Source organism: Actinacidiphila sp. bgisy144 (assembly GCF_057708105.1).
Map to the genome: position 1 here is coordinate 1 of NZ_JBYIRM010000006.1, position 55,358 is coordinate 55,358.

The window sequence follows — 55,358 nt, forward strand, 5'->3', positions numbered from 1 at the left end:
CCCCCCCCCCCCCCCCCCCCCCCCCCCCCCCCCCTACCGCTGCGGCTACTCCTCCAGGGTCAGGTAGAGACGGGTGCCCTGCGGGGTGAAGCCGAGGCGTTCGTAGACACGGCGGGAGTCGTCGCCGGAGTACTCCAACCACACCGAGGCGGCGCCCTGTTCGAACATCGCCGCGGCGACGGCGGCGGTGACGGCCGCGCCGACGCCGCGGCGGCGGAAGGCCGGACGGGTGCCGATGCCCGCCACCTCCGCGGTGCCGACCGCGGGCGGGGAGCAGGACGCGGCGCCGGCGCAGCCGCCGTCGGCGGTGCGCGCGTACCGCACCGCTCCCCCGCCGTCCTGGAGGCGCCGCAGCCGCGCGGCGCCCTCCGGCGAGGCGGTGGACTCCCCGGTGAACGCCTCGGCCAGTGCCGCGTCGATCGCCGCGTACTCCGGCTCGGCGGTGGGCACCGCGACGGCGAACCCGGCGTCGGACGGCGGCGGCACGGTCAGCGTGCCCGGCTCGCAGACCAGGTACGTGTGCACCGCCTCGGTGCCGAACCCGGCGGCGCGCAGCGCGGGTTCGACCGCGGGCGCGCTGTCGGGCGCGAACTCCAGCCGCGGGGTGAGCCCGCGGCCGCGGAAGGCGGCGACCAGCGCCGCGACGTCCGCAGCGGTCGGCTCGGCGCCGGGCAGCGGGGTGGCGTAGTTGACGAAGGGGCTGGTGGTGGCGGGGTCGAAGCCCGCGACGAACCCGCCGGTCGCCACGGCCTCGGGGCGGCGGCGGAGGTTGGCGACGGCGAAGCTCTGCACAGGGGTGCGCATGGTGGTGGTGTGGCCTCACGGAACGTGGGTGGTGCGCCGGTCCCGGGCTGCCGTGGGTACGGCGCCGGCGGGAGGCGCGGGGCGGGCCGCCCCCGCGCGAGGGCGACCGGCGGTGCCCGGGGCACCGCGGTGGCAGGCCGCGTACGTCAGAGCGCGCGGCACGAACGGGCGGCGGCGCCGCGGACCGTTGCGTGCGTACGGCGGCCGCTGCGGGACGCCGGAACCATGGACTTCGTTCCCCACCGTGAGAGCGTTGCGTGCGAGCACCGGGCCGTCGCGGCCGCGGGCGGGGCCGACTCTGCCAGGGCGCCCCCGCCGGGCGCAACGGGTTTTCCGCCGGGCCGTGGTGCGGGGCGGGGGCGGGACCTTCGGGGCGCGTCGGTCCCCACGGGACCCCACGGGGACCCTCCGGCGCCCCCGGTGTCAGGAGGAGCCCGGCACGGAGCGGGCGCGCAGGTGGACGCGCTCGCCCTGCGGCCCGAAGAGGGCGAGGAACTCCACCGGCCGGTCACCGGCGTTGGCGAAGCCGTGCGGGGTGCGGGTGTCGAACTCGGCCGCCTCGCCCGCGGTGAGGATCACGTCGCGGTCGCCGAGGGCGAGCCGGAGCCGGCCGGAGAGCACGTAGAGCCACTCGTAGCCCTCGTGGGTGCGCTGCTCCAGCGGGCTGTCCGGGTCGGGGCCGCCCGGCCGGACCGGCATGATCTGCTTGTAGGCGTGCAGCCCGCCGAGGTAGTGGGTCAGCGGCACGTAGGTCTGGCCGTGGCGGGTGAAGGGCCGCGGGTGGATGCGCGGGTCGCCGGTCGCGGGCGCGCCGACCAGTTCGTCGAGGGGCACGCCGTACGCCTTGGCCAGCGGCAGCAGCAGTTCGAGGGTGGGTTTGCGGCGGCCGGATTCCAGCCGGGACAGGGTGCTCAGCGAGATGCCGGTCTCCTCGGCGACCCGGGCGAGGGTGAAGGTGCGGGCGTGGCGCAGGCTGCGCAGCCGGGGGCCCACTTCGGCGAGGACTTCGTGCAGTTCGGCCATATCCGTATGTGCCATCCCGGCAACGCCGTTTGTCAAGTTCCGCCGCGCGGCGCGGTGCCCGGCCGTACGGCGGACAGTCCCGCGCACTATCGTCGGACCGGCCGCGTCCTCGTCCCTGACCTGGTACGCGGCGGCACCGCACCACCGTACGACCGCACCGCCGCACGCCCGCACGCCCGCACCGCCGCACCATCGACCCGGGGAGCCCGCACACCCATGGCACAGCATCCGACCGACCGGCACAGCGCCCTCATCGAGGACCTGCTGGCGCAGATGACCCCGGCGGAGAAGTTCGGCCAGCTCCAGCAGCTCGCGTGGAACGGCGACACCGGTCCGGGCGGCGGCCAGAACCACCTGGCGGAGGCCGCCGCGCGCGAGGGCCGGCTCGGCTCGGTGCTCAACCTGGTGGGCGCCGCGCACACCAACGCGCTCCAGAAGCTGGCCGTGGAGGAGTCCCGGCTCGGTATCCCGCTGCTCTTCGGGTTCGACGTGATCCACGGCTACTGGACGACGTTCCCCGTGCCGCTGGCGCAGGCCGCGAGCTTCGACCCGCAGGTGGCGGTCGCGGACGCGCGGACCTCGGCGCGGGAGGCCCGGTCGAACGGCCTGCACTGGACGTTCGCGCCGATGATGGATGTGACGCGCGAGCCGCGCTGGGGCCGGATCGCGGAGAGCTGCGGCGAGGACACGTATCTGACCGCGCGGTTCGCGGCGGCGAAGACGCACGGCTACCAGGGCACCGCCGCCGAGCAGGGGTACGACGGCGCGAGCGGCGACCTCGGCGACCTCCTGCGCGCCGACGCGGGCGGCGCCCCGGACGCCGCTTTGGGCGCGGACCTGTACGGGGGCGACCGGCTCGCGGCCTGCGCGAAGCACTTCGCCGGGTACGGCGCGGTGGAGGGCGGCCGCGACTACAACACCGTGGACCTGTCCGCGCGCCGGCTGCGCAACGTCTACCTGCCGCCGTTCGCGGCGGCGGTACGGGCCGGGGCGGCCACGGCGATGGCGGCGTTCAACACCGTCAACGGGGTGCCCTCGCACGCCAACCGCCCGCTGCTCCAGGGCGTGTTGAAGGACGAGTGGGGCTTCGACGGGGTCGTGGTGAGCGACTGGGGCGGCGTGGACGAGCTGATCGTGCACGGCTTCGCGGCCGACGGCGCCGACGCGGCCCGCCTGGCGCTGGGCGCGGGCCTGGACATGGAGATGGCCGGCACCCACGTGGGCGACCACGGCCCCGCGCTGCTGGCCGCGGGGCTGGTCGGCCAGGGCCGGCTGGACGACGCGGTCCGCCGGGTGCTGCGTCTGAAGGCCCGGCTCGGCCTCTTCGACGACCCGTACACCGACGAGGCGGCGGAGATCGCCGGGCCGACCGCGGAGAGCCGGGCGGCGGCGCGGCGGGCCGCGGCGCGCTGCGCGGTGCTGCTGAAGAACGACGGCGGGGTGCTGCCGCTGGACCGCAGCGGCGGCGGCTCGCTCGCGGTGGTCGGCCCGTACGCGGACTCCGCCGACCTGCACGGCACCTGGTCCGGTCCCGGCGAGCGGCGCTTCCCCGCGGTGAGCGTGCTCGCGGCGCTGCGGGCGGCGGCGCCGGAGCTGCGGATCGAGCACGCCGCCGGCGGCGCGGCGGCCGTCGAGGCGGTGCGCGCGGCGGACATGGCGCTGGTGGTCGTCGGCGAACAGTCCGCGCTCAGCGGGGAGGCGTCCTCGCGCGCCGACATCACGCTGCCGGGCGGGCAGGAGGAGCTGATCGCGCAGGTCGCGGCCACCGGGCGGCCGTTCGCGGTGGCCGTGGTCGCCGGGCGCCCGCTGGTCACCGAGCGCTGGATCGAGCGGGCCCCCGCGGTGCTGCTCGCCTGGCACGGCGGCCTTGAGGCCGGGCCGGCGCTGGCCGACGTCCTGTTCGGCGACGTCAACCCCGGCGGCAAGCTGCCGGTGACGCTGCCCCGCTCGGTCGGGCAGCTCCCGCTGTACTACAACCACGAGAACACCGGCCGCCCGGCGGACCCCGCCGACCCGGCGAAGCCCTACGTCACCGGATACCTCGACCAGCCGTACGGGCCGCGCTTCCCCTTCGGGCACGGCCTGTCCTACACCTCCTTCGAGGTCAGCGCGCCCCGCACCGCGGCCGGCAGCGTCGCGGTGGCCGACCTGCTGGCCGGGGCGCGGGTCGAGGTCGCCGTGCCGGTCGCCAACACCGGTGCGCGCGACGGTGACGAGGTGGTGCAGCTCTACCTGCACGACCCGGTCGCCTCCGTGGTGCGGCCGGTGCACGAGCTGCGCGGCTTCCGGCGGGTCGCGCTCGGCGCGGGCGAGCGCACCGAGGTGGTCTTCTCGCTGGGCGCGGCCGAGTTCGGCTTCCTCGCCGACGACACCGGCGCGCTGGTCCTGGAGCCCGGCCGGATCGACGTCCACGTGGGCGGCGACTCGCAGCGCACCCGGCACCTCGCCCTGACCCTCGTGTGACCGCTCGCCGGGCGGGCAGTGGGGTCAGGGCGTGACGACGGTGGTGCGGTCGGCGGGGAAGCCCTTGTCCCACCAGTGCCGGTAGCGGCTGTAGACGGCCGGTTCGCGGTCGGCGAGCAGCGCCGACAGCCGCTCGGCCTCCTCGGTCAGCGCGCGCCACCGGGCTGCGCGGAGGGGGCGGAAGGAGGTCAGCTCCACCCCGCCGTCCACGGCCCGCCAGACCCCGGCGACCTGCCCGTCCACCAGCAGGGTCGGCAGGGTGTCGCCGTTGCGGCGGACGATCAGCGGGCGGTACTCCTCGGGGACGATCCGGCCGTGTCCGGCGTAGGCCATCAGCACGCTGTCCCACATCGGCAGCAGCCGCGGCGGGGCGGGCGTGTCCGGCTCGGGCACGGTGGCGTCCGCCAGGTCCAGCAGGGCGCCGGAGTCCGGGCCCGCCACGGGCACCACCCGCTCCCCGAGCCGGTCCAGCGCCCGGCGCACCACGGGGCTGGTCAGCAGCGTGAACCGGGCGAAGTCGCGCGCCGTCGCCGGGCCGAAGGCCCGCAGGTAGGCCAGCAGCAGCCGCTGCACCGCCGCGTCCTCGGCGGTGTCGGCGCCGGCCTCCGGGCCTAGGTCAGGGCCGAGGTCCGCCGAAGGGGCCGCCGGGGCCGCGCGGTAGGTGTTCGGCAGCCGGAACGCCCACGGGCCGCCGGTCGGCACATGGTGCAGCGGCGCGTACGTGCGCAGCGCCCACCACAGGCGCTGCGCGCCCGCCCCGAACCGCCGCCCGAGCTCCTCCTCCATCTGCGCGCCGGTCCGCGGTCCCGCCAGCAGCCCGGGCAGCTCCGCGAGCAGCCCGTCGGCGTCCGCCGCGGTCAGCCCGGCCGAGGTGAAGCGGCGGTCGTACACCCGCGCCCCCCGCAGGCTGGCGCGCATCGCGGCATGGCAGTCCGCGTAGTCCGCGCCGTGCACGGCGTGCAGCGTGATCCGCATCAGGCTCGCCTTGACGACCCGGCCCTGCGCGAACGCCGCGTCGAGGTCGTCCGGCGCGAAGCCGCTCACCCGGTTCCACAGCGCGAGATACGGCGACGCGGCAGCCTGCGCCTGCGCGGCGCATATCCGGCGCACCGCCTCGGCCACGTCCAACGGCTCGCGCCGGAGCAGGAGTTGACGGTCCAGGGTGGCCAGGGTGAGCTGCCGCGCGGTGATGCCCATCCAGGGATTATGCCGCGCCGGCGCGAGGGCGGTACGGCCCGCACCGGGCCGGTGCGGCCGGCCGCGGCACCCGGCCGCCGCGACCTATCGCCGGTCCGCGCCGCCGAGCCGGGCCGCCGGGGCCGTCGTACGCTGCGGGGACCGGCGCGACACGTTGACGCGCGGCGCCTCCCGCGAGGCCGCGCGCGCAGACGAAGGGCGGCTGAGTTCCCTGATGGCATCGACGACGTACACCGTGGCACCGATCAGCACCCGGCGGCATCTGGAGTTCGTGGCGGCGCGGGGCGGCGCCAGCCATACGCAGATGCCGTCGTGGGGCGGGGTGAAACCGGACTGGCGGGCGGAGAGCCTGGGGTGGTCGGACGCCGCGGGGCAGCTGGTCGGGGCGGGTCTGGTGCTGTACCGGCCGCTGCCGGGGGTGCGGCGATCGCTGGCGTACCTGCCCGAGGGCCCGGTGATCGACTGGCACGCAGCCGACCTGGACCGGTGGCTGGCGCCGCTGGTGGCGCACTGCCGGGCGCAGGGCGCCTTCGCGGTGCGCGTCGGGCCGCGGGTGGAGGCGCGCACCTGGGACGCGGCGGCGGTCAAGGCCGCGATCGCCGACCCGGGCATCACCCGGTTGGGCCAGGCGGCGCCGACGTGGCAGGACCCGCGGGCCGGCGAGGTGGCGGCGCGGCTGCGGGCGGCGCGCTGGCGGCCGGCCAGGACCGGCGCGGACGGCTTCGGCGCGGGCCAGCCGCGGTTCGTGTGGCGGCTGCCGGTCGCGGACCGGGCCCCACAGGACCTGCTGCGCGGCTTCAGCCAGCAGTGGCGGCGCAACGTGAGGAAGGCGGAGAACGCCGGGGTGAAAGTGGTCCGCGGAGACGCCGGGGACCTCCCGGAGTTCCACCGGCTGTACGTCGGGACCGCGGCGCGCGACGGCTTCCTGCCGCGCCCACTGCCGTACTTCCGGCGGATGTGGGACGCCCTGACCGCCGAGCACCCGGACCGGATGCGGCTCTACCTCGCCGCGCACGACGGCGACGTGCTGGCGGCGGCGACCATGCTGACGGTCGGCGGGCACGTCTGGTACTCCTACGGCGCCTCCGCGGTGCTGCGGCGCGAGGTGCAGCCGAACAACGCGATCCAGTGGCAGATGATCCGGGACGCCTGCGAACTGGGCGCGTCCGTCTACGACTTCCGCGGCATCACGGACACCGTCGACCCGGACGACCCGCACGTGGGGCTGCTGCGCTTCAAGTCGGGTGCGGGCGGCGAGGCGTGCGAGAACCTCGGCGAGTGGGACTTCCCGGTCAACCGGGTGCTGCACCGCGCCCTGGACGCGTACCTCTCCCGCCGCTGACGGCAAGTCCCCGCGCTACGGCCGCAGTTCGGCCAGGCGCAGCCGGGCGAAGGCGATCCGCTCGTACGCGCTTGCCGCACCGGTCTCGTAGAGCAGGCCGACCTCGCCGGGGCCGGTCTGCACCAGGTCGCTGTAGGCGGCGGGGAGCGGGGACAGGGTCAACACCTCCGTCCAGGTCCGGCCGCCGTCGGTGCTCGTGCGGACCGCCATGGCGGCGCGGGCGTCGGGGTCGGCCGGCCCGGCGAACAGCAGTGGCCCGGCGGCGGGTTGCAGCAGGCTGCCCTGCACCACCGGTCCGGCCAGGCCCGGTTGGGGCGCGTACGGCTGCTCCAGGTGTGTGCCGCCGTCCGCGCTGCGGGCGTCGACCCGGACACCGGGCGCGCTGCCGTTCTGGTTGCGTGCGTTGAAGTAGACGGTGCCGTCGGGCAGTTGGGCGGCGGCGGTCTCGTTGGCGTTGACCACGCCGTCGGGGGTGTCGTCGAGGAACCCGATCCGCCAGGTGGTGCCGCCGTCGTCGCTGAGCAGGCAGTGGCCGCCGTAGTACTTCGCCTCGGTGCCGGTGTCCGCGGAGCCGGCCGGCGGCGGCACCGAGTGGTTCGCGGGGGCCACGAGGCGGCCGCGGTGGCGGCCGGCCGTCAGCGCGATCGCGTGGCCCGGGCCGGTGGCGTACCAGCGCCAGTCCGGGTGCTTGGCGGTGGCGGTGATCTCGCGCGGCGCGGTGAACGTCCGCCCGTCGTCCGTGCTGTGCTGCACCCACACCCTGCGGCCGTCCGCCGCGGACGCCTGGCCGGACATGATCTGCGCCTCGGTCACCCCGGCGCCGTTGGTGCAGGTCAGCAGGGTGATACGGCCGGTGCGCGGGTCCACCACGGGGGCCGGGTTGCCGTGGGTGTCGCTGCCGTCGCCCGCGACCACCGCCTGCGCGGCCCAGGTGCGGCCGCCGTCGGCGGACCGCTTGGCCACGACCACGGTCCGCGCGCTGTCCGCGCTTCCGCTGCGCGCCTCGGCGAACGCCACGAGGGTGCCGCGCACCGTGCGGACCACGGCGGGGATGCGGTAGACGGCGTAGCCGTCCGCGCCGGAGGTGAACACCGTGGTCCCGGGCACCGGAGCGGTCGGGCCGCCCTCCGCGGCGGCGGCCCGCGTCGACAGCCCGGCGAAGCCGAGTGCTCCGGCGGCGAGCGGCAGTACGACGAGCCTGCGGCGGCTGAACGACATGCGCGGTCTCCTCTTCTCCGAACAACGTGTTCTCCGAACAACCTGTGTGAACGGCTGCTCCGAACGGCCGCTCCGAACGGTCCGCCGGTGCTGCTTTCCGTGCCGCTGACCCGTGGGGTGCTCCGGCCGCCGACCGGCTATCCGACCGGGCCCAGTTCCGCGGCGCCGACCCGGGCGGCGACGGCGGCCGCCTCCTCCGGGGTGAGGGGCAGCAGCGGGGGCAGGGTGCGGCCGGAGCGGATGACACGGCGGGCCACGAGCGCCGCCTTGAACGCGCCCAGGGCGGCGGACATCCGCCCGATCCGCCCCCGGTCGGGCACCTCGATGATCCCGAACAGCTCGGTGAGCCGCCGCTGTTCGGCCCGCGCGGCGGCCAGATCCCCGCGCCGCGCGGCCTCGTAGAGCCGTACGTAGCCGTGCGGGTCGACGTTGCCGAGGCCGGGCACGATCCCGTCCGCGCCGCGCTCCATCGCGAGGTCGGCGAGCGTCTCGGAGCCGGTCAGGCACCCGGCACCGCTGCCCGCGGTGCCGTCGAGCACCCGTTGGAAGCCTTCCAGGTCGCCGGAGGAGTCCTTGACCGCGGCGATCACCTTGTCCTGGGCGAGGCCCACCAGCAGGGCGGGCGACAGCTTGACGTGGGTGTTGGCCGGGATGTCGTAGGCGACCAGCGGCACGTCGAGCGCGGCGTGCAGGAGTGCGAAGTGGGCGCGCACCTCCGGCTCGGTGACGCCGACGTAGAAGGGCGCGGTGGCCACGACCGCGTCGGCGCCGATCGCCGCCGCGCGCCGGGCGTGGTCCAGCACGCGCAGCGTCCCGGTGTCGATCACCCCGGCGAGCACCGGGACCTGCCCGGCGGCGGTGCCGACGACCGTGCGCAGCGCGGTGTCCCGTGCGGTGTCGGTCAGTTGGGCGATCTCCCCGGTGGAGCCGCCGACGAACAGGCCGTGCACGCCCGCGTCGAGCTGGAAGGCGGCGAGCCGCTCCAGCGACGCGGTGTCCACGTCCCCGTCGTCGGTCAGCGGGGTGCACAGGGGAGGGACGACTCCGTGGAACATCAGGTCCTCTTCGAGGTGTCGGGGTCGGGGCCGGCGCCGTTGCCGGCGGCGGGTGGTGGTGCGGGCGGTGCGGGAGGTCCTGGCGGTGCGGCGACGGCCGCCGGGCCGGTGTCCGCGGCCGGGCCGTGGCGCGGGGCCGGGCCCTCGCGCGGGGGCAGCCCGGCGCGTTCCGCCCGCCGGTCCGCGGCCGCCTGCACCCGGGCCGGTACGTCGCATCCGACCAGCAGGACGACGAGCGCGGTGAGCGCCACGCCGAGCACGGCGATCGAGGTACCCAGACTGAGGGGCTCGGCGAGCTTCGCGCCGAGGATCGGGGCCGCGGCGCCGCCGAGCGCGCCGACGTTGTAGCTGAAGCCGAGCGCCGCCGCCCGCATCTGAAGCGGGTAGTGGTCGCTGACGTATTTCGGCAGCACCCCGGAGCCGCCCGAGCCGGTGCCGACCAGCAGGAACAGCAGCACCCACATCCACACGGTGTGTCCCGAGCCGAGGGCGAAGACCGGCACCACGAAGGCGAGCGAGGCCGTCAGCATCCCGGTGTACGCGATCCGCGTGCCGAACCGGTCCCCGAGGTAGCCGCTGAGCACGGAGCCGACCGCGTAGCCGCAGCCCGCGTACAGCAGCGCGTCGGAGACCTGGTCCGGGCTGTAGTGCAGCGAGGTCTTCAGGTAGGTCGGCAGCAGCGCCTGGAGCGGCCAGGAGTACAGGAACGCGCAGAACACGGTGACCATCAGCGCCACCACCACCGGCCACAGCCGCCCGGCGAACTGGACGGTCAGCGTGACGAAGCAGGCGGTGACCACGGCGACGAGCCCGAGCGTGACGGCCGTGTCCTGCCCGCGCAGCACCGCGACGAGCGCGACCGCGGCCACCAGGCAGAGCACGATGTTGGCCGCCCGGCGCCGGCCGGCGGCGAAGAGGATCGCGGTGGCGCTGACCGGGCGGCGCCCGGCGTCGGCGGCCTGCTGCCACTCGGCGGCCTCCGGGAGCTTGCGCCGCAGGTAGATCGCCAGGACCACCGGCAGCACCCCGATCCAGAACAGCACCCGCCAGCTGCTGTGCGGCACCACCCACGCGTAGGTCTTCGCGGCGAGCACCCCGCCGAGCGGGTAGCCCGAAAGGATCATGCCGCTGGCGGTGTTGCGGAGTTTCCGCGGCCAGCTCTCGATGAGGTAGGTGACGCTGGTGCCGTACTCGCCGGCCATGCCGAGGCCGACGACCATGCGGAAGGCGAAGAGCGACCAGTAGCCCCAGGAGAAGCCGCACAGCACCGAGCCGGTCGCGTACAGCGCGATGCTCAGCACCATCGCGGGGCGGCGGCCGAAGCGGTCGCCGAGCGCGCCGATGGCCAGGCCGCCGAACCAGCGGGAGACGAAGGCCGCGGAGACCAGGGTCGCGGCGGTGACCGTGGAGAGGTGGAAGTCGTGGGCGATCTCGGTGAGGACCAGCGTGATCAGGACGAAGTCGAAGCCGTCCATCGCGTAGCCCAGCCAGGCCGCGGTGAATGCCTTCCAGTCCTGGCCGGACAGCTCCGCGCGCCAGCGCAGGGGTGGGGCCGTCGAGCGGCTCATGCGGCTCTCCTCCTCGGGAGCGGGCTCGGACGGCGGACTCGGAGCGGGGCCGGGTCCTCCGATGAGGTTGGACGTAGGACGTCCGACGTCCTACCGTCCCGGTAACGTAGGCGCCATGCCCGCTGAGCGCAAGCCCCTCGCACCGAAGGACGCACCGCGCGCCCGCGGCCGGCAGCCTTCGGTCCAGGACCGGATCACCGACCTGATCGTCGAGCTGGACCTCGACCCGGGGGACGCGCTGCCGCCCGAGCCGGAGCTGATGCGGGCCCTGGGGGTCAGCCGGAACTCGGTGCGCGAGGCGCTCAAGGGCCTCCAGGCACTGGGCATCGTGGACGTCCGGCACGGCTACGGCACCTACGTCGGCACCGCGCAGCTGCTGTCCATGGCGCCCGGGCTGCTCTTCCACGCGCGGCTGGCGGTGCGGCGCGAGCACCCCGGCGCGCTGCGCGACATCGTGGAGGTGCGGGCGCTGCTGGAGAGCGGGCTGATCCGGCGTTCGGCCGTCGAGCTGTCCGGCGCCGATCTCGACCGGCTCCAGGCGGAGTTGGACGCGCTGGCCGCCGACGGCGCCGCGGCCCGCGCCGACCACGACCGGCGCTTCCACGAACTGCTCTACGAGCCGCTCGGCAACGCGCTGGCGCTCCAGCTCATCGCGCTGTTCTGGGGGGTGTACCGGCAGCTCGAAGGCGAGGTGGGCAAGGCGCGCACCGACCACGAGCAGGTGGTGCGCCAGCACCGCAAGGTGCTGGCCGCGCTGCGCTCGCGCGACGCGGACGCGGCGGCGGCCGCCATCGCCGAGCACTTCGCGGACGTCATCGCCCGCACCGAGCGGTGGGCGGTGGACCGGGCCCGCCCGGCGTGAGGCCCGGCGCGGTGCGGCCGGGTGCGGGCCGACGCGTGTAACGCGGTGAAACGGCCGGCGCACCCTGGTGGGCTCGTGGACAAGGGGGTTACGCTGCCCGGGCGAAACGGGAGGGTGTAACGCGTGGCGAGCGGGAGCGGTAACGCAGGCGGCGGGGCCGGAGGCGGGGGCACGGGCACCGGCACCGGCACCGGCACCGGCCGGGCGACGGTCCGGGCGATCGCGGCCGAGGCGGGGGTGTCGATCGCGACGGTCTCGCGGGTGATGAACGGGCAGGTGCGGGTCGCGCCCGACACCGAGAGCCGGGTGCGGCGGGCGGTGGCCCGGCTGGGCGCGCAGGCGCCGGCCCGGCGCGGCAGTGCGACCGGGGCGATCTACGTCCGCTGCCCGTACGTGCTCACCGACTACTTCGGGGTGATCGTCTCGTCGGTCGCCGAGGCGGTGGACCTGCACGGGCGGCGGCTGGTGCTCAGCGCGGGCGACGCGGCGCGGGCCACCCAGGTGCTGCCCTCGCTGCCGGACGACCCGGGCATCGCGGGGGCGCTGCTGATCGTCCCGCCGGAGCCGGAGCGGGAGTTGGAGGCGCTGCGGGCGAAGGACTTCCCGTTCGTGGTGATCGATCCGCGCACGCCGCTGCCGCGGGACATCGCGTCGGTGTCGGCGGCGAACCTCACCGCGGCCCGCAGCGTCACCGCGCACCTGGTGGAGCTGGGGCACCGCAGGATCGGGGTGATCGGCGGGCCGAGCGACTGGCTGGTCTCCAAGTCCCGCCTGGCGGGCCACACGTCGGCGCTCGCGGACGCGGGCGTGCTGCCCTCCCCCGAGCTGGTCCGCTCGATCGAGCCCACCGCCGGGTGGGGTTACGCCGCGGCCTGCGAACTCCTCGACCTGCCCGAACGCCCCACCGCGCTGGTCGCGTTCAACGACAAGGCCGCGGTCGGCGCGCTGCGGGCGGCGTACGAACGGGAGTTGGCGGTGCCGGCGGACCTGTCGATCACCGGCTTCGACGACATCGACCTGAGCCGCAGTACGGTGCCGCGGCTGACGACGGTGCGCCAACCCCTGGAGGAGATGGGGCGGATGGCGGTCTCGCTGCTGATGCGGCTGCTGGAGCAGCACACCGTGGAGACCCTGCATGTGGAGCTGGCCACCGAACTGGTGCTGCGCGGCTCCACCGGTCCGGCGCCGGGGGGCGCCGGGTGAGCGAACCGTTCAGCCTCCAGCCGCTGCGGCCCGAACACGCCACCGCCGTGCTCGCCTTCGAGCGCGAGAACCGGGCGTACTTCGCCGCCTGGGTACCCGACCGCGGCGACGCGTTCTTCGCCGACTTCGACGCCCACTTCGCCCAGCTCCTCGCCTTCCAGGCCGCCGGCGAGGATTACCCGCACGTCCTGCTCACCCCGCACGGCGACGTCGCCGGCCGCGTCAACCTCTACCGCGTCACCCCCGAGCGCTCCGCCGAGCTCGGCTACCGCATCGCCCAGCACGCCGCCGGCCGCGGCCTCGCCACCGCCGCCGTCCGCGAGATCTGCCACCTCGCCGCCACCGCCTACGCCCTCAGCGCCCTCACCGCACGCGTCACCGACGACAACCCCGCCTCCCGCGCCGTCCTCGAACGCAACGCCTTCCGCCCCACCACCCCCCTCACCCTCAACCACAAACCCGCCACCGCCTTCCACCGCCCCCTCCCCTGACACCGCCTCAGCCGGGCCAAACAGGCGGTTCCGCGAGGATGCCGTCGTACGGGGCGGGCAGGGGGCGTTCCTGCGGGTCGGTGGAGGTCACGCTTCGGACGGCGGGGGCAGGGGGCGGAGGACGCGGGCCGGGTTGCCCACGGCCAGGACGGACGGCGGGAGGTCCTTGGTGACGACGGAGCCCGCGCCGACCACGGTGTTCGCGCCGATGGTGACGCCGGGGCAGACGATGGCGCCGCCGCCGAGCCAGACGTTGTCGCCGATGGTGATGGGCAGGGCGCGTTCCCAGCCGGCGCGGCGGCGGTCGGGGTCCAGTTCGTGGGTGGGGGTGAGGAGTTGGACGTTGGGGCCGATCTGGACGTCGGCGCCGATGGTGATCGGGGCGGCGTCGAGGAAGACCGCGTTGAAGTTGACGAAGGTGCGCGGGCCGATGGTGATGTAGGTGCCGTAGTCGCACTGGAAGGGCGGGCGGACGCGCACCTGGTCGCCGACCGAGCCGAGCAGGTCGCGCAGCACGATCCCGCGCTGTTCGGGCCCGGTCGCGGAGTTGAACGCGCGGCACAGCTCCTCGCGCCGCCTGGTGTCCGCGCCCAGTTCCTCGTCGTCCGCGATGTACCACTCGCCGGCCAGCATGCGTTCCTTGTTCACACCCATGGCCCCCAGTGTGCCCGGATGGAGCAGGGGGAGCGGGCGGGGGCGGGGAGCCGTGCTTACCGTCGGGACATGACTTCCATCGAATCCGTGGTCCTGGAGGCGGAGGACCCCGCCGCCGCCGAGGAGTTCTACGCCGCCGCCTTCGGCCTGGGCGGGCGGCTGCGGGTGCGGCCGGCCGAGGGGGAGACCAGCGGCTTCCGGGGCTTCACGCTGTCGCTGACGGTGGCGCGGCCGGCCACCGTGGACGGCTTCCTCCAGGCGGCCCTGGACGCGGGCGCCACCGCGGTGAAGCCGGCCGCGAAGTCGTTCTGGGGCTACGGGGGCGTGGTGCGGGCGCCGGACGGGGCGCTGTGGAAGGTGGCGACGTCGGAGAAGAAGGACCAGGGCCCGGCGACGCGGGAGGTGGACCGCTTCGTGCTGCTGCTGGGCGTGGCGGACGTGAAGGCCACCAAGGAGTTCTACGTCGGGCAGGGCCTGACCGTGGGCAAGAGCTTCGGCCGCAAGTACGTGGAGTTCGCCGCGCCCGGCAGCCCGGTGCAGCTGGCGCTGTACGGCCGGGCGGCCCTCGCCAAGGACGCCGGGGTGCCGCCCGACGGCAGCGGCTCGCACCGGATGGCCGTGGTCGGCGGCGACCGGGGGGCCTTCACCGACCCGGACGGCTTCGCCTGGGAGCAGCCCGCCTGAACCGGGCGCCGGGCGCGGCGGCCCGGCGCCCACGGTCAGACGCGAACCCCTGGTCAGGCGCTCTGGAGCTGCTCGACCTCCACGTGCTGCGGGTAGAACGCGACATGCCCGGCGATCGCGCCCACCGCCTCGTACGGCTCGCGGTAGGTCCACACGGCGTCGGTGATGGTGCCGTCGCCGGTGACCAGCGAGTAGTACGAGGCGTCGCCCTTGTACGGGCAGTAGGTGCTGGTATCGGTGGGGGCAAGCGCGTCCGCCGCCACGTCGGCCAGCGGTATGTACTGGACGGCCGGGTAGTCGGCCTCCTGGAGGGTGAGCGCGGCGGTGGTGTCGGCGACGACCTTGCCGCCGGCGCGCACCACGACGCGGGCGGCCGTCGGCTCGACGGTGATGGGGTGGTCGGGGCCGGGCGTCTTGACGGGGCGGGCCATGAGGACTCCAGAACTCCTGCCGGGTCGGCCCGGACGGTCATCCGGGCCTCCCCCACGTCAACCCCGCCGGCCCACCCGCCATTCCCGCCGACCCACCCGCCATTCCCGCCGGCCCATCCGCCATTTGCGCCGGCTCACGCCCGTTGCCGACGGCTCACCCGTCGCCGCCGCCGACCCGCCCTCCGTTCGCGCCGGCTCCCGGCACCCGCCGCAGCACCCGCAGCAGGTACTCCTCCCGGTCCAGCGGGTTGTGGTCGGTGCGCGGCCGCTCCGGCACCTTCCCGGTGACCGGCCGGTAGTGGTGGAAGGCGCTCTCCAGCGCCCCTTCGCCCCGGGTGAGCGTGGGCAGTCGCCGCTCCAGGTCGTGGACGCGGGCGGCGGGGATGTCGCCGGCCAGTTCGTACCCGCCGTCGTGCGCGGCCGGGGTGCGGGGCAGCGCGCCGAGCCGGGCCAGCACGGGCAGCACCGTGCCCAGCGCGTCGGCGGGCAGGTCGAGCCGGAAGCGGTGCATCGGCTCGTGCACGGTGGTGCCCGCCTGCCGCAGCGCCGCCATGAGCACCAGCGGGGTGAGCCCGCGGAAGTCCGCGCCCGTACTGGACATGCTCTTGTCGAAGGTCCCGTGCGCGTGGCTCTGCCGCGGCCAGTACCCGCAGTGCGTCATCGTGACCGCGCAGTCGGTCACCCGCCAGCCGTGCAGCCCCTGCTCCAGCGTGCGGCGCACCGTCTCCTCCACCGCGGCGAAGAACGCGTAGGGCATCGCGCCCAGTTCCACGCCGAGCCCGAATGCGACCCCGCTGCCGGCCGGGCCCGGCGCGACCCGCAGCCCCACCGTGGCCAGGAACGGATTGCCGTCCTTCGCGATGGACTCGACGGCGGCGCCGGTCCCGGCCGGGCGCTCGATGTGCAGGGTGGTGGTGGGCCGGAAGTCGGCGTCGAGTCCGAATTCGCCGGCCAACGTCGCCTGGATGACCTCCTTCTGCACCTCGCCGTAGAGCGACACGGCGATCTCCTGCCGCAGTTCGTCCCGGCGCAGGTCGATCAGCGGGTCCTGCTCGGCGAGTTGGACGAGCGCGGCGTGCAGCGCGCCGCGGTCGGCCGGGCGCCGGGCGGTGACGACCGTCTCCAGGGACGGCGGCGCGAAGTGCCGGTCCTCCCCCGCCGCGGGCGGCGGCGCTCCGACGGTGTCGCCGATCCGCACGTCGCCCAGGCCCCAGACGCGGGCGATCCGCCCGGCCGGGGCGTGGTCGCGCCGGGTGTCGGTGCCGGCCTCGAAGACGCTGAGCGCGGTGACCCGGCCCTCCCCGACCGGGCCGCCGCCGCGGTGCACCGGCAGCCGGTCGCGGGTGCGGACGGTCCCGGCGGCCACCCGCACGTAGGCGATGCGCTCGCCTGCCGGGCCGCGCTCCATCTTGAAGACGGTGCCGCGCACGGGCGCGTCCGGGTCGGGGCGGCGCGCCGGCAGCAGTGCGGCGATGCCCGCGATCAGGGCGCCCGTTCCCGCACCGGTGACGGCGGAGCCCGCGTAGACCGGGTGGACGAGGGCGGCCGCGGTCTGCTCGGCGAGCGCCGCGCGCAGCCGGGCGTGGTCGACGGCGTGCTCGTCGCGGACGTACGCGGCCAGCAGCCGGTCGTCGCGGCGGGCCAGCAGGTCCAGCAGCCGCGCGTCGAAGCCGGGGTCGGCCGCGGTGTACGGCGGGGCGGCCGCCTGCGGGGTGCCCTGGGCGCGGGCGCCGGTCATCGCGACGATGTCGGGGGTCAGCCGGCCGGCGACGGCCCGAAGGGTGCGGTCGAGGTCGGCGCCGCGCCGGTCGAGCTTGTTGACGAAGATCAGCGTGGGGATGCGCAGGCGGCGCAGGGTGCGCATCAGGACGCGGGTCTGCGGCTGGACGCCCTCGACCGCGGAGACGACCAGGACGGCGCCGTCGAGCACGCCGAGCACCCGCTCGACCTCGGCGATGAAGTCGGGGTGGCCGGGGGTGTCGATCAGGTTGACGTCCGGGCCGCCGGGACCTCCGTCGGGGGCGCCGCCCCCGGGCAGTGTGAAGGCCACCACGGCGGACTTGATGGTGATGCCGCGCTGCTTCTCCAGCGCGAGCGTGTCCGTGGTGGTGCTGCCGCGGTCGACGCTGCCGATCTCGTCGATGACACCGGCGGCGTACAGCAGCCGCTCGGTGAGGCTGGTCTTACCGGCGTCGATGTGCGCGAGGATGCCGAGGTTGAGCGAGTGCACAGGCCGTCATGTCCTTGGGGTCGGGGGTGGTGGCTTCCGGGGCGGGCATGACGGAACCGCGCATCTTCACTGCTCCTCGGTCGGTGGCCGGCCCGGGTGGCCGGCGTGCGTGACCGGCCGATCACAGCACGTCCGCATACCGGGGGCAACGTGTTTTCCGGCGGCGGGCGGACAATGGCGGGATGAGCGAGTTGTCCGAGCCGGACGCTGCCGGCACGCTGAGCGGCGCCGCGTTCTTCCGGCCGGTGCGGGCCGGGAACGCCTTCGAGGAGACCGTCGAGCGGCTGCTCCAGGTGATCAAGCTCGGTGTGGTCGCACACGGTGAACGGCTGCCCCCGCAACGGGAGTTGGCGGAGCGGTTCCGGGTCAGCCGGGTGACGCTGCGGGAGGCGCTGGGCTCGCTGGAGCAGGCGGGGTACGTGCAGTCGCGGCGCGGCCGCACCGGCGGGACCTTCGTCACGCACCGGCCCGGGGGCGCGGACGGCGGGCCGCCCGGGCGTTCGGCCGAGCGGGCGCCGGACGAGCTGGAGGACACCCTCGCCTACCGCCGGGCGCTGGAGATCGGCGCCGCCGAACTGGCCGCGGGCCGCGCGCTCGGCCCCCAGGAGCGCCGCCACCTCGCCGACCGGCTGCGGGACACCCAGCAGTGCGACGCGGTGGACTACCGGCGCACCGACTCCCGCTTCCATCTGGCGATAGCCGAGCTGAGCGGGTCCAGGTCGCTGGCGGCGAGCATCGCCGACACCCGGATGCGGCTGAACGACCTGCTCAACGCGATCCCGCTGCTGCCGCGCAACATCGAGCACTCGCAGGCGCAGCACGCCCGGATCGTGGCGGCGATACTCGACGGCGACCCGGCCACCGCCCGCCGGGCGGCCGAGGAGCACCTCGCCGCGACCGCGTCGCTGCTGCGCGGCTTCCTGGGCTGAACTCCGGTCCGCCCGCACCCGGCAGGCCGCAGACCGGACCGACCGCCGCCGCCCACCGCGCTCTTGACGGCGCGTCCGGCGGAGTGAGACGGTCTCCCCGCTAATGGAACAGGTTCATTCCATTAACCAGCCCGGGAGACGCCCATGTCTGCTCCCCGCCCGCCGGACCCGACCGCCAGTCCCCCCACTCCCCCCAAACCCCCCACTCCCGCCTCCCCCTCCGCCGACGAGCAGCGGCTGCGCGAACTCGGCTACGTCCAGGAGCTGGCCCGCTCGATGTCGGGCTTCTCCAACTTCGCCGTCTCCTTCTCCATCGTCTCGATCCTCTCCGGCTGCCTGACCCTGTACGGGTTCGGCATGAACACCGGCGGCCCGGCGCTCATCACCTGGGGCTGGCCGGTCGTCGGGCTGATGACGCTGTGTGTGGGCCTGGCCATGGCCGAGATCTGCTCCAGCTTCCCGACCGCGGGCGGCCTGTACTACTGGGCGGCGAAGCTCGCGCCCTCCCGGGCCCCGGCGTGGAGCTGGTTCACCGGCTGGTTCAACTTCCTCGGGCAGGTCGCGGTCACCGCGGGCATCGACTACGGCGCCGCCACCTTCCTCAACGCCCTGCTGGACCTCCAGTTCGGCCTGTCGGCCACCCCCGGCCACACCGTGGAGCTCTTCGCGGTGATCCTCCTGGCGCACGGCCTGCTCAACACCCTGGGTGTGCGGCTGGTGGCGCTCTTCAACGACGTCAGCGTGTGGTGGCACCTGGTCGGCGTGCTCGTCATCGTCGCGGTGCTGGTGTTCGTGCCCGACCACCACTCCTCCACGTCGTTCGTCTTCAGCAGGTTCGTCGACGACACCGGCTTCCACAGCCCCTTCTACGTCTCGATGCTGGGCCTGCTGCTGGCGCAGTACACCCTCACCGGCTACGACGCGTCCGCGCACATGACCGAGGAGACCCACGACGCGGCCCGCTCCGGCCCGCGCGGCATCGTGAACGCCATCGTGGTGTCGCTGGTCGCCGGGTGGGTGCTGCTGCTCGGCCTGACCTACGCCATCCAGGACTACGACGGCGAGCGGACCACCAGCAGCGGGGTGCCGCCGGCGCAGATCTTCATCGACGCGATCGGCCACACCGGCGCCAAGCTCCTGCTGCTGATCGTGATCGGCGCCCAGTTCTTCTGCGGCATGGCGTCGGTGACCGCCAACTCCCGGATGATCTACGCCTTCTCGCGGGACGGCGCGCTGCCCGCCTCCCGCCTGTGGCACCGGATCAACCCGCGGACGCAGACACCGACCAGCGCCGTGTGGCTGGCCGCGGCCGGCGCCTTCCTGCTCGGCCTGCCCGCGCTGTGGAACTCCACCGCGTACGCGGCCGTCACGTCGGTGTCGGTGATCGGCCTCTACATCGCCTACGTCATCCCGGTCTACCTGCGGCTCCGGCAGGGCGACGCGTTCACGCCCGGGCCCTGGCACCTGGGGCGCTGGAGCCGGCTGGTGGGCAGCGTGGCCGTCGGCTGGACCGGGCTGATCACGATCCTGTTCATGCTCCCGACCGTCAGCCCGATCACGGTGGCGAGCTTCAACTACACGCCGGTCGCGGTCTGCGTCGTGCTGGGCTTCGCCGGGGTGTGGTGGCTGGTCTCGGCCCGGCACTGGTTCACCGGCCCCCGGGTGCAGGACCGCGACTCCTTGTCCGGCGCCGAACCCAGCGACCTGGAGGCGAGTTGAGCAGCGGGACCCGTACGCACAGCACGGACAGCCCGAGCGGCGGGAGCGGCCGTCCCCGGCTGACGCTGGAGGAGTTGCGCTCGCGCGTCGCGGCCGGCGCGGTCGACACCGTCGTGCTGGCCATGACCGACATGCAGGGCCGGCTCCAGGGCAAGCGGGTGGCGGCCGACTTCTTCCTGAGCGACGTGGTGCCCGGCGCGGCCGAGGGCTGCGGCTACCTGCTGGCCGTCGACGTCGACATGAACACCGTGGACGGCTACGAGGTCTCCTCCTGGGACGCCGGCTACGGCGACCTGGTGCTCGCCCCGGACCTCGCGACGCTGCGGATGGTGCCCTGGCACCCGGCGACCGCCATGGTGCAGTGCGACGTCACCCACCACGACGGCACCCCGGTCGGTGTCTCGCCCCGGCAGGTGCTGCGCCGCCAGCTCGACCGGCTCGCCGGGCACGGCTGGCACGCCTACGCGGGCACCGAGTTGGAGTTCATCGCGTTCCGCGACAGCTACGAGCAGGCGTGGGACCGCGCCTACCACGGCCTGACGCCGGTCAACCAGTACAACGTGGACTACTCCATCCTCGGCACCTCCCGGATCGAGCCGCTGCTGCGCCGTATCCGCAACGGGATGGCCGGCGCCGGCCTGACCGTCGAGTCCGCGAAGGGCGAGTGCAACCCCGGGCAGCACGAGATCGCCTTCAAGTACGGGCCGGCGCTGGCCACCTGCGACGACCACGCGGTGTACAAGACCGGCGCGAAGGAGATCGCCGCGCAGGACGGGGTGAGCCTGACTTTCATGGCGAAGTACGACGAGAAGGAGGGCAACTCCTGCCATGTGCACCTGAGTCTGCGCGACGCCGAGGGCCGCCCGGTGCTCGCCGGCGACGGCCCGTACGGCTTCTCGCCGGTGATGGAGCACTTCCTGGCCGGGCAGCTCGCCTGCCTGGCGGACTTCGCGCTGCTGCTCGCGCCGAACGTCAACTCCTACAAGCGGTACGTGGCCGGCAGTTTCGCGCCGACCGCGATCGCCTGGGGCCGGGACAACCGCACCTGCGCGCTGCGCGTGGTCGGGCACGGGCCGTCGCTGCGGTTCGAGAACCGAGTGCCCGGCGGCGACGTCAACCCGTACCTGGCGGTGGCCGCGCTGGTCGCCGCCGGCCTGCACGGGGTGGAGCAACGGCTGCCGCTGGAACCGGAGTTCACCGGCAACGCCTACGCGTCGGCCGCGCCGCGCGTCCCGGCCACGCTGGGGGCGGCGGTGGACGCCTTCGCTCGCAGCGAGGTCGCCGAAGCGGCCTTCGGGGCGGACGTCGTCCGGCACTACGCGCACGCCGGGCGCACCGAACTGGCCGCGTTCGAGGGGGCGGTGACCGACTGGGAGCGGCGCCGCGGATTCGAGCGGCTGTGACGCGCCCGCTGGTCGGCGTCACCGGCTACCTCGACGAGGCGGCGTGGGGCGTGTGGCGGCAGCCCGCCGCGCTGGTGCCGGACACCTATGTCGCGTCCGTCGCCCGGGCCGGGGCCGCCGCGGTGGTGCTGCCGCCGCAGGACGGCGGGGTGGCCGAGGTGCTGGACCGCCTCGACGGCCTGGTGCTCGCCGGCGGCCCCGACGTGGACCCGGCCCGGTACGGCGCCGCACCGCACCCGCGCACCGGCGTGCCCCAACCGGTGCGCGACTCCTGGGAGTTCGCACTGCTCGCCGGTGCGCTGGCCCGGGAGCTGCCGGTGCTCGCGGTGTGCCGCGGCATGCAGCTGCTGAACGTGGCGCTGGGCGGCACCCTGGTCCAGCACCTGCCGGAGCGGGTCGGCGGCAGCGCCCACCAGCCGGCCCCGGCGGTCTTCGGGCGCCGCAGCGTACGCACCCGGCCGGGCAGCGTCCTGCACGGCATCCTGGGCGCGAGCGCCGAGGTGTCCTGCTACCACCACCAGGCCGTGGACACCCTGGGCCGGGGGCTGACCCCCACCGCGTGGAGCAGCGACGACACCGTGGAGGCGCTCGAACTCGCCTCACACGAGGGCGTGTTCACCGTCGGTGTGCAGTGGCACCCGGAGACCGACCCGTCCGACCCCCGGCTGTTCGCCGCGTTCGCCGCGGCGGCCGCGTCCCGGCCCGGTGCACGATGACGCCGGCGCGCGGTCCGTGCCGCACCGGCCCCTGCACCGGCCGCCCGCCCCATCGCGCGACCGGCCCCTGCACCGACCGATCGACCGACCGCTTCGAGAACAGGGTGGACAGCTGATGGCCCCAGGACAGGGCCCCGCGACGGACGTCGGGGGCGGGGTGTGGCCGGTGGTGAACCCGGCCACGGAGGAGATCATCGACCGGGTGCCGATGGCGGACCTGGCCGCGGCGGACGCGGCGATCGCGCGCAGCCGGGCGGCGTTCGGGCCGTGGCGGCGGGTCGCCCCGGCCGACCGGGCCCGGCTGCTGCGGGCGTTCGCCGCCGCGGTGGACGCCGACCGCGAGCACCTGGCGCGGCTGGAGGTCGCCAACTCCGGCCACACGCTGGGCAACGCCCGGTGGGAGGCGGCCAACGTCCGCGACGTGCTGGAGTACTACGCCGCCGCGCCGGAGCGGCAGTCCGGCCGGCAGATCCCGGTCGCCGGCGGCCTGGACGTCACCTTCCACGAGCCGCTCGGCGTGGTGGGGGTGATCGTGCCGTGGAACTTCCCGCTGCCGATCGCCGGTTGGGCGCTGGCCCCGGCGCTGGCGGCGGGCAACACGGTGGTGCTCAAACCCGCGGAGCTGACCCCGCTGACCGCGCTGCGGCTGGGCGAACTCGCCTTGGCGGCGGGCCTGCCCGCGGGCGTGCTGGAAGTGGTGCCCGGCCGCGGCGACGTGGTCGGGCGGCGCTTCGTGACGCACCCGGACGTCGCGAAGGTCGTCTTCACCGGCTCCACCCGGGTCGGCAAGGAGATCATGGCCGGGTGCGCGGCCCAGGTGAAGCCGGTGACACTGGAGTTGGGCGGCAAGAGCGCCAACGTGGTGTTCGCCGACGCCGACCTGGCGAAGGCCGCCGCCACCGCGCCGTCGGCGGTCTTCGACAACGCCGGGCAGGACTGCTGCGCGCGCTCCCGCATCCTGGTGCAGCGCGAGGTGTTCGACGACTTCATGGCGCTGCTGGAGCCGGCGGTCAAGGCGGTGCGGGTCGGCGATCCGGCCGACCCGGCCACCGAGATGGGCCCGCTGATCTCCGCGCGGCGGCGCGCTGCGGTGGCCGCCTACGTGCCCGAGGGCGCGCCGGTCGCCTTCCGCGGCAGCGCCCCGGACGGGCCGGGCTTCTGGTTCCCGCCGACCGTGCTGTCGCCGGTGCGGCCGGACGACCCGGCGTTCACCGAGGAGATCTTCGGGCCGGTGGTGGCCGTGGTGCCGTTCACCGACGAGGAGGACGCCGTACGGATCGCCAACGACACCGCCTACGGCCTGTCCGGCTCGATCTGGACCCGGGACGTGGGTCGGGCGATCCGGGTGGCGCGGGCGGTGGAGGCGGGCAACCTGTCGGTCAACTCGCACGCGTCGGTGCGGTACGCGACACCGTTCGGCGGGTTCAAGCAGTCCGGGCTGGGCCGCGAGCTGGGCCCGGACGCGCTGCACGCCTTCACCGAGACCAAGAACGTCTTCATCGCCACGGAGGATTGAGCAATGACGCTCGCAGCACGCCTGGACGGCCGCGTCGCGGTGATCACCGGTGCCGGCAGCGGCATCGGGCTGGCCAGTGCCCGCCGGCTGGCCGCCGAGGGGGCGTCGGTGGTCTGTGTGGACATCGACGAGGACAGCGGCGCCGCGGCCGCGGCGGAGGTCGGCGGCCTGTTCGTGCGGGCCGACGTCACCGACGAGGACGCGGTGCGCGGCATGTACGAGACGGCCGTCGCCACGTACGGGCGGCTGGACGTCGCCTTCAACAACGCGGGCATCTCCCCGCCGGAGGACGACTCGATCCTCACCACCGGACCGGACGCCTGGCGCCGGGTGCAGGAGGTCAACCTGACCAGCGTCTACCTGTGCTGCAAGTACGCCATCCCGCACATGCGGCGGCAGGGCAAGGGCTCGATCATCAACACGGCGTCGTTCGTGGCGGTGATGGGCGCGGCGACCTCGCAGATCTCCTACTCGGCGTCCAAGGGCGCGGTGCTGTCGATGAGCCGGGAGCTGGGCGTGCAGTTCGCGCGCGAGGGCATCCGGGTCAACGCGCTGTGCCCGGGGCCGGTCAACACCCCGCTTCTTCAGGAACTGTTCGCCAAGGACCCCGAGCGCGCCGCCCGCCGTCTGGTGCACATTCCTCTCGGCCGGTTCGCCGAACCGGAGGAACTGGCCGCCTCGGTCGCGTTCCTGGCGAGCGACGACTCGTCGTTCATCACGGCGTCCACCTTCCTCGTCGACGGCGGGATCTCGGGCGCCTACGTGACCCCGCTGTAGCGGGCCCGGCCCCGGCCGGTCCTGCCCTCCCCAACCCCCACGGAAAGGTCCACCACATGAGCGACGTCAGCCGCAGGACGTTCATGGCGATCTCGGCCGGGGCGGCCGCCGCGGCGACCGTCGGCGGTGCGGCGGAGGCGACCGCCGCCGCGCCGGGCCAGGCGCCGGCCGCCGCGCCGAAGGCCACCGGGACGCTCACCGACGCCAAGCACGTCGTCGTCCTCATGCAGGAGAACCGCTCCTTCGACCACTACTTCGGCACGCTGAAGGGCGTCCGCGGCTTCGCCGACCGCAGCGCGATCCAGGTCGCGGGCGGCTACAGCGTCTTCAACCAGCCGAACGGCAGCGGCCGGCAGTACCCGTGGCAGTTCAGCGCCACCGCGCCGGCCGGCGGCGCCGACCCCGAGCGGCTCGCGCAGTGCAACGGCGACCTCGCGCACGGCTGGGCCGACCAGCACGCGGCGTGGAACGGCGGCAAGATGGACGGCTGGGTCGCCGCCAAGGGCAACGTCCGCACCCTCGGCCACCTCACCCGCGCCGACATCCCCTTCCACTACGCGCTCGCCGACTACTACACCGTGTGCGACGCCTACTTCAGCTCCACGCTCAGCGCCACCGGCCCCAACCGCACCTTCCACTGGAGCGGCCAGATCGACCCGGACGGCCGCAGCGGCGGTCCGGCCTACGACGGCGGCTCGGAGTCCGGGCTGCGGTGGCAGACCTACGCCGAGGCGCTCCAGAACGCGGGCGTGAGCTGGAAGGTGTACCAGAACGCGGCGGACAACTTCACCGACAACGCGCTGGCGTACTTCACCCAGTTCACCTCCGCGGCCGCCGGCACCCCGCTGCACGACCGCGGCATGGGCTCGGTGCCGAAGGCCACCGGGCGGACCCCGGACGACATCGCGGCCGCCATCAGGGCCGACGTGCTCGCCGGCACGCTCCCCCAGGTGTCCTGGGTGGTCGCCGACGAGGGCTCCTCGGAGCACCCGTACGCCACGCCCGCCGACGGGGCGCACTTCGTGCACATGGTGATCGACGCCCTCAACGCCGATCCGGCGGTCTACAACTCCACGATCCTGTTCCTCAACTACGACGAGAACGACGGCTTCTTCGACCACGTGCCGCCGCCGGTCCCGGTGTCCGGGACCGCGGGCGAGTTCTACACCGGCACCCCGATCGGGCTGGGCGTGCGGGTGCCGATGATCGCCATATCCCCCTGGAGCCGCGGCGGTTGGGTCGACTCCGAGGTCTTCGACCACACGTCGGTGCTGCGCTTCCTGGAGACCTGGACCGCGGCGCTGGGCACCCCCGCGACCTGCCCGAACATCAGCGCCTGGCGCCGCGCCGTCTGCGGCGACCTGACGTCCGCGTTCGACTTCGCCAACCCGGTGACCGGGCTGCCGTCGCTGCCCGACACCTCCGCGGTGATCGGCGAGTCGACCTGCGCGCCGCTGCCCAACCCGGCGCCGGTGACCAACGCGCTGCCCGCGCAGGAGTCCGGCACCCGCCCGGCGCGCGCCCTGCCGTACCAGCCGGACGCCTTCCTCGACCACATCGAGTTCGGCACCGGCGGGGTGACCAAGGTGTGGCTGGCGATGGACAACACCGACGCCCGCTCCACCCGCGCGGTGCACTTCGCCGCCTACGCCAACGCCCACCGCGGCGGCGGGCCCTGGCAGTACACGGTGGCCGCGGGCGGCACCACCAGCGACTTCTTCAACTGCGGCAGCGGCTACGGCGACGGCAAGTACGACCTGAGCGTGGTGGGCCCCAACCGCTTCCTGCGCCGCTTCCAGGGCGACACCACCGCACCCGGCAAGGACGTCGCCGTCACCCCCTCGTACGCCGTGACCAGCAGCACCGGCAAGCTCGCGCTGTGGTTCACGATGGCCAACCACGGCGCCGCGGCGGTCACGTTCACCATCACCGCGAACGCCTACCGCACCGACGGCCCGTGGACGTACCAGGTGCCGGCCGGCGGGCAGGTCGCCGACTACTTCAACGCGGTGGCGTACAACGGCGGCTGGTACGACTTCACGGTGACGGTCAGCGGTGACGCGAGCTGGTCGCAGCGCTTCACCGGGCACCTGGAGACCGGCGCGCCGAGCGTCAGCGGCTGACCGGTCAGCGCGCCGGCGGCCTCAACGGCTGCGCGCGGCCTTGCGGTTGGCGCGCAGCCACTCCTTGTTCATCGAGGTGATCGACATCAGCGGGATGCCCTTGGGGCAAGCGGTCGCGCATTCGCCGGTCAGGGTGCAGCCGCCGAAGCCCTCGGCGTCCATCTGCCCGACCATGTCCAGCACCCGGCTCTCGCGCTCCGGGCCGCCCTGCGGGAGCGCGGCGAGGTGGTTGATCTTCGCGGAGGTGAAGAGCATCGCGGAGCCGTTGGGGCAGGCGGCGACGCAGGCGCCGCAGCCGATGCACTCGGCGTGCTCGAAGGCGCGGTCGGCGTCGGGCTTGGGCACGGGCGTGGCGTGTGCCTCGGGCGCGGCGCCGGTGGGCACCGAGACGTAGCCGCCGGCGCCGATGATCCGGTCGAAGGCGGAGCGGTCCACCACCAGGTCGCGGACGACCGGGAAGGCGGCCGCGCGCCAGGGTTCGACGTCGATGGTGTCGCCGTCGCGGAAGGAGCGCATGTGCAGCTGGCAGCTGGTGGTGCGCTCCGGGCCGTGCGCGTCGCCGTTGATGACCACGCCGCACGCGCCGCAGATGCCCTCGCGGCAGTCGTGGTCGAAGGCGACCGGGTCGGCGCCTTCGAGGGTGAGGCGTTCGTTGAGGGTGTCGAGGACCTCCAGGAACGACATGTCCGGCGAGATGCCGTCGACGTCGTAGGCGGTCATGGCACCGGGGGCGTCGGCGTTCTTCTGCCGCCAGATGCGCAGGGTGAGCCTCATGCGTAGCTCCGCTGGGTGGGGTGGACTTCGGTGAAGACGAGTTCTTCGCGGTGCAGCACGGGCGGCTCGCCGGTGCCGGTGAACTCCCAGCCGGCGGCGTACCCGAACTCCTCGTCGCGGCGGGCCGCCTCACCGTCGGGGGTCTGGGACTCCTCACGGAAGTGGCCGCCGCAGGACTCGGCGCGGTGCAGGGCGTCCAGGCACATCAGCTCGGCGAGTTCGAGGTAGTCCACGACGCGGTTGGCGCGCTCCAGGGACTGGTTGAACTCGGCCTCGGTGCCGGGGACCTTGATCCGCTGCCAGAACTCCGCGCGGATCTGCGGGATGCGGTCCAGCGCCTTGCGCAGGCCCTGCTCGTTGCGCGCCATGCCGCAGAACTCCCACATCAGCTCGCCCAGTTCGCGGTGGAAGGAGTCGGCGGTGCGGTCGCCGTCGACGCTCACCAGCCGGTGCAGCCGCTCCTTGGTGGCGGCCAGCGCCTCGGTGACGGCGGGGTGCTCCGGGTCGACGGGGGCGGCGGCCGGGTGCCGGGCGAGGTAGTCGTTGAGGGTGGCGGGCAGCACGAAGTAGCCGTCGGCCAGGCCCTGCATGAGCGCGGACGCGCCGAGCCGGTTCGCGCCGTGGTCGGAGAAGTTGGCCTCGCCGATCGCGAACAGCCCCGGCACGGTGGTCTGGAGGTCGTAGTCCACCCACAGCCCGCCCATGGTGTAGTGCACGGCCGGGTAGATCCGCATCGGCACCTCGTACGGGTTCTCCGCGGTGATCCGCTCGTACATCTCGAAGAGGTTGCCGTACTTCTCCGCGACCGCGCGCCGGCCCAGCCGGGCGATGGCGTCGGCGAAGTCGAGGTAGACGCCCTGGCCGCCGGGGCCGACGCCGCGGCCCTCGTCGCAGACGTTCTTCGCGGCGCGGGAGGCGATGTCGCGCGGCACCAGGTTGCCGAAGGAGGGGTAGATCCGCTCCAGGTAGTAGTCGCGCTCGGCCTCGGGGATGTCGGCCGGCGGGCGGGCGTCGCCCTTGGCCTTGGGCACCCAGATCCGGCCGTCGTTGCGCAGCGACTCGCTCATCAGGGTCAGCTTCGACTGGTGGTCGCCGGTGCGCGGGATGCAGGTGGGGTGGATCTGGGTGAAGCAGGGGTTGGCGAAGTACGCGCCGCGGCGGTGCGCCCGCCAGATCGCGGTGGCGTTGGAGTTCATCGCGTTGGTGGACAGGTAGAAGACGTTGCCGTAGCCGCCGGTGGCGAGCACCACCGCGTCGGCGAGGTGGGTGCTGACCTCGCCGGTGACCAGGTCGCGGGCGACGATGCCGCGGGCCCGCCCGTCGACCACCAGCAGGTCGAGCATCTCGGTGCGCGGGTGGATCTCCACGTTGCCGGCCGCGATCTGCCGCGACAGCGCCTGGTAGGCGCCGAGCAGCAGTTGCTGGCCGGTCTGGCCGCGGGCGTAGAAGGTGCGGGAGACCTGGACGCCGCCGAAGGAGCGGGTGTCGAGCAGGCCGCCGTACTCGCGGGCGAAGGGCACGCCCTGCGCCACGCACTGGTCGATGATCTCCACCGAGATCTGCGCCAGGCGGCGCACGTTGGACTCCCGGGCGCGGAAGTCGCCGCCCTTGACGGTGTCGTAGAAGAGCCGGTGGATGGAGTCGCCGTCGTTGCGGTAGTTCTTCGCGGCGTTGATGCCGCCCTGCGCGGCGATGGAGTGGGCCCGGCGCGGGGAGTCCTGATAGCAGAACTGCACGACGTGGTAGCCCTGTTCGGCGAGGGTCGCGCCCGCGGAGCCGCCGGCCAGGCCGGTGCCGACCACGATCACGCGGTGCTTGCGGCGGTTGGCGGGGTTGACGAGCTTGGCGGTGAAGCGGCGGGTGTCCCAGCGGTCGGCCATCGGGCCGTCGGGGGCCTTGGTGTCGGCGATGGGCGCGCCGGTGCCGTAGCGGGTGTAGTCGGTCAACTCGGCTCCCTCAGTGGACGGTTCCGGTCATGACGCCGACCGGTACGGCGATGAAGCCGGCGGTCAGCAGCACGGCCAGGCCGGTGGCGGTGGCCTTCAGCGCGCGGTCGCGGCGGCGGCTGCCCGCGCCGAGGGTCTGCGCGGCGCTCCAGAAGCCGTGCTGGATGTGCAGGCCGAGCGCGAGCATCGCCACGATGTAGATGACGTCGCCGTACCAGGTGTGGAAGGTCGCCTCCACGTTCTGGTACGGGTGGCCGGGCTGGGCGTTGCGGTTGACGGTGAGCGTGGTCAGGTCCAGCAGGTGCCAGACGATGAACAGCGCGAGGATCACCCCGCCCCAGCGCATGGTGCGCGTCGCGTAGCTCGCGCGGGCCTTTCGGTGGACGTAGCCGACCGGGCGGGCCCGCAGGTCGCGGCGGCTGAGCTGGTAGGCGCTCACGCCGTGCGCGAGGAACGCCGCGACGAGGACGACCCGGATGATCCACAGCGCCCATTCGTAGTGCAGCGCGGGCTCGCCGAGGGTGCGCAGCCAGTGCGCGTAGCCGTTGTAGTCGTCGGCGCCGAAGAAGATCTTGAGGTTGCCGAGCATGTGGGCGACCAGGTAGAGCAGCATGATCAGGCCGCTCACCGCCATGACCGCCTTCTTGCCGACGGTGGAGTCCCATGCGGTGCGCAGCGTGGGCGGCCGCCGGTCGGTCCGCGTTGCCAGTGCCATGTCCACGACGGTAGGACGCGGAGTGACGAGTGGTCCAAGACATGATTCGGCTTGTTTCCATAGCTGCTGCCTATCGACAGTTATCGTGGGGGGATGCAGTTCCAGCAGCTCGCGTACTTCGCGGCGGTCGCGCAGGCCCGGCACTTCACCCGCGCCGCGCAGTCCCTGCACGTCTCGCAGCCGTCGCTGTCGCAGCAGATCCGGGCGCTGGAGAAGGAGTTGGGGGCGCCGCTGTTCAGCCGGGCGCGCGGCAACATCACGCTCACCGACGCCGGGGAGGCGCTGCTGCCGCTGGCGCTGCGCATCCTGGCCGACGCCGACACCGCGCGGCACGAGGTGCTGGAGCTGGCGCAGCTGCGCAGCGGGCGGGTCCGGCTCGGCGCCACGCCGAGCCTGTGCACGGGCATGCTCCCCGACGTGCTGCGCGCCTTCCACGACCGGCACCCCGGTATCCGGCTGCTCCTGGAGGAGGGCGGCTCCCACGACCTCGTGCGCGAGCTCGCCCGCGGCGCCCTCGACCTGGCGCTCGTGGTCCTGCCCCTGCCCAGCCCCTCCCCCGCGCTCACCACGGTCGAGCTCTTCCAGGAGGACCTGGTGGCCGTCTCCGCGCTGGACGCCGCCGCGCCGCCGTCACCGCTGCGGGTCGCCGACCTGCGCGGGCAGCCCATGGTGATGTTCCGGCACGGCTACGACCTGCGCGACCTCACCGTCTCGGCGTGCCGCTCCGCGGGGTTCGAGCCGACCTTCACCATCGAGGGCGGCGAGATGGACGCGGTCCTGGGGTTCGTACGGGCCGGGCTCGGGATCGGTGTCGTGCCCTCCACGGTGGCGGCTCGCGCCGGCGAGGGCCTTCGGGTCACCCCGCTCGCGGCCCCGGGGCTGCGGCGCACCGTGGCGCTCGCCCACCGCAGCGATGTGGCCCCGCCGCGCGCGGCGAGGGTCCTCCAGCAGGTCATCCTCACCGAAGCGGTCCCCTCGCGCCCCTGACCCCCCGGCTTCCTCCGCCCCGTCCGCGGAGGGACCACCTGCCGGCTGCGGACGAAGCCTCGGCCTCTTACGACGGAGCGCCCGTCTGCCGACGCGCCGGGGTCGAGAAGGAGGCGAACGCGGCGTCCAGCAGGTCGCCGAGGCCCTCCTGGCCGTCGCTCGCACTCCATCGCCCGAGAACGATCCACAGGATCTCGAGCGCCGCCGCCACGCGTACGTCGGCGACGACCGACGCCCCGTCGGCGTCGGCGTCGGCCGAGGAGTCCGTCCGCCGCAGGCGGGCGACGATCTCCGGCCGCCATTCGGCCTGCTTCTCGCGGAGGCGTGCGCACAGGGCCGGGGTCTGGTCGACCAGGCCCAGGATCGTCACGAGTTCCGGCACGTCGCGCACGAGGAACCTGGTGGCCGCCTCCACCGCGTGGCGCAGCCTGCCCCAGTCGTCCGGTCCGGCCCGCTCGGCCTCGAGCGCGTCGGCGATGACGTCACCGACCGGGTCGAAGACGAACAGGACCACGTCTTCCTTGGTGCCGAAGTACCGCAGGAAGGTGCTTCGCGACACCCCGGCGGCTTCGGCGAGGTCGGCGAACGTGACCTGGTTGAAGCCGGTGAGGCAGAAGCGGTTGAACGCGACGCGGGCCAGCTCTGCCTGCACCGCGTGGCGGCTGATCTCACGGGTACCGACCGGCGCTGCACTCATGAGGACAAGTGTACTCCGCCACACTCGTTTGCTTCTTCGCATACGAGTTCCTAACCTGATACTCAGTGTCAGCCGCGAACCTGAGATTCGCGTTGCTGTCCCCAGCCGACGGCCCGGTCACGGGCCGTCCCCTACCGCGGTACGGAGCCACCTCATGACCTACGAAGACCTTCCCGCCCTGGCGATCACCGTCTCGGACGGGGTCGCGACGGTGACGATCGACCACCCGCCGCTCAATCTGATGGACGCGGTGCTCCTGCCGTCACTGCGGGCATTCGTCGCGCGGGTGCGGAACGACGCCGACGTCCGCGTCATCGTCTTCGAGAGCGCCGACCCGGAGTTCTTCGTCGCCCACGGCGACATGGCCTACCTCACCGACCCCGACGCGCTGCCCGCGGCCACTCGCGCGGCGATCGCGGCCGCGCCGGGCGCGACCGTCCCGGACGGCATGAACATCCTCCAGGCGATGAGCGAGGAGGTCCGCTCGCTGCCGCAGGTCACCATCGGCAAGCTGGCGGGCTTCGCGCGCGGCGCGGGCAACGAGTTCTTCATGTACCTGGACATGCGGTTCGCGGCGATCGGCAAGTCGGGGCAGGGGCAGCCGGAGTCCCTGCTGGGCATCCTCCCCGGAGGCGGCGGCACGGTGAACATGACGCGCCTGGCCGGAAGGGCCCGCGCGCTGGAGCTCATCCTCGGCGCCGAACTCGTGGGCGCGGAGCTCGCGGAACGCTACGGCCTGATCAACCGCGCCCTGCCCGCCGCAGAACTCGACGCGTTCGTCGACACCCTCGCCCGGCGGATCGCCGGCCTGCGACCGGAGGTGATCACCCTCACCAAGGCCGCGGTCGACGCGGTCGCGCCTCCGATCCCTCATGCGGCGTACGCGGTGGAGAACGAGGGCCTGTTCGCGGCGTTCGGCGACGAGGTCACCGAACTCGCCCACAAGCTGCTGGCCGCCGGCATCCAGACCCGCGAGGGCGAACGGGACCACGAGCGCATCGCCAACAGCATCTGAGTCCGCCGCACAACCGCAGCTGGGACGTTCGGGGTTTGCCGGTCCGTTTATTAGACTGTACTGTCAAGTCTAATAAACGGCGGAGGGGAGACCGGCATGACCGAACAGCTGAGCGCGGACCGACCGGGGGCGCGGCGGAAGGAGCCCGGACGCCGCAGGTCGGGCTCGGACGAGAAGATCCTCGCGGCGGCGAAGAACCTCTTCCTGGCCGACCGCTACGACGGTGTCACCCTGGAGCGGATCGCCGAGCGCGCGGGAGTCTCACGGCAGACCGTCTACAACCGCTTCGGGTCGAAGGACGCCGTCTTCCGGGAGATGGTCCGCTACCACTGGTCGGCGTTCGCCGGCCCGGACCGACGGGGCGTCGAGTGCGACGCCGGCGCGAGCGCGGAGGAGGTTCTGCAGGGGTTCGCCGAGTCGCTCCAACGCTTCGCCGCCGAGACGGACCAGATCCGCTTCGCCCGGCTCGTGGTGGCCGAGTCCGTGCGTCGGCCGTGGATCGCGGACGAGTTCTACCGGGTGGGCAAGGGCCCTGTCGTGGAAGCGTTCGTCGGCTGCCTCGACGACCTGGTCCGCAGCGGGCGCCTGCGATGCCCGGACACCTACCTCGCGGCGCGCCAGTTCATGGGCCTCGTCCAGGAGTTCCTCGTCTGGCCGAGGGTCATGGCCTTCGAGGAGGAGACCACCGCCCAGCCGGCCGCGGAAGTGGTGATCGAGGAGGCCGTACGCGTCTTCCTGGCCCGCTACGCACCCGGGCCGAACGCCCCGGGCCGGCCTGCCTGATCCGCCCGCCGCCTGACCACCGCACCTCTTCCCGACCTGTTCCGACCTGTTCCGACCTGTTCCGCGCTCTCCGAAGGACCCGTCGTGCCCGCACCCACCATTTCACTCGGCGATGTCGAGATCACGCGCGTCGTCGAGTGGTCCGGCCCCATCCGTACCGCCCGCTTCGTCATCCCGGACAGCGACGGGGAGACCTGGCGGCGCCATCAGGACTGGCTGGCGCCCGACTTCTGGACCCCGGCCGACGACGCCTACCGCTGCCACATCCAGACCTGGGTCCTCCGCAGCGAGGGCAGGACCATCCTGGTGGACACCGGGGTCGGCAACGACCGGGAACGCCCGCAGATTCCGCAGTTCACCGGGCTGCGCACCGACTACCTCGCCCGCCTGCGCGAGGCCGGCGTCGCACCCGAGGACGTCGACATCGTCGTCAACACCCACATCCACTACGACCACGTCGGCTGGAACACCGAGTCGCGTGACGGGCAGTGGGTGCCCACCTTCCCCAACGCCACCTACCTGATCCCCCGCGCCGACAACCTGTACTTCGACCCGGAAAGCGCCGTCCGCAGCCGGGCCCCGCGGGACGAGCACGAGCGCCTGCGCTGGGAGGGCAGCAGACTCGTGTTCAACGACAGCATCGCCCCCATCCACCGAGCGGGACAGGCAGTGCTGTGGGAGGACACCCACCGCATCGACGGCAACCTGCGGCTGGAGGCAGCGCCGGGCCACACCCCCGGCTCGTCCGTCCTCACCCTGCGCTCGGGCACCGACCGCGCCGTCTTCGTCGGGGACATGCTGCACAGCCCCGTCCAGGTCCTCGAACCCGGCTGGAACAGCTGCTTCTGCGACGACCTCCCCCTCGCGGCCAGGACCCGCCGCGCCTATCTCGCCCGCGCCGCCGAGCTGCGCGAGCTCGTCATCCCGGCCCACTGGCCGGGGCACGGAGCCGCCGAGGTCCGGCAGGACAGGGACGGCTTCGCCCTCACCGCATGGGCCGCCTTTCCACGCGGCTAACGGCCGGTGCGGTGCTGCTGCCGGTAGCGGCCGGCCGAGATCCCGTACTCGCGTTTGAACGCGTTGGCGAAGGCGTAGGGGGAGCCGTAGCCGGTGCGCTGCGCGACGGTGGACAGCGGGGCGTCGGTCGTCTGGAGCAGGCGTGCCGCCACGGTGAGCCGCCACCACGTCAGATAGGTGAGCGGTGGCTGCCCCACCATGGCGGTGAACCTGCGGGCGAAGGCGGCACGGGACAGGCCCGCGTGCGCGCCCAGCGACTCCACGGTCCAGGGGTCGGCGGGGCGTTCGTGCAGGGCCCGGAGCGAGCGCGCGACCACCTCGTCGTCGAGGGCGACGCACCAGCCGGTGGCCCGCAGTCCCGCACGTTCGATCAGGCAGGCCCGGATCAGGTGCACCAGGAGCACTTCGAGCAGCGCCGGCAGCACCAGGTCCCTGCCGTGCATCGGTTCGCCCAGTTCGCCGAGCAGCAGGTCGATCGACGCCTGGAGACCCTGGTAGCGGTCCGGCCGCGCCGGAAGGCTCACCAGGTCGGGGAGGTCCTGGAACAGCGGATGCGGGCGGGCCCGCTCCAGCCGGTAGGCGCCGGACAGGAAGCGGGCCGTGCGGTCGGTGGCGTTCGCGAGCGTGTGCGCGGTCCCGTGCGGGAGCAGAACGGCGTCGCCCGGTCGCAAGGTGACGACCGCTTCGTCCGGTGCCGTCACCTCGATGCGTCCCGTGGTGCCCACGTAGAAACGGGCACCGTCGAAGATCCCGGCGTCCTTCTCCCACCACGGGTCCGCGTCCTCCAGCGTCAGGGAGGGGCGTCCCACGCGCATGGTGCCGATCGCGTCGCTGAGCACGTCCATCGCCGTATCCTCCCGCACCGCGTCAGGTGTCCGAGAACGGCGCCCACCGCTTGATCGAGACGGCCCCGTTCGACCGCGCGACTTCGGCGGCACCCGCGCCGCCCAGGTGCGCCGGCACGACCAGGCTGTTCGTCGCGGCGGCCCGCTCCAGGACGCGGCGCCGGGACCGGGTGGCCTCAGCCTGGTCCTCGCTCAGGCAGGTGTCGTGGTCGGGTTCGATCATCTGCAGCGGAGTGTGGACCAGGTCGCCGACGAACACCGCCCGGTCGGCGCCGGACTCCAGCCACAGCACCGCCGAGCCGGGTGTGTGACCGGGGGCCGGTTCCAGGACCAGGTTCTCGTCGATGCGGTGGCTGTCGCCCTCCCACAGCACCGTCCGGCCGGCCCGGTGGACGGGCAGGACGCTGTCGTTGAACGTCACCCCGGTGTCGGCGGCGGACTGGAACGGGGACTTCGGGACATGGCCGCTTGCGGGGTTCCAGAAGTCGAAGTCGGCCCGGCTGATCAGATACCGCGCGTTCGGGAACGTCGGTACCCACTCGCCGTCGACCAGCCGGGTGTTCCACCCCACGTGGTCGTTGTGCAGGTGGGTGTTGACGACGAGATCCACGTCCTGCGGCCGCACCCCGGCCGCCGCCAGCCGGTCGAGGAAGTCGCCGTCGCGCTGGTGGAACACCTCGACCTCGCGCTGCTTGTCGTTGCCGAGGCCGGTATCGACCAGAATGGTGCGGCCCGCGCTGCGCAGCACCCAGGTCTGCACGTGTGCCTGCCACGCACCCGTCTCGGCGTTCAGGAAGTCGGGCGCCAGCCAGGATTCGTGCCGGCGCCACAGTTCGCCGGGAACGGACGGGAACAGGACATCGGTGGTGGCGAAGGCACCCTGCCACTCGACCACCCGCGAGACCTCGACATCACCCAGAATGATTTTCTTCACCCCCTCACCGTAGGAAGGGACGGTGAGACGCTAAATGCTCCGCTGTCTCGCTTTCTTAAGACAGCGTCTCGCCGCGGTCCCGTCCGCCACCGGAGCCGACCGGCCAGGACGGACCGCGACACCAGGCGACTGCGGGGACGGGGCAGACTGGGGGCTATGGCCGGCGGCGAAATCCACCAGGTGGACGCGTGGCGCCCGAAGGTCCCGGGCATCACCGAAGTGCTGCACGCCCACTTCACGCACCACGCGTACCCCGTGCACACCCACACCACGTGGGACCTGATGCTGCTGGACGACGGTGTCGTGGACTTCGCCCTGGACCGCAGGCGGCACGGCGCGACGGACGCCAGCCGCGTGGTGCTGCTGCCCCCGGGGGTCCCGCACGACGGCCGCACCGTCAACCCGGCCGGGTTCCGCAAGCGCGTGCTGTACCTGAGCACGGACGTGCTGCCCGCCCGCCTGGCGGGGAAGGCGGTGGCCGGCCCGATCCTGGGCGACGCTGCCCTGCGCGCGAGGGTGCACCGCCTGCACGCGGCCCTGCGCGACCGCGACGACGCGCTGGAGGCGCAGTCCCGCCTCGCCTTCGTACGCGAACGCCTGCTGGTGCACCTCGACGCGCACCGGGTCCGGCCACCGGGCCGGGAGGGCGACCGGCTCGCGGCCCGGCTGCGCGAACTGCTGGACGCCCGCGTCGCCGACGGCCTGACCCTCGACGAGGCCACCGCGCTGCTGCACGCCCACCCCACCCACCTCATCCGCAGCTTCTCCCGCGCCTACGGACTGCCCCCGCACACCTACCTCACGGGGCTGCGGATCGACCGGGCCCGGCGCCTGCTCCTCACCGGCGAGCGGCCCGCCTCGGTCGCGGCGGCCGTCGGCTTCTACGACCAGGCGCACCTGAACCGCCACTTCAAGCGCCACCTCGGCGTCACCCCGGGCGCCTACGCCCGCCGCCGCCGGGCCCGGTAGCACGCCGGAGCGGCCGTCCGACGTCAGGACGCCCCCTTCGGCGTCTTGTCCGCCTTCTCGACCTTGTCGATCAGCCGCTGCTCCTCCGCCGGGAACTGGTCGAACAGCTTGCTCAGCGTGCCCATCCGGCCGTGGAAGTCGGTGCCCCACCGGTCGGCGGCGGTCCCGACCCACGTCCCGGTCATCATCTGGTTGACCTTCTCGATGGCCGCCCGGATGTTCCCCTCGGCGGTCTTCACCGCGGCCATGTCCTTCTTGCAGTCGTCCACGTCACTCATCTGTCCTCCTCGGAGAAGTCGTCCGCCGCCCTGCCCCTCGCCGCGACGCTCACGAGCCGGCCGCGGCGAGGGCGAGGGCGGGGTCTGCGGAGCTGCGGTGCACCAGGTTCCCGAGGAGCAGGACGCGCTTGCCGCTCTGGGCGATGTACGCCTGGGTTCCGCAGGTGCTGGTCAGGGCGGGGTACTGGTGGCCGGGCGTGCAGGCGTGGCCGTCGTTCGGGGTCTTCGCCAGCACGGTCGCGCGGCCGTTGTGGACATACACGACGGCTGCCGACGAGTGGGCGGTGTCCTGGGCCAGGGCGTAGAAGCCGCCGCCGGTCGCGGGTGCCAGGTGCGACAGGCGCAGCGACGCGATCGCCGTGTGGGTGCCGGGGAGCGTGCCGGACAGGTGCAGGTGCTCGGGCGCCTTGCCGACGGGGATGGCCACGATGTCGGAGAGGTCGCCGGTGGCGGAGTAGACCGTTCCCGCCGGGTCCACCACGGCGCCGGTGAAGATCGGTGCCGACTGGTGGTAGAGGCGGGTGGAGGTGCCCTTCCCGAGCGCCCAGAGGTCGCCGCCCTCGCTGATGACGAGCGACCCGTCCGGGCGTTCGCCGACCGGCAGCGCGTTGTCGGAGGTCGGCGGGATCGCGAGGGCGGTGGTGCGGCCGTCCTTGTCCGTCACGGGCAGCTTCGCGACCCGCGTGGGCGGGCTCTGCTTGAGGACGCCGAAGACGACGGAGCCGTCCGAGCGGACCACCAGGGAGGCGTTGTCCACCCGGTGGTCGACCCGCACGTATCTCGCGACGACGCCCTGCGGGGTCATCCGCAGCACGTCGGGATGGTCGGCGCCGTCCCACTCCACCATGTACACGTCGCCCGACCGGCTGGTGGTCACCAGGGTGTCGCCGGACATCACGTCCTCGTTGAGGTCGTAGGTGTCGCTGAGCGCGCCGAGGTCGAAAGCGGCGATCTTCCCGGCGGCCGGGGTCGGCAGGCCGGCCCGGGCGCTCTTGTGGCCGCCGCCGCCCGAGCACCCGGCCAGCAGCCCCGCCACCGCCACCGCCGCCGCCAGGTACCGCTTGGTCCGGGTGCGCTTGGTCCGGGTGCCGGACCCCGGGCGACAGGCCCTAGTTGCCATCGAGTGATCCTTCGTACGTCCTGAAGCCGCTGTCGAGGTCGCCCATGACGCCGTTGGTCGTGGAGGCGACGCTCGTGCCGGTGAACCAGCTGGTGAAATCCGTGTTCTGCCACGCGTCCGGGGACACGGTCTGGGTCTTGGGGTCGTACCACGTCTGGCCGGCGGGCGCGGGGATCTTCCCCGACCGGATGAGTCCCTGGGCCAGCGCCGGCGCGTACGCCTTCTCGACGTCCTTGGCGTCCTTGGAGTTCACGGCCTGCTGCGCGGCGGCGTTGTCGGTGGAGAACGGGTCGGTGGTCGGCGCCTTGACCGACCGGCCCCAGGTGGCGAGGGTCTGCGAGTACTTGAAGCCCTTGGTGACCACCTTGTCGGTGACGCCCTTGGGGAGTGAGGTACCGCTGAACAGGACGCCCGCGGTGTTCAGGACCGCCAGGTTGGCCTTGTGCTGCTCGTCCAGCTGCTGGGCCGCGCTGTAGCTGATGTTGTTCTTGGCCTTGGTGAACAGGCCGATCATGTTGCCCAGGTTGGTGATGTCGTCGCTGGAGCCGGCGGCGTCGCTGAGCTGGGCGTGCATCGCGGTGTCGAACATCGCGGCGGCGCTGGGGTCGTCACGGGTGAACAGCTCCATCGCCGCTTGCAGGTCGTCGTGCGGGAGGACCAGGCCGTGTTCCGTGGTCGAGTACCCGCCCGCCTGCGAACCGGCGATCTTGGACGAGGCGCCGAGCTGGTCGGCCCAGGTGGCGGTGATGCCGGCCAGGGCGACGGCGGTGCTCTGCGGATAGGTGAAATAGGCGAGCTGCTCCTTCTGGGAGCGGCCGGCGAAGGTGCTGTTCTCCTTCGCCGCGGCGGCCAGGATGTTGTACGCGGCCTGGCCGGACTGGTCGGCGAAGTCGGGACTGCGGTCGCTGGCGGCCAGCGTGAGCACCCGGCCGATGGGTTCGGAGTCGTCCACGGTGCCGGTCCTGCTGGTGGTCTGCCAGTTGTACTCCAGCAGGTCGGCCGCGTACCCCTTGCTGGCGGCGGTGTTCTGGCCGAGCAGGTCGCGGGAGCCCTGCGCGTTGTCGCCGAGCCGGTCCAGGACGGCGAGCACCGGGTCGTTGGCCCGGATGGCCGCGACGGTCTGGTCCGCACCGGGCTTGGAGCCGACCGCGCCGGTGAGGCCCAGGTCGTCGAACCACGCCTTGCCGTCGCCGTAGTACCCGGGGTAGGCGCCGCCGCCGGGGAACATCTCGTAGTCCGGCCGCATCGCGCCCTGCTTCTCGCGCCAGTCCAGCATGCCGCCGCTGATGTCGGAGAGGACCTGCGCGTTCCACTTGTCACCGGAGGGGCCGTACTTCAGCAGCATGCCGATCGACCAGGCGTCGTCGTCGGTGGGGTGGGTGAGCGGCGCCAGGTAGTCGGGGGCGGGATGGGGGTAGTCGCCCTTGACCGCGAGGTCGGCCAGCGTCTGGGTGGCCTGGCCGAACTGGGCCATCGCGGCGACGGACTCCTTGCTGAGCAGGGTGTTGTCGTGCGTGCCGTCCTCGGCGTGCAGGGCGTTGGCGGCTCCGGTCATGTCCTTGATGCCGCCGTTGATCATGAACGCCGTCATGTAGGCGGAGTCCTTGCCGTGGTCGGACAGCGACTGGGCCACGTTGAGGATGATCTGCCGGGAGTTCGGGTCCTTGGGGTTGGCGAGCGCCTTGCTCAGCTCGCTCGCCTCCTGCTGGGCCTCCTTGGCCGGGTCGATGTCCTTGGTGTCCCAGGGAATCTGGTACATGTCGCCGTTGATGCCGCACAGGTACGGCTGGCCCGCGCCGTCCAGCAGGTTCAGCGCCTCGTCGGCCCGCAGCGCCATGGCGTGCGCGTCGTCGCCGACCTGCTGGGCCTGCTGTCCGATCGCGCTCAGGTTCAGGGAGCCGCCCCACCGGTCGAAGTCCGTCCGGATCGTGCCGCCGTCCGAGGCCAGTGCCGCGGCCAGATCCGCCAGGCGGTTGGCCAGTTGCCGTAAGCGCTGCGGGTTCACACCCGCGAAGTCCGTCATCGGTCCCCCGTACACGTCGTGGGCGCGCGCACAACCCGTCACGTCCGTGCGCGCGCGTCCGGTCCGTTCCACGGTAGCGGCGCAGGGCTCCGGAATCCGTACCCGCACGGCGGCTGTGACCGAGCCGGGACGAAACGTCGGGCGGGGGAGCCTCGGCGGCCTGGCCGCCAGGGCTCCCCCGCCCACCAGGGTGTGTCCTAGGCCGTCGCGATCGCCGGGTCGCTGACGCCGGGGCGGCCGGTCTCGACGTGCCCGGCGAAGCGCCGCGTGAAGGCCGCGTCGTGGTCGGACTGCACGGTCACGTCGTACCAGCGGTCGGCGAGGGCGGGCCGGTAGGTCTCGCGGCGCCCGGCGCGTACGACGAGCATCCGCTGCCTGCCGTCGTAGGCGTTGCGGACGGTGAAGCGGATGTCGCTGCCGCCGGAGTTGGCGAGGGTCAGCTCGACCTGCCCGGTGCGGGCGTCGTGCCGGGCGGTGACCTCGGCGCCGGCGCGGTGCGCGGTGCCGCCGAAGGCCCGCAGGAAGCCGGCCGGGCCGTGCACGGTCAGGTCGTACGTGCCGGAGGTGCCGTCGGTGTCCCACTGCCCGGTGAGGGTGTGCCCGGCGCCGGTGGTGTACGTCCACGGGCCGTCGGTGCGGTTGCCGGAGGTGACGTGGAAGCACGCGCCCGCCCCGGCGCCGCCACCGAACGTCAGGGTGACCTGGCCGGCGGCGGTGACGGCCGCGTCCGTGTGCGGCGCGTACGGCAGCGGCCGGGTGGGCCGGGAGCCCTTCTCCTGGCGCGGCACCGCCTGCTCGGCGGGCGGCACCGGCACGTAGGAGTCGTGCCGGTCGGAGTCCGTCGGCTGGTAGCCGTCGGTGCCGGGCAGGCGCGCGGGCCGGTCGTGCTGGAGCGAGAAGTCGAACGCGGAGGTCAGGTCGCCGCACACCGCGCGCCGCCACGGCGAGATCTGCGGCTCGTGCACGCCGAACCGCTGCTCGATGAACCGCAGGATCGAGGTGTGGTCGAACGTCTCGGAGCAGACGTAGCCGCCGGTGCTCCAGGGCGAGACCACGAGCATCGGCACGCGCTGGCCGAGGCCGTACGGGCCGGGGGCGTAGGTGGAGTTGCCGGGGAAGAGCTCGAGGGAGGTGTCGACGGTCGAGCCGCCCTGGCCCGCCGCGGCGGCGTACGGCGGCACGACGTGGTCGAAGTAGCCGTCGTTCTCGTCGTAGGTGATCAGCAGCGCGGTCCTGCTCCACACCTCGGGGTCGGCGGTCAGCGCGTCCAGGACCTGCGAGATGTACCAGGCACCGTAGTTCGCCGGCCAGTTGGGGTGCTCGGAGAACGCCTCGGGAGCGGCGATCCAGGAGACCTGGGGCAGCCGCCCGGCCTTGACGTCGGCGCGCAGCACGTCGAAGAAGCCGTCGCCGGCCTTGGCGTCGGTACCGGTGCGGGCCTTGTCGTAGAGCGGGTCGCCGGGGGCGGCGTTGCGGTACTGGTCGAAGTAGAGCAGCGAGTTGTCGCCGTAGTTGCCGCGGTAGGGGTCCTCGATCCAGCCCCAACCGCCGGCCGCGTCGAGGCCGTCGCCGATGTCCTGGTAGATCTTCCAGGAGATGCCGGCCTTCTCCAGCCGCTCCGGGTAGGTGGTCCAGCTGTAGCCGGCCTCGGAGTTGTCGACGACGGGGCCGCCGCCCTTGCCGTCGTTCCCGGTCCAACCCGACCACATGTAGTAGCGGTTGGGGTCGGTGCCGCCGATCAGCGAGCAGTGGTAGGCGTCGCAGATGGTGAACGCGTCGGCGAGCGCGTAGTGGAACGGGATGTCGTCGCGGGTCAGATGGGCCATCGTGGCCGCGGACTTGGCCGGAATCCACTGGTCGTACCGGCCGCCGTTGACCGCCTTGTGGCTGCCGGTCCACTCGTGGTTGAGGCCCTCGATGAACTTCATGCCGAGGTCCTGCGTGTCCGGGTGGTAGGGCAGCACCTCGCCGGTGCCGTTCGGCTGGTGCCACACGGACTTGCCGCTGGGCAGGGTGACCGGCCGGGGGTCACCGAAGCCGCGCACCCCGCGCAGCGAGCCGAAGTAGTGGTCGAAGGAGCGGTTCTCCTGCATCAGGACGACGATGTGCTCGATGTCCTTGATGGTGCCGGTGCGGCGGCCGGCCGGGATGGCGGCGGCCCGGGTGATGCTGCCGGACAGCGCGGAGAAGCCGGCGGTGGCGCCCGCGATCTGAAGGAAGCGGCGCCGGTTGAGTTCGGTCATGCTCGCGGGACCTCTTGGGCTCGGGGCGGATGCTGGGCCGGGCGGCGCGGACAAGTTGGCGTGCGCGGGCCGGCGTACCGCTGACGTCGGGTGGTGCGGGGCCCGGCGGTGGCGGCCCGGGCCGGGCGGTCCCAGATCACCGAGCGCCGGCGACGTGCGGGTGTCGTACGGGTGGCGCGGCGCCGTACGGACCGCGAACAGCCCGCCGGCGGGGGGAGGTTGCGGCCGCGCCCGCGACGGCCTTTGGCACCGTCCCATCACGGTGGGTTCCGTCGCCGGCGCGCAAGGCGCCGTTCAACTGGCCGTCGCCGCCGGGCGGGATTCTGCACGACGTCACCGCGCCGCCCTGGCGCGGGCCCGTACGTTTGCGCACCGCTCGGCACGGCACCGCACCGCCCCGCACCGCCCCGCACCGCCCGGCACGACACCGCGCCGCCCCGCACCACCTGGCACGACACCGCACTGCCCCGCACTGCCCCGCACCGCACCCGCGTCAAGGAGTCTTGATGGCCGCACAGTTGGACCCGTCGCACCCTTCCGAGCCGTCGTCGCAGCAGCCCGGGGAGCAGGCGGCGGCGCAGGCACCGACCGGTCCGCGGATCGGCCGCCGGGCCGCGGTGGGCCTGCTCGGCACCGCCGGCGCCGCCGCCGTGGCCGCGCCGCTGCTGACCGCGGCGCCGGCCGCCGCCACGCCGGCGAGCAGCGCCACCGCGGGCGCCCCGGCGTTCCTGCCGTCGCCGGACGCGGGCGGCGCCCCGCCGGTTCAGGGCCTGCACCTGACGTTCGGCAAGGACCCGGCCACCCAGATGGTCGTCTCCTGGCTCACCGACGCCCCGGTGAAGCGGCCGCGGGTGATGTACGGCACCCTCGAACACGGCCTGGGCTCGGGCGTGGACGCGGTCACCCGCAGCTACGCCGACGGCAAGTCCGGCCGCAGGGTCTACGTCCACCACGCGGCGCTGAACCGGCTCTCCCCCGGCAAGCAGTACTTCTACGTCGTCTCGCACGACGGCGCCACTCCCGACAGCGGGACCTTCGCCACCGCGCCGCGCGGCCGCCGCCCGCTGACCTTCACCAGCTTCGGCGACCAGTCCGCGCCGCAGGTCACCTGGGCGTCGGACGGCAGCGTGGCGCTGGACGCCAACTCCACGCCCGCCACCAAGGACATCGTCACCGGCATCGAGCAGGTCGCGCCGCTGTTCCACCTGCTCAACGGCGACCTGTGCTACGCCAACCTGGACGTCGACCGGGTACGGACCTGGAACAACTTCTTCACCAACAACACCCGTTCGGCCCGCTTCCGGCCCTGGATGCCCGCCGCGGGCAACCACGAGATCGAGTCGGGCAACGGCGAGATCGGCCTGGGCGCCTACCAGACGTACTTCGCGCTGCCGTCGACCGAGACCGACGCCGAACTCGCGGGCCTGTGGTACGCGTTCACTGCCGGCTCGGTGCGGGTCATCGTGCTCCAGAACGACGACAACTGCCTCCAGGACGGCGGCGACCTCTACATCAGCGGCTACTCCGGTGGCCGCCAGCTCGCCTTCCTGGAGCGGGAGTTGAAGGCGGCGCGGGCGGACCGCGACATCGACTGGGTGGTCGTGGCCATGCACCAGGTGATGATCTCCTCCTCCGACGCCAACGGCGCCGACCTGGGCCTGCGCGCCAAGTACGGCCCGCTCTTCGACCGCTACCAGGTCGACCTCGTGGTCTGCGGGCACGAACACAACTATGAGCGGTCGCTCGCGGTGCGCGGGGTGGTCAGCGGCAGCGAGACCCTCACCCCGAACCCCGCCTCCACCCGCACCGACGACATCGACACGAGCCTGGGCACCGTGCACATGGTGCTCGGCGGCGGCGGGGTCTCCGGGACCACCAACCAGTCGTTCTTCAAGGACGGCACCGCGAAGGTGATCACCGCCGTGGCCGACAGCCGCCCCGAGGGCGGCAAGCGCGCGGCCACGTACGTCAAGGAGGAGGCGGTCTGGACGGGCGTGCGCGACATCGAGCACCCCTACGGCTTCGCGTCCTTCACCGTGGACCCGGGCCGCTTCGCGGGCGACACCACCCGGCTGCACGTCACGTACTACAACGTGGACAAGCCCGCCGGCGAGCTGTCGGTCTTCGAGCAGTTCACGCTGCACCGGCGCCGCTCGGACGGCTAGCCGCGGCCGGGCGGGCAGCCGCCCCGCCGTGCGCCGAACGGGGCGTGCCGCGCCCCGCCAGGCGGGTGGGGCGCGGGCGGCCGCACCCGGTGGGCTACGATCCGCCGAGTCCCCCCAAACCACGCAGGAGGCGCGACATGGCCGACAGCGAATACCGGGTCGAGATCGACGGTGCCCGGGTGCTCACCCCCCGGCTGCTGCTGCGGCCGTGGGAGGACGCCGACGCGGCGGGTGCCCTGGCGGTCTACGGCGCCGACGAGGTGACCCGCTGGCTCGCCCCGGCCATGCACCGCACCCCCGACGCCGAGGCGATGCGCGAACTGCTGGCCTGCTGGCGGGCGAACTGCGAGGAGCTGGACCCGCCGGCCGGCCGCTGGGCGGTCACCCGGCGCGACACCGGCGAACTGGTCGGCGGCGCGGCGCTGCTGCCGCTGCCCCCGTACGGCGTGGACCTGGAGGTCGGCTGGCAGCTCGCCCCGACCGCGTGGGGCGCGGGGTACGCCTCGGAGGCCGGGCACGCCGTCGCGCACTACGCCTTCGAGGCGGGCGTCGACGAGATCTTCGCGGTGGTGCGCCCGCGCAACGAGCGCGGCGCCGCGACCGCGCGGCGGGTGGGCATGGAGTGGGTCGGGGAGACCGAGAAGTACTACGACCTGCGGCTCCAGGTCTACCGGCTGCGCAAGGCCGAGTTCCCCCCGTCCCCGGCGCCGCACCCGGCCGACTAGCCGCGACCGCACGGCCGTACGGCCGGCCCGACCGCCTCAGGACCTTCCGCCTCACCGAGGCCCGCGTGCGCCTGCTGTCCCGACTCGCCGACCACGACCGGCACTTGGCCGGCCCTGCCGCCGAACTCGGTCTCACCCGGCCGGAGTCGGCCCAGCGCCTGCGGGGCGGCCGCGCCTCACCCGATCCGGCGGGCCAGTACCAGGCGGCAGCGCGGGCTGCCGTCGGGGCGCCGGCCGAACTCCTCCAGCGCCAGGGTGTTCACCTCGAAGCCCGCGGCCGCGAGGTCCGCCCGCACCGGCTCCAGCGGGAAGGTGCGGTAGTACATCACGAACGGCGGGCGCCACAGCGCGTTGCGCACCCGCATCGCGGCGTCGAAGCCGGCCAGCGCCCAGTACCAGGGTGAGCCGACCGGGGGCGGCGCGGCGACGGGGAAGGCGAACAGCGCGCCGGGGCGCAGCGCGCGGTGCACCCCGGCGAACAGCGCGGGCCGCTCGGCGGGCAGGAAGTGCCCGAACGCGCCGAAGCTGACGGCGAGGTCGAACTCCGTGTCGAACGGCAGCGCCCGCGCGTCGGCCCTGACCCAGCCGTGCTCGGGGTGGGCGGCGCGGGCGCGCTCCAGCATGCCGCGGCTGATGTCCGCGCCGGTGACGCCGTTGGGGCACAGCCCGGCCAGCACCCTGACGCCGGCGCCGGTGCCGCAGCACACGTCGAGCCCGGTGCGGAAGGGCCCGTACGGCCGCAGCGCCGCCGCGGTGGCGTCGAGGAAGCGGTCCGGGGTGCGGAAGGGCGTGTGGTCGAAGGCCGGTGCCAGCAGGTCGTACCCGTGCTCGACGGAGGACAGCGCCTGGACGGCCAGCTCGCGTACGGAGGGGCCTTGGGAGGAGAACACCCGGCCCACCCTAGAACCGGGTGCGGCGCGATGTGCGCGAGATCTCACCCGAACGAAACGGAACCGCCATTCCCGTTGACGTATGCTGGCTTTAGCGGAATCACAGTTCCGGATCTCCGCGCACACCTCCGAGCGCTGTCGCTCGTCCCGTTCTCCGTACGGCCCGGACCACCGCGTCCGCGCCGCCCCTTTTGCGTCCGTTAAGGAGTTCCATGGCGTCCGAAACCCGGCGCACCCCTCACCAGGTGACGTTCGCGGTGCTGGCGGCGAGCGTCAGCGCGTACGCACTGCTCCAGTCGCTGGTGACCCCGGTCCTGCCGACGATCCAGGAGTCGCTGCACACCTCGCAGAACACGGTCACCTGGGTCCTGACCGCGTATCTGCTCTCCGCGTCCATATTCACCCCGATCATGGGCCGGGTCGGGGACATCGTCGGCAAGAAGCCGGTCTTCGTGGCCACCCTGGTCGCGCTGGCCGCGGGCTCGCTGCTGGCCGCGCTGGCCACCAACGTCGGGGTGATGATCGTCGCCCGGGTGATCCAGGGCGTCGGCGGCGGCGTGCTGCCGCTGGCGTTCAGCATCGTCCGCGAGGAGTTCCCGCGCGAGAAGATGAGCGGCGCGGTCGGCGCGATCGCCTCGCTCGTCGCGGTCGGCGGCGGCCTGGGCATCGTGCTGGCCGGCCCGATCGTCAACGCGCTGGACTACCACTGGCTGTTCTGGCTGCCGATGATCCTCACCATCCTCACGGCGGTCGCCACGGTGCTGTTCGTACCGGCCAGCCGCACCCGTACCGAGGGCCGGATCAGCTGGGCGCCCGCGCTGCTGCTGTCGGCATGGCTGGTGGCGCTGCTGGTCGCGCTGAGCCAGGCGTCGGTGTGGGGCTGGGGCTCGGGCAAGGTGATCGGCCTGATCGTCGCCGCCGTGGTGCTGGCGGTCGCCTGGGTCGAGACCGAGCGCCGGTCGGCGACGCCGCTGATCGACATGAAGATGATGAGCCGTCCCGCGGTGTGGACCAACAACACCGTGGCCCTGCTCTTCGGCGTCGGCATGTACTCCGTCTTCGCCTTCCTCCCGGAGTTCGTGCAGACCCCCAAGTCCACCGGCTACGGCTTCGGTTCGACCATCACCCAGTCCGGGCTGATCCTGCTGCCGATGTCGGTGGCGATGTTCCTGGTGGGCCTGGGCGCCAACTCGCTGGCCGCCCGGATCGGCGGCAAGACCGTGGTGCTGCTCGGCTCGCTGATCAGCGCGGTGTCGATGGCGCTGCTCGCCTTCGCGCACGGCGCCACCTGGGAGCTGTACATCGCGACCGCGGTGATGGGCGTCGGCTTCGGCCTCGCCTTCGCGGCGATGTCCAGCCTGATCGTGAGCGCGGTCCCGGCCGAGCAGACCGGCGTGGCCAGCGGCATGAACGCCAACATCCGCACCATCGGCGGCTCGATCGGCGCCGCGCTGATGGCCAGCGTCGTGACCTCCAGCCCGGCGGCCGACGGCCTGCCCCGCGAGGCCGGCTACACCCACGGCTTCGCGATGCTCGGCGTCGCGCTGCTGGTCGGCGCGCTGGCCGCGCTGCTGATCCCGGTCTCCCGGCGCGGCACTCTGGTGGCCAGCTCCACCGAGGACAACGAGCCGGCGGGCACCGCGCTCACGGCCGTACCCGGCGGTACGGTCATGAGCGACACGTCGGAGTGAGGTCCGGCACCGGACACTCCGGTGCCGACCGCACCACAGGGGGGCCGGCACCGGGCAGGGCCGCACCGATCGGAAGTGGACGATGGCAGCGCACAAGGCGGGGCACGGCCCCGTAGCCGACAGCACCGGGCACGGCACGGGGCACGGTGCCGTGTGCGGTGAGCACCCGGCGCCGAAGGGCGCTGCCGACCCGACACCCGCCGGCGGCGCCGCCCCGCACCGCCCGATGCGGCGCGACGCCGCGCGCAACCACCAACTGGTGATCGCCGCGGCCCGCGAGGTGCTCACCGAGTACGGCACCGACGCCAGCATGGAGCTGATCGCCTCCCGCGCGGGCGTCGGCGTCGGCACCCTCTACCGGCGGTTCCCGAACAAGGAGGCGCTGGTCGACGAGATCGCCGGGCAGATGCTCGGCGAGCTGGTCGCCGAGGCGCGCAGCGCCCTGGCCCTGCCGGACGGCACCGGACTCGACGTGTTCATCGGGGTGTTCGGCCACTGGCTGAGCCTGCACCGCGGCTACGCCGACAAGCTGGTGGGCCGCACCGAGGCCGCCTGCGTGGAGCAGCTGCGCGACCTGATCGACCTGCTGCTCGACCAGGCCAAGGCGGCCGGGCGGGTCGCCGCGCACATCGAACTCGGCGACGTGATGGCCCTGGTGTGGGGGCTGCGCGGCGTGGTGGAGACCAGCGGCGCGGTCACCCCGGACGCCTGGCGGCGCTACGCCGACATCCACCTGGCGGGCCTGCGCGCCCACTCCCCCGCATCGGCCCGCCCCGCGGTGACCCGCGAGCAGCTCACCCGGATCAACGCCCAGGGCTGAACTCCCCCGCACCGCCCGCCCTGCCGGCTCCGCCCGACACCGCGGCGGCCCGGGCCCGTTCAGACCGGGCGGGCCAGGTGGAGCAGGCGGGGACGGTCGTCCCGGGCGGGTACGGGGGCGAAGCCCAGCCGCTCGTAGAGGGCGATCGCGCCCGTGCGCCAGTCCCACACCGACAGCCGCAGGGTGTGCACCCCGCGCGCGGCCGCCTCGGTGAGCGCGGCGCGCACCAAGGCCGCGGCGATCCCGCGGCCGCGGTACTCCGGGGCGGTCCACAGCCGCTTGATCTCGGCCGCACCGCCCACCGCGCCGGTCAGCACCAGGCAGCCGGGCACCGCGTCCCCGGCGACGGCCAGCAGCACCGTGTCGGCCGCGAACGCGGTCCACGGGTCGAGGACCTCCGCGCGGTAGCGCTCCGGCAGGTCGGCCACGTCGGTGACGGCCTCGCCCTTCTCCGCCTGCGTCTGGAGGTGGTAGGCGGCGAGCAGCCCGGCCGGGCCCTGGCCGTCGGCGAGGCCCGGGCCGGGCCAGCGCACGACGGTGGTGGCCGGCACGGCGGCCGAGGCCGGGGTGGCGGCGGTCGCTTCGGCCGGGGCCTGTTCGGCGGGGGTCTGTTCGGCGGCGGGCCGGGGGCGGTCGTTCATGCCCCCAGCCTCACACATCCGCAGGTCAGCGCGGCGCGGGGGTCAGCGGCGGGTGCCGCAGTCCGGGCAGAAGGCGGCGCCCGCCGGGAGCTGCGCGCTGCACGAGCCGCAGGTGTCCGGCTGGGCGAGCCGGTTGCCGCAGCCGGGGCAGAAGGCCGAGCCGTGGGTCTCGGCGCGGCACTGCGGGCAGACCAGCTGGCGCGGGGTGTTCACGTCGAACGACTGCCCGGCGGTCTGCCCGACGGCGTAGGCGCGCTCGGTCACCATGTCGTTGAGGCCGCGCTGCTGGGCGGCGAGCGCCTCGGCGGCGGTGTCGGGGGCGCAGGTCAGGCAGATGCCCTGCCCGGCGTTCCAGCAGCGGTTGCAGACGTAGCCGGTGCAGCGCGGACAGCGGTTGAAGTGCCCTTCCGCGGTGGATATCGCGCGCTGGAAGGCCGCGTCGCGGGCGGTGCCGTAGCCGGCGCCGGCCAGCCCGTCGGCCGCGGTGGACACGCCGCTGCCGGCCCGGCCGAGCATCCCCCAGGCCGCGTTGACCCCCTTGCCGACCCAACTGGCCATCCGGCCACCGGTGTACGGCACGAACGGCGAGCGCCACGTGTCGTAGCAGCGGTGGCAGGAGAACTCGAACTGGAACCCCGCACCCGTGCCCTGTTGCTCGCACAGATCACGGTAGTTGTTGCTGAAGTAGATCTCCGCGGTCACCGGTCGCCCTCCCCGAGCAGCCTCCGGCCGGGCCCCTGCCCGCCGGTCCTCCCCTACCGGCAACGGACGCCCCGTCCGCCGCTGCCGGTTCTGCGGGCCGGGTACGGCGCCGCAAGCACCCTGTATTTTCCCACATCCGGGCGCCCCCTTGGCGCTGCTGGGCACACCGCTGCGCCCCCGCGCTCCCCACGGTCACCACCCGGCACGCCCGCCCCGTTCCGCATCGCGGTCCGAACCGGCCGCGGCCGCCGTACGCCCGTGTCCCGGGTGTACGGCGGCCGCGTGCGGGGGCTGGCCGGGGCCGGCCCGTGGCGGGGTCAGCCCTGGCGGGCCTTGCTCCGCGGGTCCTTGCGGTTGATCACGTAGACCTTGCCGCGGCGGCGCACGACCTGGGCGCCCGGGCGGCCCTTCAGGGAGCGAAGCGAGTTGCGTACCTTCATGGTGGCGCCCTTCTGCTCGTAGTCTCTACGGTTGCAGGTGCGACAACCGCGGTGCCCGCGCGTTCATTCCGCGCGGGCGGGCGGTCCTCCAGGAGGGGACGGGCAGACATGACCGAAACACCGCAGGACCGCGACCGGCCGGGCGCCGACGAGGGCCCGGACTTCGACCGGCCGGGGTTCTCCAGCCCCGACTTCTCCAGTCCGGACTTCACCGGCCCCGGCGGCGACCGGATCGGCGACTTCACCCCGCCCGACTTCGAGGTGCCGCCCTTCGAGGGCCCCGACTACGAGGCCGAGGACGCCGACGAGCTGGTGCCCGAGGAGGCCGGGTTCTCCAGCCCCGGCTTCACCAGCCCCGACTTCACCAGCCCCGGCCCGATCGACGACCCCGACGACACCCACGGCACCCCCACCTCGCACTGACGCCCGGCCGCGCCCGGCCTCAACCGCCGGGCCGCACCGTCAGATCGGCGATCCGCGCGAGCATCGCGTCGAGTGCCGCCTCCAGCGGAGCCGTCTCGCGCCGGACCTGGGTGAGCAGCAGGCCGCCCTGGAGGGCGGCGAGGAGGGCGAGGGCGAGCCGGTCCGGGTCGGCGTCGCCGCGCAGCTCGCCGCGGTCGCGCATCGCGTGCAGGCCGGAGCGGATCGCCGCCTCCCACCGGGCGAAGCCGCCGACGAGGTCGGCGCGCGCCACCTCGTCGGTCTCGGCGAGCTCGCTGGCCAGCGACCCGATCGGGCAGCCGCCCTGGCAGTGCGCCTCGCGCTGGATGCCCACGACGAGGTCGCGCCAGGCGCGCAGCGCCTCCAGCGAGTCCAGGCTGCCCAGCAGCGGCTGCTGCGCGTCCAGCACGGCCTGGGTCTGGTGCGCGATCACCGCGCGGACCAGGGCGCTCTTGTCCGCGAAGTAGTGGTAGATCTGCGAGGTGCTGACCCCGGCGGCGGCCCGTACGTCGTCGGTGCTGGTGCCCGCCACGCCGTGCTCCAGCATCAGTCCGGCCGCGGCCGCCACGATCCGCCCGCGGGTGGCGGCGCCCTTGCGGGTCAGCTTCTGCGGCGCCGTCGGGTCGGACACGGGGGGCGAGTCGATGCTCATGCGTTCAGCGTAGGCCCTGCCCAGCGCTTCCTCCCGGCCCGCGGGGCGCCCGCCACGGAAAAACTGGAGTTGACACTCCAATCTTTGGGTGACAAGAATGGAGCCATCGCTCCAATATTCAGCGGCGGGCGATCACCCCCGGCGGCGCACCCGTGCCGCGCGGGCACACACACCCGCACCACGCACACCCCCACCACCGAAAAGGGCGGATCACCATGGAGTTCGAAGGCCGCAAGGCACTGGTCACCGGCGGCACCTCCGGCATCGGCCGGGAGATCGCCCGACAGCTCGCCGCGGGGGGCACCGAGGTCCTCGTCAGCGGCCGCGACGCGCAGCGCGGCGCGGCCACCGTCGCCGCGATCGAGGCCGCGGGCGGCAAGGCGCGCTTCTTCGCCGCCGACATGGCCGACCTCGACTCGGTCGGCCGGCTCGCCGAGCAGGCCGCCGACGTCGACATCCTGGTCAACAACGCGGGCGTCTTCGACTTCGCGCCGACCGGCGAGCAGTCCGTGGCGTCCTACGACGCGATGTTCCAGGTCAACGTGCGGGCGCTGTACTTCCTGACCGCCGCGATCGCGCCGCGGATGGCCGAGCGCGGCGACGGCAGCGTGGTCAACATCAGCACGATGGCCGCGACCGTGGCGCTGCCCGGCGGGTCCGTCTACAGCGCGACCAAGGCCGCCGTGAACTCGCTGACCCGCACCTGGGCGGCGGAGTTCGGCACCTCCGGGGTCCGCGTGAACAGCGTCTCCCCCGGCCCGACCCTCACCGAGAGCGCCCCGCTGGAGATGGTCGACACGCTCGGCGCCACCACGCTCCTCAAGCGCCACGCGAGCACCGCGGAGATCGCCGCCGCGGTGGTCTTCCTCGCCTCGCCCCGGGCCGCGTACGTCACCGGCGCGACGGTGCCGGTCGACGGCGGGCGCGCCGTCGCGTGACGCCCCGCGCGCCCGCGGCCCGGCGCGGCCCGGCGGCCGGTCAGCCCGGCGCGGGGGCGGGCGGGGAGAGGGTGCGGGCCGCGGTGCGGTGGACGGCGTCGGCGACGGCCGCCAGGTCGGGCGAGTCGAGCTTCCACTGCTGCCAGTACAGCGGGACGTCCACCGGGCGGCGGGCGGCCAGCTCCACGAGGGTGCCCGCCGCGAGGTGCGGGCCGGCCTGCGCCTCGGGGATCATGCCCCAGCCGAGCCCGGCGGCGACCGCGGCGAGGAACGCCTCGGACGAGGGCATGCAGTGCCGGGCGCGCGTCGCGGCGGTCAGGCGCGCGGAGCCGGCCGCCCGCCGCGGGGCGAGCAGGTCCAGGAACCGGTCCTGCAACTCGTCCTTGCGGTCGAAGACGATCGCGGGCGCGGCCGGCAGCGCCTCGCGCAGCGGGCGGCCGGCCAGCCGGCGGGCGACGAACCGCGGCGCGGCCATCGCCCGGTAGCGCATCCGGCCCAGCGCCCGCACCGAGCAGCCCTGCACCGCCAGCGGGGAGGAGGTCACCGCGGCCATCACCCGGCCCTGGCGCAGCAGTGCCGCGGTGTGGTCCTCGTCGTCGCGGTGCAGGTCGAACAGGATGCCGCGGTCGGCGGCGGCGTCCACGAGCGCGGGCAGGAACCACGTCGCGAGCGAGTCCGCGTTGACCGCGATCGGCAGGGTGGCCGGACCGAGCGCGTCGTCGAGGCCGAGTTCGGCGCCCGCGTCCTGCTCCAGCCGCGCGAGCTGCCGCCCGTAGCGGATGAGCACCTCGCCGGACGCGGTGGGCCGCACCGGCTTCGTCCGCAGCAGCAGCACCCGCCCGGTGCGCTGCTCCAGTGCCTTGACCCGCTGGCTCACCGCCGACGGCGTGACGTGCAGGGCCTCGGCGGCCGCCTCGAAGGTGCCCTCGTCCACGGCGGCGAGCAGCGTGCGCACCTGGTCCAGCGGCAGCCCGTCCACCGTCGCCGCGCCCCTTTCCCGCACCGCCCGCCGGGTCCTTCCGAGCACAGGCGGCACACCTTAAGTGTTGCTCATGCTACCTAAGAATCATTAGCTGGCCTGAAAGATCACCCCGCTCCTAGCCTCGGGGCATGCACGCAGCTCTCCTCGCCGTCCTGGCGGGCCTCGGCACCGGTCTGTCCCTGCTGGTGGTCATCGGCGCCCAGAACGCGTTCGTGCTGCGCCAGGGCATCCTGCGGCAGCACGTGCCCGCGGTGGTCGTGATCTGCGCCGTCTCCGACCTGCTGCTGATCTCGGCGGGCGTCGGCGGCATCGGCACGGTCGTACGGCGCTGGCCGACCGCCCTGACGGTCACCGCGTGGGCCGGCGCGGCGTTCCTGGTGGCGTACGGGGTGCTGGCCGCCCGCCGGGCCCTGCGCCCGCAGCAGCTGACCGCGGCCGAGGGCGCCGGCGCCTCCGCCCGCACCGCCGTCCTGACCTGCCTGGCGATGACCTGGCTCAACCCGCACGTCTACCTGGACACGGTGCTGCTGGTCGGCTCGGTCGCCAACAGCTACGGCCACGCGCGGTGGCTGTTCGGGGCGGGCGCGGCGGCGGCGAGCACGCTGTGGTTCACCGGGCTCGGCTTCGGCGCGCGGCTGCTGCGCCGCCCCTTCGCCCGGCCCGGGTCGTGGCAGGTGCTGGACGCGGTGATCGCGGTGACGATGGTGTGCATGGGCGTGCTGATGGCGACCCGGGCCTGACCGCGCGGCGGCTGTGCCGTACGCGGCGGGCCCGTGCCGTACGCGGAGGCCCATACCGTACGCGGCGGGCTTCCGCACCGTACGCGGGCCCGCTCAGTGCAGCAGCCGGCCGCGCGGCAGGGCGCCGCGGCTGGGGCCCTGCCGGATCGGGCGGAAGCCGATCACGGCGGCGTCGTCGCGGCGGCTGCCGGCGCCCGACAGCATCTGGGCGCAGATCTGCGCGAGCGTCAGCCCGTCCGCGCGGGCGGCCTGCGCGGTCGCGGCGAGCGCGGCCATGCCCTGGCCGAGGTCGGTGCCGGGCACCTCGATCAGGCCGTCGGTGTACAGCAGCAGGGTGTCGCCGCTGTCGAGTTCGTGGTGCCAGGTGGCGCGGGGCGCGTCGGGCGCCACGCACAGCGGCAGGTCGGGGCCGTCGCCCAGCAGGTAGCGCGGCTCGCCGGCCGCGGGCAGCAGCAGGGGCGGCGGGTGCCCGGCGTTGGACCACGCGAGGTGCCAGCGGCCGTCGGACCGCGGCGCCAGGTTGGCGTGCACCACCGTGACCAGCGGCGCGATCCGCAGCCCGTCCACCACCCGGTCGAGCTGGGCGAGGCTCTCGGCCGGGCCGCCCGGGTGCTCCTGGTCGTAGGCGATCACCCGCAGCATGCTGCGCAGCTGGCTCATCGAGGTGGCGGCGTCCAGGTCGTGCCCGGCGATGTCGCCGATGGTCAGGGCCACGGTGCCGTCGGGCAACAGCAGCGCGTCGTACCAGTCGCCGCCGACCTCGGCGGTCTTGCTCGC

General features: G+C 73.9%; 51 protein-coding genes (1 of these 51 running past the window's edge). 25 read left to right on the forward strand and 26 right to left on the reverse strand.

The window, feature by feature from the left end; translation table 11 throughout:
• Positions 1 to 45 precede the first annotated feature (45 nt).
• Positions 46 to 804 (reverse strand): GNAT family N-acetyltransferase, encoded by a 759-nt coding sequence (locus AC3EVP_RS08800; RefSeq protein WP_435127859.1) that lies wholly within the window; start codon positions 802 to 804, stop codon positions 46 to 48.
• 423 nt (positions 805 to 1,227) lie between these two features.
• Positions 1,228 to 1,842, reverse strand: a complete 615-nt coding sequence (locus AC3EVP_RS08805) for a helix-turn-helix domain-containing protein (protein WP_335980829.1) — start codon at positions 1,840 to 1,842, stop codon at positions 1,228 to 1,230.
• A gap of 201 nt (positions 1,843 to 2,043) precedes the next feature.
• On the opposite strand from AC3EVP_RS08805, the gene AC3EVP_RS08810 reads away from it, so the two are divergent.
• Entirely contained in the window at positions 2,044 to 4,290 is a 2,247-nt protein-coding gene (locus AC3EVP_RS08810) for a glycoside hydrolase family 3 N-terminal domain-containing protein (protein ID WP_435127862.1), read from the forward strand.
• A 24-nt stretch (positions 4,291 to 4,314) separates the two neighbouring features.
• Here AC3EVP_RS08810 and AC3EVP_RS08815 read toward each other — a convergent pair whose 3' ends face one another.
• Positions 4,315 to 5,487, reverse strand: coding sequence for a winged helix DNA-binding domain-containing protein (locus tag AC3EVP_RS08815; protein WP_435127864.1), 1,173 nt, complete (start codon positions 5,485 to 5,487; stop codon positions 4,315 to 4,317).
• A 214-nt stretch (positions 5,488 to 5,701) separates the two neighbouring features.
• Between AC3EVP_RS08815 and AC3EVP_RS08820 the strand changes: the two genes are divergently transcribed.
• A complete protein-coding gene (locus AC3EVP_RS08820; protein WP_435127866.1) occupies positions 5,702 to 6,829 on the forward strand; it encodes a lipid II:glycine glycyltransferase FemX in 1,128 nt (375 codons plus the stop codon).
• 15 nt (positions 6,830 to 6,844) lie between these two features.
• Here AC3EVP_RS08820 and AC3EVP_RS08825 read toward each other — a convergent pair whose 3' ends face one another.
• From AC3EVP_RS08825 to AC3EVP_RS08835, 3 genes are all read right to left on the reverse strand, one after another.
• Complete coding sequence (locus tag AC3EVP_RS08825; protein ID WP_435127868.1) at positions 6,845 to 8,047, reverse strand: sialidase family protein; 1,203 nt, start codon at positions 8,045 to 8,047, stop codon at positions 6,845 to 6,847.
• Between the two features lie 137 nt (positions 8,048 to 8,184).
• A complete protein-coding gene (locus tag AC3EVP_RS08830) occupies positions 8,185 to 9,102 on the reverse strand; it encodes a dihydrodipicolinate synthase family protein (protein ID WP_335980835.1) in 918 nt (305 codons plus the stop codon).
• A complete protein-coding gene (locus AC3EVP_RS08835) occupies positions 9,102 to 10,670 on the reverse strand; it encodes a sialate:H+ symport family MFS transporter (RefSeq protein ID WP_435127870.1) in 1,569 nt (522 codons plus the stop codon). The genes AC3EVP_RS08830 and AC3EVP_RS08835 overlap by 1 nt, the downstream gene beginning before the upstream one ends.
• A gap of 115 nt (positions 10,671 to 10,785) precedes the next feature.
• Between AC3EVP_RS08835 and AC3EVP_RS08840 the strand changes: the two genes are divergently transcribed.
• From AC3EVP_RS08840 to AC3EVP_RS08850, 3 genes are all read left to right on the forward strand, one after another.
• Positions 10,786 to 11,532, forward strand: a complete 747-nt coding sequence (locus AC3EVP_RS08840) for a FadR/GntR family transcriptional regulator (protein ID WP_435127872.1) — start codon at positions 10,786 to 10,788, stop codon at positions 11,530 to 11,532.
• A 123-nt stretch (positions 11,533 to 11,655) separates the two neighbouring features.
• Positions 11,656 to 12,735, forward strand: a complete 1,080-nt coding sequence (locus tag AC3EVP_RS08845) for a LacI family DNA-binding transcriptional regulator (protein ID WP_435127874.1) — start codon at positions 11,656 to 11,658, stop codon at positions 12,733 to 12,735.
• Positions 12,732 to 13,226, forward strand: coding sequence for a GNAT family N-acetyltransferase (locus AC3EVP_RS08850; protein ID WP_435127876.1), 495 nt, complete (start codon positions 12,732 to 12,734; stop codon positions 13,224 to 13,226). Before AC3EVP_RS08845 ends, AC3EVP_RS08850 begins: the two co-directional genes overlap by 4 nt.
• 87 nt (positions 13,227 to 13,313) lie before the next feature.
• On the opposite strand, the gene AC3EVP_RS08855 is transcribed toward AC3EVP_RS08850, so the two are convergent.
• Positions 13,314 to 13,880, reverse strand: coding sequence for a sugar O-acetyltransferase (locus AC3EVP_RS08855; RefSeq protein WP_435127878.1), 567 nt, complete (start codon positions 13,878 to 13,880; stop codon positions 13,314 to 13,316).
• Between the two features lie 69 nt (positions 13,881 to 13,949).
• On the opposite strand from AC3EVP_RS08855, the gene AC3EVP_RS08860 reads away from it, so the two are divergent.
• Complete coding sequence (locus AC3EVP_RS08860) at positions 13,950 to 14,564, forward strand: glyoxalase (RefSeq protein WP_435127880.1); 615 nt, start codon at positions 13,950 to 13,952, stop codon at positions 14,562 to 14,564.
• 53 nt (positions 14,565 to 14,617) lie between these two features.
• On the opposite strand, the gene AC3EVP_RS08865 is transcribed toward AC3EVP_RS08860, so the two are convergent.
• The gene (locus AC3EVP_RS08865) at positions 14,618 to 14,995 is read right to left on the reverse strand and encodes a DUF427 domain-containing protein (RefSeq protein WP_435127882.1); all 378 of its coding nucleotides are present in this window, start codon (positions 14,993 to 14,995) and stop codon (positions 14,618 to 14,620) included.
• A 154-nt stretch (positions 14,996 to 15,149) separates the two neighbouring features.
• Positions 15,150 to 17,225, reverse strand: coding sequence for a GTP-binding protein (locus AC3EVP_RS08870; RefSeq protein WP_435127884.1), 2,076 nt, complete (start codon positions 17,223 to 17,225; stop codon positions 15,150 to 15,152).
• Positions 17,226 to 17,407: 182 nt separating this feature from the next.
• Between AC3EVP_RS08870 and AC3EVP_RS08875 the strand changes: the two genes are divergently transcribed.
• The 7 genes from AC3EVP_RS08875 (at position 17,408) to AC3EVP_RS08905 (ending at position 26,408) form a co-directional block, all read left to right on the forward strand.
• A complete protein-coding gene (locus tag AC3EVP_RS08875; RefSeq protein ID WP_335980847.1) occupies positions 17,408 to 18,154 on the forward strand; it encodes a FadR/GntR family transcriptional regulator in 747 nt (248 codons plus the stop codon).
• 276 nt (positions 18,155 to 18,430) lie between these two features.
• Positions 18,431 to 19,873, forward strand: a complete 1,443-nt coding sequence (locus AC3EVP_RS08880; RefSeq protein ID WP_435128248.1) for an amino acid permease — start codon at positions 18,431 to 18,433, stop codon at positions 19,871 to 19,873.
• A complete protein-coding gene (locus tag AC3EVP_RS08885; RefSeq protein ID WP_435127886.1) occupies positions 19,870 to 21,276 on the forward strand; it encodes a glutamine synthetase family protein in 1,407 nt (468 codons plus the stop codon). The genes AC3EVP_RS08880 and AC3EVP_RS08885 overlap by 4 nt, the downstream gene beginning before the upstream one ends.
• Positions 21,273 to 21,992 carry a gamma-glutamyl-gamma-aminobutyrate hydrolase family protein gene (locus AC3EVP_RS08890; RefSeq protein WP_435127888.1) on the forward strand — a complete coding sequence of 240 codons (720 nt, stop codon included), beginning with the start codon at positions 21,273 to 21,275 and terminating at the stop codon, positions 21,990 to 21,992. Before AC3EVP_RS08885 ends, AC3EVP_RS08890 begins: the two co-directional genes overlap by 4 nt.
• Positions 21,993 to 22,107: 115 nt before the next feature.
• Positions 22,108 to 23,508 (forward strand): aldehyde dehydrogenase family protein, encoded by a 1,401-nt coding sequence (locus tag AC3EVP_RS08895; protein WP_435127890.1) that lies wholly within the window; start codon positions 22,108 to 22,110, stop codon positions 23,506 to 23,508.
• Between the two features lie 3 nt (positions 23,509 to 23,511).
• Positions 23,512 to 24,285 (forward strand): 3-oxoacyl-ACP reductase, encoded by a 774-nt coding sequence (locus tag AC3EVP_RS08900; protein WP_435127892.1) that lies wholly within the window; start codon positions 23,512 to 23,514, stop codon positions 24,283 to 24,285.
• Between the two features lie 56 nt (positions 24,286 to 24,341).
• Positions 24,342 to 26,408 (forward strand): phosphocholine-specific phospholipase C, encoded by a 2,067-nt coding sequence (locus AC3EVP_RS08905; protein WP_435127894.1) that lies wholly within the window; start codon positions 24,342 to 24,344, stop codon positions 26,406 to 26,408.
• A 21-nt stretch (positions 26,409 to 26,429) separates the two neighbouring features.
• On the opposite strand, the gene AC3EVP_RS08910 is transcribed toward AC3EVP_RS08905, so the two are convergent.
• From AC3EVP_RS08910 to AC3EVP_RS08920, 3 genes are read right to left on the reverse strand one after another with little or no spacing between them, the layout of a single operon-like run.
• Positions 26,430 to 27,182, reverse strand: a complete 753-nt coding sequence (locus AC3EVP_RS08910) for a succinate dehydrogenase/fumarate reductase iron-sulfur subunit (protein ID WP_335980853.1) — start codon at positions 27,180 to 27,182, stop codon at positions 26,430 to 26,432.
• The gene (locus tag AC3EVP_RS08915; protein ID WP_435127896.1) at positions 27,179 to 29,128 is read right to left on the reverse strand and encodes a fumarate reductase/succinate dehydrogenase flavoprotein subunit; all 1,950 of its coding nucleotides are present in this window, start codon (positions 29,126 to 29,128) and stop codon (positions 27,179 to 27,181) included. Before AC3EVP_RS08915 ends, AC3EVP_RS08910 begins: the two co-directional genes overlap by 4 nt.
• 10 nt (positions 29,129 to 29,138) lie before the next feature.
• Positions 29,139 to 29,843, reverse strand: a complete 705-nt coding sequence (locus AC3EVP_RS08920) for a succinate dehydrogenase (protein WP_435127898.1) — start codon at positions 29,841 to 29,843, stop codon at positions 29,139 to 29,141.
• Between the two features lie 93 nt (positions 29,844 to 29,936).
• On the opposite strand from AC3EVP_RS08920, the gene AC3EVP_RS08925 reads away from it, so the two are divergent.
• Complete coding sequence (locus AC3EVP_RS08925; protein ID WP_335980856.1) at positions 29,937 to 30,830, forward strand: LysR family transcriptional regulator; 894 nt, start codon at positions 29,937 to 29,939, stop codon at positions 30,828 to 30,830.
• Positions 30,831 to 30,897: 67 nt separating this feature from the next.
• Here the strand turns inward: AC3EVP_RS08925 and AC3EVP_RS08930 are convergent, their stop codons facing one another.
• Entirely contained in the window at positions 30,898 to 31,527 is a 630-nt protein-coding gene (locus tag AC3EVP_RS08930; protein ID WP_435127900.1) for a TetR/AcrR family transcriptional regulator, read from the reverse strand.
• 154 nt (positions 31,528 to 31,681) lie between these two features.
• On the opposite strand from AC3EVP_RS08930, the gene AC3EVP_RS08935 reads away from it, so the two are divergent.
• From AC3EVP_RS08935 to AC3EVP_RS08945, 3 genes are all read left to right on the forward strand, one after another.
• A complete protein-coding gene (locus tag AC3EVP_RS08935; RefSeq protein ID WP_435127902.1) occupies positions 31,682 to 32,542 on the forward strand; it encodes an enoyl-CoA hydratase/isomerase family protein in 861 nt (286 codons plus the stop codon).
• A gap of 96 nt (positions 32,543 to 32,638) precedes the next feature.
• Positions 32,639 to 33,325, forward strand: coding sequence for a TetR/AcrR family transcriptional regulator (locus tag AC3EVP_RS08940; RefSeq protein WP_435127904.1), 687 nt, complete (start codon positions 32,639 to 32,641; stop codon positions 33,323 to 33,325).
• 84 nt (positions 33,326 to 33,409) lie between these two features.
• Entirely contained in the window at positions 33,410 to 34,342 is a 933-nt protein-coding gene (locus AC3EVP_RS08945) for an MBL fold metallo-hydrolase (RefSeq protein ID WP_435127906.1), read from the forward strand.
• Here the strand turns inward: AC3EVP_RS08945 and AC3EVP_RS08950 are convergent.
• The gene (locus AC3EVP_RS08950; protein ID WP_435127908.1) at positions 34,339 to 35,187 is read right to left on the reverse strand and encodes an AraC family transcriptional regulator; all 849 of its coding nucleotides are present in this window, start codon (positions 35,185 to 35,187) and stop codon (positions 34,339 to 34,341) included. The two genes, AC3EVP_RS08945 and AC3EVP_RS08950, sit on opposite strands and share 4 nt — an antisense overlap.
• Before the next feature lie 22 nt (positions 35,188 to 35,209).
• Positions 35,210 to 36,121, reverse strand: a complete 912-nt coding sequence (locus tag AC3EVP_RS08955; protein WP_435127910.1) for an MBL fold metallo-hydrolase — start codon at positions 36,119 to 36,121, stop codon at positions 35,210 to 35,212.
• A 156-nt stretch (positions 36,122 to 36,277) separates the two neighbouring features.
• Here AC3EVP_RS08955 and AC3EVP_RS08960 point away from each other — a divergent pair, with 156 nt between their 5' ends.
• The gene (locus tag AC3EVP_RS08960; RefSeq protein WP_435127912.1) at positions 36,278 to 37,090 is read left to right on the forward strand and encodes a helix-turn-helix transcriptional regulator; all 813 of its coding nucleotides are present in this window, start codon (positions 36,278 to 36,280) and stop codon (positions 37,088 to 37,090) included.
• A gap of 23 nt (positions 37,091 to 37,113) precedes the next feature.
• On the opposite strand, the gene AC3EVP_RS08965 is transcribed toward AC3EVP_RS08960, so the two are convergent.
• From AC3EVP_RS08965 to AC3EVP_RS08980, 4 genes are all read right to left on the reverse strand, one after another.
• On the reverse strand, positions 37,114 to 37,368 hold the full coding sequence (locus tag AC3EVP_RS08965; protein WP_435127914.1) for a hypothetical protein: 255 nt from the start codon (positions 37,366 to 37,368) through the stop codon (positions 37,114 to 37,116).
• Positions 37,369 to 37,417: 49 nt separating this feature from the next.
• Complete coding sequence (locus AC3EVP_RS08970; RefSeq protein WP_435127916.1) at positions 37,418 to 38,488, reverse strand: hypothetical protein; 1,071 nt, start codon at positions 38,486 to 38,488, stop codon at positions 37,418 to 37,420.
• A complete protein-coding gene (locus AC3EVP_RS08975) occupies positions 38,478 to 40,511 on the reverse strand; it encodes a hypothetical protein (RefSeq protein ID WP_435127918.1) in 2,034 nt (677 codons plus the stop codon). The genes AC3EVP_RS08970 and AC3EVP_RS08975 overlap by 11 nt, the downstream gene beginning before the upstream one ends.
• A 197-nt stretch (positions 40,512 to 40,708) precedes the next feature.
• The gene (locus AC3EVP_RS08980; protein ID WP_435127920.1) at positions 40,709 to 42,754 is read right to left on the reverse strand and encodes a phosphocholine-specific phospholipase C; all 2,046 of its coding nucleotides are present in this window, start codon (positions 42,752 to 42,754) and stop codon (positions 40,709 to 40,711) included.
• 506 nt (positions 42,755 to 43,260) lie between these two features.
• Between AC3EVP_RS08980 and AC3EVP_RS08985 the strand changes: the two genes are divergently transcribed.
• Both AC3EVP_RS08985 and AC3EVP_RS08990 read left to right on the forward strand, forming a co-directional pair.
• Entirely contained in the window at positions 43,261 to 44,919 is a 1,659-nt protein-coding gene (locus AC3EVP_RS08985) for a purple acid phosphatase family protein (protein WP_435127922.1), read from the forward strand.
• Between the two features lie 137 nt (positions 44,920 to 45,056).
• Positions 45,057 to 45,644: a GNAT family N-acetyltransferase gene (locus AC3EVP_RS08990; protein ID WP_335980874.1), complete on the forward strand. Its 588-nt coding sequence runs from the start codon at positions 45,057 to 45,059 to the stop codon at positions 45,642 to 45,644.
• Between the two features lie 176 nt (positions 45,645 to 45,820).
• Here AC3EVP_RS08990 and AC3EVP_RS08995 read toward each other — a convergent pair whose 3' ends face one another.
• A complete protein-coding gene (locus AC3EVP_RS08995; protein ID WP_435127925.1) occupies positions 45,821 to 46,534 on the reverse strand; it encodes a class I SAM-dependent methyltransferase in 714 nt (237 codons plus the stop codon).
• Between the two features lie 212 nt (positions 46,535 to 46,746).
• Between AC3EVP_RS08995 and AC3EVP_RS09000 the strand changes: the two genes are divergently transcribed.
• Together AC3EVP_RS09000 and AC3EVP_RS09005 are read left to right on the forward strand one after the other, a co-directional pair.
• Positions 46,747 to 48,225 (forward strand): MFS transporter, encoded by a 1,479-nt coding sequence (locus AC3EVP_RS09000; RefSeq protein ID WP_435127927.1) that lies wholly within the window; start codon positions 46,747 to 46,749, stop codon positions 48,223 to 48,225.
• An 82-nt stretch (positions 48,226 to 48,307) separates the two neighbouring features.
• On the forward strand, positions 48,308 to 49,045 hold the full coding sequence (locus AC3EVP_RS09005) for a TetR/AcrR family transcriptional regulator (protein WP_435127929.1): 738 nt from the start codon (positions 48,308 to 48,310) through the stop codon (positions 49,043 to 49,045).
• Between the two features lie 59 nt (positions 49,046 to 49,104).
• On the opposite strand, the gene AC3EVP_RS09010 is transcribed toward AC3EVP_RS09005, so the two are convergent.
• The 3 genes from AC3EVP_RS09010 to ykgO all read right to left on the reverse strand — a co-directional run bounded on the left by AC3EVP_RS09010 (position 49,105) and on the right by ykgO (position 50,828).
• Positions 49,105 to 49,686, reverse strand: coding sequence for a GNAT family N-acetyltransferase (locus AC3EVP_RS09010; protein WP_435127931.1), 582 nt, complete (start codon positions 49,684 to 49,686; stop codon positions 49,105 to 49,107).
• A gap of 42 nt (positions 49,687 to 49,728) precedes the next feature.
• Positions 49,729 to 50,388, reverse strand: a complete 660-nt coding sequence (locus tag AC3EVP_RS09015; RefSeq protein ID WP_335980883.1) for a zinc ribbon domain-containing protein — start codon at positions 50,386 to 50,388, stop codon at positions 49,729 to 49,731.
• 317 nt (positions 50,389 to 50,705) lie between these two features.
• Positions 50,706 to 50,828, reverse strand: a complete 123-nt coding sequence (ykgO, locus tag AC3EVP_RS09020) for a type B 50S ribosomal protein L36 (protein ID WP_335980885.1) — start codon at positions 50,826 to 50,828, stop codon at positions 50,706 to 50,708.
• A gap of 108 nt (positions 50,829 to 50,936) precedes the next feature.
• On the opposite strand from ykgO, the gene AC3EVP_RS09025 reads away from it, so the two are divergent.
• Entirely contained in the window at positions 50,937 to 51,251 is a 315-nt protein-coding gene (locus AC3EVP_RS09025; protein ID WP_435127934.1) for a hypothetical protein, read from the forward strand.
• A 19-nt stretch (positions 51,252 to 51,270) separates the two neighbouring features.
• Here AC3EVP_RS09025 and AC3EVP_RS09030 read toward each other — a convergent pair whose 3' ends face one another.
• Entirely contained in the window at positions 51,271 to 51,921 is a 651-nt protein-coding gene (locus AC3EVP_RS09030; protein WP_435127936.1) for a TetR/AcrR family transcriptional regulator, read from the reverse strand.
• Between the two features lie 215 nt (positions 51,922 to 52,136).
• Between AC3EVP_RS09030 and AC3EVP_RS09035 the strand changes: the two genes are divergently transcribed.
• On the forward strand, positions 52,137 to 52,859 hold the full coding sequence (locus tag AC3EVP_RS09035) for an SDR family NAD(P)-dependent oxidoreductase (protein ID WP_435127938.1): 723 nt from the start codon (positions 52,137 to 52,139) through the stop codon (positions 52,857 to 52,859).
• A 40-nt stretch (positions 52,860 to 52,899) separates the two neighbouring features.
• On the opposite strand, the gene AC3EVP_RS09040 is transcribed toward AC3EVP_RS09035, so the two are convergent.
• Entirely contained in the window at positions 52,900 to 53,886 is a 987-nt protein-coding gene (locus tag AC3EVP_RS09040; RefSeq protein ID WP_435127940.1) for a LysR family transcriptional regulator ArgP, read from the reverse strand.
• 83 nt (positions 53,887 to 53,969) lie between these two features.
• On the opposite strand from AC3EVP_RS09040, the gene AC3EVP_RS09045 reads away from it, so the two are divergent.
• Positions 53,970 to 54,581 (forward strand): LysE/ArgO family amino acid transporter, encoded by a 612-nt coding sequence (locus tag AC3EVP_RS09045; protein ID WP_335980890.1) that lies wholly within the window; start codon positions 53,970 to 53,972, stop codon positions 54,579 to 54,581.
• 93 nt (positions 54,582 to 54,674) lie between these two features.
• Here AC3EVP_RS09045 and AC3EVP_RS09050 read toward each other — a convergent pair whose 3' ends face one another.
• Positions 54,675 to 55,358, reverse strand: the 3' portion of a protein-coding gene (locus tag AC3EVP_RS09050) for a SpoIIE family protein phosphatase (protein ID WP_435127942.1). 1,401 nt of this gene lie beyond the right edge of the window; the window shows 684 of its 2,085 coding nt (coding positions 1,402-2,085); its start codon lies off the right edge, out of view — the gene reads right to left on this strand; it ends in the stop codon at positions 54,675 to 54,677.

Bases quoted from the DNA above. Each gene is read 5' to 3' on its own strand.
- AC3EVP_RS08800 (WP_435127859.1), bottom strand. From the start codon at position 804: ATGCGCACCCCTGTGCAGAGCTTCGCCGTCGCCAACCTCCGCCGCCGC.
- AC3EVP_RS08805 (WP_335980829.1), bottom strand. From the start codon at position 1,842: ATGGCACATACGGATATGGCCGAACTGCACGAAGTCCTCGCCGAAGTG.
- AC3EVP_RS08810 (WP_435127862.1), top strand. From the start codon at position 2,044: ATGGCACAGCATCCGACCGACCGGCACAGCGCCCTCATCGAGGACCTG.
- AC3EVP_RS08815 (WP_435127864.1), bottom strand. From the start codon at position 5,487: ATGGGCATCACCGCGCGGCAGCTCACCCTGGCCACCCTGGACCGTCAA.
- AC3EVP_RS08820 (WP_435127866.1), top strand. From the start codon at position 5,702: ATGGCATCGACGACGTACACCGTGGCACCGATCAGCACCCGGCGGCAT.
- AC3EVP_RS08825 (WP_435127868.1), bottom strand. From the start codon at position 8,047: ATGTCGTTCAGCCGCCGCAGGCTCGTCGTACTGCCGCTCGCCGCCGGA.
- AC3EVP_RS08830 (WP_335980835.1), bottom strand. From the start codon at position 9,102: ATGTTCCACGGAGTCGTCCCTCCCCTGTGCACCCCGCTGACCGACGAC.
- AC3EVP_RS08835 (WP_435127870.1), bottom strand. From the start codon at position 10,670: ATGAGCCGCTCGACGGCCCCACCCCTGCGCTGGCGCGCGGAGCTGTCC.
- AC3EVP_RS08840 (WP_435127872.1), top strand. From the start codon at position 10,786: ATGCCCGCTGAGCGCAAGCCCCTCGCACCGAAGGACGCACCGCGCGCC.
- AC3EVP_RS08855 (WP_435127878.1), bottom strand. From the start codon at position 13,880: ATGGGTGTGAACAAGGAACGCATGCTGGCCGGCGAGTGGTACATCGCG.
- AC3EVP_RS08860 (WP_435127880.1), top strand. From the start codon at position 13,950: ATGACTTCCATCGAATCCGTGGTCCTGGAGGCGGAGGACCCCGCCGCC.
- AC3EVP_RS08865 (WP_435127882.1), bottom strand. From the start codon at position 14,995: ATGGCCCGCCCCGTCAAGACGCCCGGCCCCGACCACCCCATCACCGTC.
- AC3EVP_RS08875 (WP_335980847.1), top strand. From the start codon at position 17,408: ATGAGCGAGTTGTCCGAGCCGGACGCTGCCGGCACGCTGAGCGGCGCC.
- AC3EVP_RS08880 (WP_435128248.1), top strand. From the start codon at position 18,431: ATGTCGGGCTTCTCCAACTTCGCCGTCTCCTTCTCCATCGTCTCGATC.
- AC3EVP_RS08895 (WP_435127890.1), top strand. From the start codon at position 22,108: ATGGCCCCAGGACAGGGCCCCGCGACGGACGTCGGGGGCGGGGTGTGG.
- AC3EVP_RS08900 (WP_435127892.1), top strand. From the start codon at position 23,512: ATGACGCTCGCAGCACGCCTGGACGGCCGCGTCGCGGTGATCACCGGT.
- AC3EVP_RS08905 (WP_435127894.1), top strand. From the start codon at position 24,342: ATGAGCGACGTCAGCCGCAGGACGTTCATGGCGATCTCGGCCGGGGCG.
- AC3EVP_RS08910 (WP_335980853.1), bottom strand. From the start codon at position 27,182: ATGAGGCTCACCCTGCGCATCTGGCGGCAGAAGAACGCCGACGCCCCC.
- AC3EVP_RS08920 (WP_435127898.1), bottom strand. From the start codon at position 29,843: ATGGCACTGGCAACGCGGACCGACCGGCGGCCGCCCACGCTGCGCACC.
- AC3EVP_RS08925 (WP_335980856.1), top strand. From the start codon at position 29,937: ATGCAGTTCCAGCAGCTCGCGTACTTCGCGGCGGTCGCGCAGGCCCGG.
- AC3EVP_RS08930 (WP_435127900.1), bottom strand. From the start codon at position 31,527: ATGAGTGCAGCGCCGGTCGGTACCCGTGAGATCAGCCGCCACGCGGTG.
- AC3EVP_RS08935 (WP_435127902.1), top strand. From the start codon at position 31,682: ATGACCTACGAAGACCTTCCCGCCCTGGCGATCACCGTCTCGGACGGG.
- AC3EVP_RS08940 (WP_435127904.1), top strand. From the start codon at position 32,639: ATGACCGAACAGCTGAGCGCGGACCGACCGGGGGCGCGGCGGAAGGAG.
- AC3EVP_RS08950 (WP_435127908.1), bottom strand. From the start codon at position 35,187: ATGGACGTGCTCAGCGACGCGATCGGCACCATGCGCGTGGGACGCCCC.
- AC3EVP_RS08960 (WP_435127912.1), top strand. From the start codon at position 36,278: ATGGCCGGCGGCGAAATCCACCAGGTGGACGCGTGGCGCCCGAAGGTC.
- AC3EVP_RS08965 (WP_435127914.1), bottom strand. From the start codon at position 37,368: ATGAGTGACGTGGACGACTGCAAGAAGGACATGGCCGCGGTGAAGACC.
- AC3EVP_RS08970 (WP_435127916.1), bottom strand. From the start codon at position 38,488: ATGGCAACTAGGGCCTGTCGCCCGGGGTCCGGCACCCGGACCAAGCGC.
- AC3EVP_RS08975 (WP_435127918.1), bottom strand. From the start codon at position 40,511: ATGACGGACTTCGCGGGTGTGAACCCGCAGCGCTTACGGCAACTGGCC.
- AC3EVP_RS08980 (WP_435127920.1), bottom strand. From the start codon at position 42,754: ATGACCGAACTCAACCGGCGCCGCTTCCTTCAGATCGCGGGCGCCACC.
- AC3EVP_RS08985 (WP_435127922.1), top strand. From the start codon at position 43,261: ATGGCCGCACAGTTGGACCCGTCGCACCCTTCCGAGCCGTCGTCGCAG.
- AC3EVP_RS08990 (WP_335980874.1), top strand. From the start codon at position 45,057: ATGGCCGACAGCGAATACCGGGTCGAGATCGACGGTGCCCGGGTGCTC.
- AC3EVP_RS09000 (WP_435127927.1), top strand. From the start codon at position 46,747: ATGGCGTCCGAAACCCGGCGCACCCCTCACCAGGTGACGTTCGCGGTG.
- AC3EVP_RS09005 (WP_435127929.1), top strand. From the start codon at position 48,308: ATGGCAGCGCACAAGGCGGGGCACGGCCCCGTAGCCGACAGCACCGGG.
- AC3EVP_RS09010 (WP_435127931.1), bottom strand. From the start codon at position 49,686: ATGAACGACCGCCCCCGGCCCGCCGCCGAACAGACCCCCGCCGAACAG.
- ykgO (WP_335980885.1), bottom strand. From the start codon at position 50,828: ATGAAGGTACGCAACTCGCTTCGCTCCCTGAAGGGCCGCCCGGGCGCC.
- AC3EVP_RS09025 (WP_435127934.1), top strand. From the start codon at position 50,937: ATGACCGAAACACCGCAGGACCGCGACCGGCCGGGCGCCGACGAGGGC.
- AC3EVP_RS09030 (WP_435127936.1), bottom strand. From the start codon at position 51,921: ATGAGCATCGACTCGCCCCCCGTGTCCGACCCGACGGCGCCGCAGAAG.
- AC3EVP_RS09035 (WP_435127938.1), top strand. From the start codon at position 52,137: ATGGAGTTCGAAGGCCGCAAGGCACTGGTCACCGGCGGCACCTCCGGC.
- AC3EVP_RS09045 (WP_335980890.1), top strand. From the start codon at position 53,970: ATGCACGCAGCTCTCCTCGCCGTCCTGGCGGGCCTCGGCACCGGTCTG.